General features: G+C 46.5%; 53 protein-coding genes, 2 pseudogenes and 1 riboswitch (1 of these 56 running past the window's edge). Of the genes and pseudogenes, 43 read left to right on the top strand and 12 right to left on the bottom strand.

The genetic code is table 11. The features are described from left to right. From FS806_RS11725 to FS806_RS26995, 6 genes and pseudogenes are all read left to right on the top strand, one after another. On the top strand, positions 1-158 hold the final stretch of the coding sequence (locus FS806_RS11725; protein WP_144936236.1) for a response regulator transcription factor. The gene continues 688 nt to the left of window position 1, outside the view; 158 of the gene's 846 nt are visible here — the last part of the coding sequence; its start codon lies off the left edge, out of view; the stop codon is at positions 156-158. Between the two features lie 823 nt (positions 159-981). Next, on the top strand, positions 982-1,905 hold the full coding sequence (locus tag FS806_RS11720) for an ABC transporter permease (protein ID WP_225312801.1): 924 nt from the start codon (positions 982-984) through the stop codon (positions 1,903-1,905). Beyond that, positions 1,905-2,780 carry a carbohydrate ABC transporter permease gene (locus tag FS806_RS11715; protein ID WP_144936235.1) on the top strand — a complete coding sequence of 292 codons (876 nt, stop codon included), beginning with the start codon at positions 1,905-1,907 and terminating at the stop codon, positions 2,778-2,780. The genes FS806_RS11720 and FS806_RS11715 overlap by 1 nt, the downstream gene beginning before the upstream one ends. A gap of 59 nt (positions 2,781-2,839) precedes the next feature. After that, positions 2,840-3,343 carry a type 2 periplasmic-binding domain-containing protein gene (locus tag FS806_RS11710; protein WP_144936233.1) on the top strand — a complete coding sequence of 168 codons (504 nt, stop codon included), beginning with the start codon at positions 2,840-2,842 and terminating at the stop codon, positions 3,341-3,343. 862 nt (positions 3,344-4,205) lie between these two features. Further along, positions 4,206-5,300 (top strand): 3-isopropylmalate dehydrogenase, encoded by a 1,095-nt coding sequence (gene leuB, locus FS806_RS11705; RefSeq protein WP_144936231.1) that lies wholly within the window; start codon positions 4,206-4,208, stop codon positions 5,298-5,300. Positions 5,301-5,671: 371 nt separating this feature from the next. Next, positions 5,672-5,860 (top strand): annotated as a pseudogene (locus FS806_RS26995) (group II intron reverse transcriptase/maturase); the annotation flags it as partial. Between the two features lie 269 nt (positions 5,861-6,129). Here the strand turns inward: FS806_RS26995 and FS806_RS26150 are convergent. The 4 genes from FS806_RS26150 to FS806_RS11685 all read right to left on the bottom strand — a co-directional run bounded on the left by FS806_RS26150 (position 6,130) and on the right by FS806_RS11685 (position 8,580). Next, positions 6,130-6,279, bottom strand: coding sequence for a hypothetical protein (locus FS806_RS26150; protein WP_222126644.1), 150 nt, complete (start codon positions 6,277-6,279; stop codon positions 6,130-6,132). Beyond that, positions 6,280-6,441: a hypothetical protein gene (locus FS806_RS26145; protein WP_222126643.1), complete on the bottom strand. Its 162-nt coding sequence runs from the start codon at positions 6,439-6,441 to the stop codon at positions 6,280-6,282. Positions 6,442-6,662: 221 nt separating this feature from the next. Next, complete coding sequence (locus FS806_RS11690; protein ID WP_222126642.1) at positions 6,663-6,908, bottom strand: hypothetical protein; 246 nt, start codon at positions 6,906-6,908, stop codon at positions 6,663-6,665. A 475-nt stretch (positions 6,909-7,383) separates the two neighbouring features. Further along, positions 7,384-8,580: a glycosyltransferase family 4 protein gene (locus tag FS806_RS11685; RefSeq protein ID WP_144936224.1), complete on the bottom strand. Its 1,197-nt coding sequence runs from the start codon at positions 8,578-8,580 to the stop codon at positions 7,384-7,386. A 134-nt stretch (positions 8,581-8,714) separates the two neighbouring features. On the opposite strand from FS806_RS11685, the gene FS806_RS11680 reads away from it, so the two are divergent. The 25 genes and pseudogenes from FS806_RS11680 (at position 8,715) to FS806_RS11555 (ending at position 38,817) form a co-directional block, all read left to right on the top strand. Beyond that, positions 8,715-10,070, top strand: a complete 1,356-nt coding sequence (locus FS806_RS11680) for a protoporphyrinogen/coproporphyrinogen oxidase (RefSeq protein WP_186328331.1) — start codon at positions 8,715-8,717, stop codon at positions 10,068-10,070. Continuing rightward, positions 10,055-11,866 carry an IucA/IucC family protein gene (locus FS806_RS11675; RefSeq protein WP_144936218.1) on the top strand — a complete coding sequence of 604 codons (1,812 nt, stop codon included), beginning with the start codon at positions 10,055-10,057 and terminating at the stop codon, positions 11,864-11,866. Before FS806_RS11680 ends, FS806_RS11675 begins: the two co-directional genes overlap by 16 nt. A 129-nt stretch (positions 11,867-11,995) precedes the next feature. Continuing rightward, positions 11,996-13,432 carry a glycosyltransferase gene (locus FS806_RS11670; protein WP_144936215.1) on the top strand — a complete coding sequence of 479 codons (1,437 nt, stop codon included), beginning with the start codon at positions 11,996-11,998 and terminating at the stop codon, positions 13,430-13,432. 89 nt (positions 13,433-13,521) lie between these two features. Further along, on the top strand, positions 13,522-14,514 hold the full coding sequence (locus FS806_RS11665) for an ABC transporter ATP-binding protein (RefSeq protein ID WP_144936212.1): 993 nt from the start codon (positions 13,522-13,524) through the stop codon (positions 14,512-14,514). Between the two features lie 3 nt (positions 14,515-14,517). Next, on the top strand, positions 14,518-15,315 hold the full coding sequence (locus tag FS806_RS11660) for an ABC transporter permease (RefSeq protein ID WP_144936209.1): 798 nt from the start codon (positions 14,518-14,520) through the stop codon (positions 15,313-15,315). Positions 15,316-15,319: 4 nt separating this feature from the next. Next, a complete protein-coding gene (locus tag FS806_RS11655; RefSeq protein WP_144936207.1) occupies positions 15,320-16,111 on the top strand; it encodes an ABC transporter permease in 792 nt (263 codons plus the stop codon). Between the two features lie 2,396 nt (positions 16,112-18,507). Continuing rightward, positions 18,508-19,452: a type 2 periplasmic-binding domain-containing protein gene (locus tag FS806_RS11645; protein WP_144936204.1), complete on the top strand. Its 945-nt coding sequence runs from the start codon at positions 18,508-18,510 to the stop codon at positions 19,450-19,452. Position 19,453: 1 nt separating this feature from the next. Beyond that, positions 19,454-20,308: a sugar phosphate isomerase/epimerase family protein gene (locus FS806_RS11640; protein WP_186328330.1), complete on the top strand. Its 855-nt coding sequence runs from the start codon at positions 19,454-19,456 to the stop codon at positions 20,306-20,308. A gap of 244 nt (positions 20,309-20,552) precedes the next feature. Next, entirely contained in the window at positions 20,553-21,662 is a 1,110-nt protein-coding gene (locus FS806_RS11635; protein ID WP_313960581.1) for a LacI family DNA-binding transcriptional regulator, read from the top strand. Then, complete coding sequence (locus tag FS806_RS11630) at positions 21,659-22,450, top strand: HAD family hydrolase (RefSeq protein WP_144936195.1); 792 nt, start codon at positions 21,659-21,661, stop codon at positions 22,448-22,450. The genes FS806_RS11635 and FS806_RS11630 overlap by 4 nt, the downstream gene beginning before the upstream one ends. Before the next feature lie 81 nt (positions 22,451-22,531). Then, a complete protein-coding gene (locus FS806_RS11625) occupies positions 22,532-23,620 on the top strand; it encodes an ABC transporter substrate-binding protein (protein ID WP_144936192.1) in 1,089 nt (362 codons plus the stop codon). A 31-nt stretch (positions 23,621-23,651) separates the two neighbouring features. Beyond that, positions 23,652-25,343 (top strand): ABC transporter permease, encoded by a 1,692-nt coding sequence (locus tag FS806_RS11620; RefSeq protein WP_222126641.1) that lies wholly within the window; start codon positions 23,652-23,654, stop codon positions 25,341-25,343. 55 nt (positions 25,344-25,398) lie between these two features. Then, positions 25,399-26,523, top strand: coding sequence for an ABC transporter ATP-binding protein (locus FS806_RS11615; protein ID WP_144936189.1), 1,125 nt, complete (start codon positions 25,399-25,401; stop codon positions 26,521-26,523). A gap of 15 nt (positions 26,524-26,538) precedes the next feature. After that, complete coding sequence (locus FS806_RS11610; protein ID WP_144936186.1) at positions 26,539-27,339, top strand: inositol monophosphatase family protein; 801 nt, start codon at positions 26,539-26,541, stop codon at positions 27,337-27,339. Between the two features lie 215 nt (positions 27,340-27,554). Further along, positions 27,555-28,586 (top strand): inositol 2-dehydrogenase, encoded by a 1,032-nt coding sequence (gene iolG / locus FS806_RS11605; RefSeq protein ID WP_144936183.1) that lies wholly within the window; start codon positions 27,555-27,557, stop codon positions 28,584-28,586. Between the two features lie 94 nt (positions 28,587-28,680). After that, a complete protein-coding gene (iolD, locus tag FS806_RS11600) occupies positions 28,681-30,549 on the top strand; it encodes a 3D-(3,5/4)-trihydroxycyclohexane-1,2-dione acylhydrolase (decyclizing) (RefSeq protein WP_144936180.1) in 1,869 nt (622 codons plus the stop codon). A gap of 17 nt (positions 30,550-30,566) precedes the next feature. Further along, positions 30,567-31,475: a myo-inosose-2 dehydratase gene (gene iolE, locus FS806_RS11595; RefSeq protein ID WP_144936178.1), complete on the top strand. Its 909-nt coding sequence runs from the start codon at positions 30,567-30,569 to the stop codon at positions 31,473-31,475. A gap of 62 nt (positions 31,476-31,537) precedes the next feature. Beyond that, positions 31,538-32,365, top strand: a complete 828-nt coding sequence (iolB, locus tag FS806_RS11590) for a 5-deoxy-glucuronate isomerase (protein ID WP_144936175.1) — start codon at positions 31,538-31,540, stop codon at positions 32,363-32,365. Further along, entirely contained in the window at positions 32,358-33,359 is a 1,002-nt protein-coding gene (gene iolC / locus FS806_RS11585) for a 5-dehydro-2-deoxygluconokinase (protein WP_144936172.1), read from the top strand. Before iolB ends, iolC begins: the two co-directional genes overlap by 8 nt. A 40-nt stretch (positions 33,360-33,399) precedes the next feature. Beyond that, positions 33,400-34,854 (top strand): CoA-acylating methylmalonate-semialdehyde dehydrogenase, encoded by a 1,455-nt coding sequence (locus FS806_RS11580; RefSeq protein ID WP_144936169.1) that lies wholly within the window; start codon positions 33,400-33,402, stop codon positions 34,852-34,854. A gap of 106 nt (positions 34,855-34,960) precedes the next feature. Further along, positions 34,961-35,965 (top strand): LacI family DNA-binding transcriptional regulator, encoded by a 1,005-nt coding sequence (locus FS806_RS11575; RefSeq protein WP_144936166.1) that lies wholly within the window; start codon positions 34,961-34,963, stop codon positions 35,963-35,965. Positions 35,966-36,569: 604 nt separating this feature from the next. Further along, complete coding sequence (locus FS806_RS11570) at positions 36,570-37,148, top strand: Uma2 family endonuclease (protein WP_144936163.1); 579 nt, start codon at positions 36,570-36,572, stop codon at positions 37,146-37,148. Positions 37,149-37,546: 398 nt separating this feature from the next. Further along, positions 37,547-37,877, top strand: a pseudogene (locus FS806_RS11565) (HIT domain-containing protein). A 191-nt stretch (positions 37,878-38,068) separates the two neighbouring features. Next, the gene (locus FS806_RS25735; protein ID WP_186328329.1) at positions 38,069-38,245 is read left to right on the top strand and encodes a hypothetical protein; all 177 of its coding nucleotides are present in this window, start codon (positions 38,069-38,071) and stop codon (positions 38,243-38,245) included. Positions 38,246-38,475: 230 nt separating this feature from the next. After that, a complete protein-coding gene (locus FS806_RS11555) occupies positions 38,476-38,817 on the top strand; it encodes a hypothetical protein (RefSeq protein WP_186328328.1) in 342 nt (113 codons plus the stop codon). 267 nt (positions 38,818-39,084) lie between these two features. On the opposite strand, the gene FS806_RS11550 is transcribed toward FS806_RS11555, so the two are convergent. Together FS806_RS11550 and FS806_RS11545 are read right to left on the bottom strand one after the other, a co-directional pair. Beyond that, positions 39,085-39,864: a class I SAM-dependent methyltransferase gene (locus FS806_RS11550; protein WP_260982062.1), complete on the bottom strand. Its 780-nt coding sequence runs from the start codon at positions 39,862-39,864 to the stop codon at positions 39,085-39,087. Positions 39,865-40,047: 183 nt separating this feature from the next. After that, on the bottom strand, positions 40,048-41,727 hold the full coding sequence (locus FS806_RS11545; RefSeq protein ID WP_397347292.1) for a glutathione ABC transporter substrate-binding protein: 1,680 nt from the start codon (positions 41,725-41,727) through the stop codon (positions 40,048-40,050). Between the two features lie 132 nt (positions 41,728-41,859). On the opposite strand from FS806_RS11545, the gene nikC reads away from it, so the two are divergent. Genes nikC through FS806_RS11525 form a run of 4 tightly spaced genes read left to right on the top strand, consistent with a single transcriptional unit; the run spans position 41,860 to position 45,745 of the window. Further along, the gene (nikC, locus tag FS806_RS11540) at positions 41,860-42,753 is read left to right on the top strand and encodes a nickel transporter permease (RefSeq protein ID WP_144936154.1); all 894 of its coding nucleotides are present in this window, start codon (positions 41,860-41,862) and stop codon (positions 42,751-42,753) included. 37 nt (positions 42,754-42,790) lie between these two features. Next, positions 42,791-43,714: an ABC transporter permease gene (locus FS806_RS11535; RefSeq protein WP_144936152.1), complete on the top strand. Its 924-nt coding sequence runs from the start codon at positions 42,791-42,793 to the stop codon at positions 43,712-43,714. A 31-nt stretch (positions 43,715-43,745) separates the two neighbouring features. Next, positions 43,746-44,756, top strand: coding sequence for an ABC transporter ATP-binding protein (locus FS806_RS11530; protein WP_144936149.1), 1,011 nt, complete (start codon positions 43,746-43,748; stop codon positions 44,754-44,756). Then, positions 44,753-45,745, top strand: coding sequence for an ABC transporter ATP-binding protein (locus FS806_RS11525; RefSeq protein ID WP_144936146.1), 993 nt, complete (start codon positions 44,753-44,755; stop codon positions 45,743-45,745). Before FS806_RS11530 ends, FS806_RS11525 begins: the two co-directional genes overlap by 4 nt. A 105-nt stretch (positions 45,746-45,850) precedes the next feature. On the opposite strand, the gene FS806_RS11520 is transcribed toward FS806_RS11525, so the two are convergent. Continuing rightward, positions 45,851-46,261 (bottom strand): GNAT family N-acetyltransferase, encoded by a 411-nt coding sequence (locus FS806_RS11520; RefSeq protein ID WP_260982061.1) that lies wholly within the window; start codon positions 46,259-46,261, stop codon positions 45,851-45,853. 19 nt (positions 46,262-46,280) lie between these two features. Next, positions 46,281-46,496: a hypothetical protein gene (locus FS806_RS26140; RefSeq protein WP_222126646.1), complete on the bottom strand. Its 216-nt coding sequence runs from the start codon at positions 46,494-46,496 to the stop codon at positions 46,281-46,283. 148 nt (positions 46,497-46,644) lie between these two features. On the opposite strand from FS806_RS26140, the gene FS806_RS11515 reads away from it, so the two are divergent. Beyond that, entirely contained in the window at positions 46,645-47,121 is a 477-nt protein-coding gene (locus FS806_RS11515) for a DinB family protein (protein WP_144936143.1), read from the top strand. An 85-nt stretch (positions 47,122-47,206) separates the two neighbouring features. Here the strand turns inward: FS806_RS11515 and FS806_RS11510 are convergent, their stop codons facing one another. Both FS806_RS11510 and FS806_RS11505 read right to left on the bottom strand, forming a co-directional pair. Continuing rightward, positions 47,207-48,268: an SGNH/GDSL hydrolase family protein gene (locus FS806_RS11510; RefSeq protein WP_144936266.1), complete on the bottom strand. Its 1,062-nt coding sequence runs from the start codon at positions 48,266-48,268 to the stop codon at positions 47,207-47,209. A 1,170-nt stretch (positions 48,269-49,438) separates the two neighbouring features. Continuing rightward, entirely contained in the window at positions 49,439-49,840 is a 402-nt protein-coding gene (locus tag FS806_RS11505) for a VOC family protein (RefSeq protein WP_144936140.1), read from the bottom strand. A gap of 446 nt (positions 49,841-50,286) precedes the next feature. Between FS806_RS11505 and FS806_RS11500 the strand changes: the two genes are divergently transcribed. Continuing rightward, a complete protein-coding gene (locus tag FS806_RS11500) occupies positions 50,287-51,165 on the top strand; it encodes an aminoglycoside phosphotransferase family protein (RefSeq protein WP_144936137.1) in 879 nt (292 codons plus the stop codon). A gap of 207 nt (positions 51,166-51,372) precedes the next feature. Further along, positions 51,373-51,936 (top strand): delta-aminolevulinic acid dehydratase, encoded by a 564-nt coding sequence (locus tag FS806_RS11495; protein ID WP_144936133.1) that lies wholly within the window; start codon positions 51,373-51,375, stop codon positions 51,934-51,936. A 108-nt stretch (positions 51,937-52,044) separates the two neighbouring features. Here the strand turns inward: FS806_RS11495 and FS806_RS11490 are convergent, their stop codons facing one another. Then, positions 52,045-52,572 (bottom strand): class I SAM-dependent methyltransferase, encoded by a 528-nt coding sequence (locus tag FS806_RS11490; RefSeq protein ID WP_144936130.1) that lies wholly within the window; start codon positions 52,570-52,572, stop codon positions 52,045-52,047. A gap of 261 nt (positions 52,573-52,833) precedes the next feature. On the opposite strand from FS806_RS11490, the gene FS806_RS11485 reads away from it, so the two are divergent. Beyond that, positions 52,834-53,538: a metallophosphoesterase family protein gene (locus FS806_RS11485; RefSeq protein ID WP_144936127.1), complete on the top strand. Its 705-nt coding sequence runs from the start codon at positions 52,834-52,836 to the stop codon at positions 53,536-53,538. A 97-nt stretch (positions 53,539-53,635) separates the two neighbouring features. Here the strand turns inward: FS806_RS11485 and FS806_RS11480 are convergent, their stop codons facing one another. After that, positions 53,636-54,442 carry an EAL domain-containing protein gene (locus FS806_RS11480; protein WP_260982060.1) on the bottom strand — a complete coding sequence of 269 codons (807 nt, stop codon included), beginning with the start codon at positions 54,440-54,442 and terminating at the stop codon, positions 53,636-53,638. Then, positions 54,423-54,509: riboswitch (cyclic di-GMP riboswitch) on the bottom strand. It overlaps the preceding gene by 20 nt. Before the next feature lie 363 nt (positions 54,510-54,872). Here FS806_RS11480 and FS806_RS11475 point away from each other — a divergent pair. From FS806_RS11475 to FS806_RS11460, 4 genes are all read left to right on the top strand, one after another. Further along, entirely contained in the window at positions 54,873-55,832 is a 960-nt protein-coding gene (locus FS806_RS11475) for a helix-turn-helix domain-containing protein (RefSeq protein WP_144936123.1), read from the top strand. A gap of 304 nt (positions 55,833-56,136) precedes the next feature. After that, positions 56,137-56,346, top strand: coding sequence for a multicopper oxidase domain-containing protein (locus FS806_RS11470; protein WP_370451793.1), 210 nt, complete (start codon positions 56,137-56,139; stop codon positions 56,344-56,346). A gap of 105 nt (positions 56,347-56,451) precedes the next feature. Then, positions 56,452-56,904, top strand: coding sequence for a DUF2269 family protein (locus tag FS806_RS11465; protein WP_144936120.1), 453 nt, complete (start codon positions 56,452-56,454; stop codon positions 56,902-56,904). A 139-nt stretch (positions 56,905-57,043) separates the two neighbouring features. Continuing rightward, entirely contained in the window at positions 57,044-57,652 is a 609-nt protein-coding gene (locus FS806_RS11460; RefSeq protein WP_144936118.1) for an alpha/beta hydrolase fold domain-containing protein, read from the top strand. Positions 57,653-57,671 lie beyond the last annotated feature (19 nt).

Genomic DNA, 57,671 nt, shown 5'->3' with positions numbered 1-57,671 from the left:
CCGATTTACGCATGCAGCACGCTTGCAAATTGCTTAAAACGACACAACTGGCGGTTAGCGATATCGCCATGCAGTCTGGTTACAAGGAGTACTATTACTTTGCAAAAACCTTTAAGAAATATACAGGACAGACGCCTACCGAGTTCCGCATCGACTAATGGATTAGTCGGCGGGCTTGTTTTTTTTAAAATATAAGAAAGTATAAGTTTTGAGAGCTTATTTAGTTCCTTAATTAAAACCGAACGTTTTAGCGGATAGCTCTTCTTTCAATTAAGGCGCTGCCCCAAAATCCAGTTTGCGATTTTTCAGCACCGCTAGCACCGGAATTTTTCGTTTTATATTAAACTTTTTTGGGCAACCCCGGGTCGTCTACCGGATGGTGTAAAAGACAAGCAAAACTGCAGGTCTTTTTTTGGGAAAAACCGCGAAGCGCCCTATTCTAAAGCGATAATGCACGTCTTTTTGGAGAAAAGTCGCCACATACCGATTCTAGAGCAATAATGCAGGTCTTTTTTAGAGAAAGCTACGCAATGCCCTATTCTAGAGCAATAATGCACGTCTTTGGAGCGATTTTTGCGAAATGGCCCCATTTTGTGAAAAAGACCTGCACATTTGAGCGTCTTTCGCCTTTTTTTGGAAAAGGGCACGATTTTAATGTATTTTTGCTCGTCTTTTGTGATGTCTTTACCGACCCGAATGCGACGTTGGCTTTCCCTCAGGGCTCCGTTAGGAGCTTTTTTTACCACAATCAGAATTTATAAGTTATTGCGTCCTGAATAACTTCAAATTCTATTTGGCGATAAAAACATCCTTTAAACGCGGTCGCTCATCCATGAAATACTCCGTTAGGAGCTTTTTTTATCGACAAATGCATTAGAAATTTCCATACTTCACGTGAGATAAATCCATAGGTACTTTACCGGGGCTCCCTTACAATAATGTTGAAAGCGCTTAAACCAAAACGAAATGAGGGGATAAGGATTGGGTTATGGCAAGAGCCTGTTAAAGCGGATGATCGAATATAAATATTTCTACATTCTCGTCGCTCCGCTCCTTGCTTACTACATCGTCTTCGAGTATGTTCCGCTCTACGGCCTGATGCTTGCGTTTAAGGAGTTTAATTTTTCCAAAGGGATTTGGGGGAGTGAGTGGGTCGGCTTAGCAAACTTTCGGGAAATTTTCTATCTGAACGATTTTTGGATTGCTTTTCGGAATACGGTCATTATAGCGTTCGGCCGACTGCTGTTTGAATTCCCCGTGCCGATCATTGTGGCGATTTTGCTCAATGAAGTACGCACCGCCCGGTTGAAGAAGTTCTATCAAGTCGTTTATACGTTTCCTCATTTTCTATCGTGGGTCATTATCAGCGGAATTCTGATTAATTTCCTCGGGGCCTTCGGGGTATTGAACCAGCTTCTCGACATATTCGGTTTCCAAAAGGTCAATCTGCTCGTCGACCCGAGTTCATTCCGAGCTCTTATCTTCAGCAGCAGCTTGTGGAGAGATATGGGCTGGGGAACGATCATTTACCTCGCGGCCATTGCGGGGATTAACCCCTCCTTATATGAAGCGGCCAGCATAGACGGGGCGAATCGTCTGCAGCGGATGTGGCACATTACTTGGCCGGGATTGAAGAGCACGGTCGCCATCCTGTTCATTCTCAATGTCGGTGCGATGATGAGCTCGGGGGGAGGCGGATTTGATCAGATTTTCAACCTGTATAATCCGGCAGTTTATGAAAAGGCGGACATTCTGGATACTTACGTATACCGAAGGACATTTTCCGTAGGAGAAAGCTTCGGCACGTCAACCGCCGTCGGCTTGTTCAAATCGATTATTAATTTTGTCTTGTTATATACGGCGAATAAAGCAGCCAAACGTCTCGGACAGGAAGGATTATTCTGATGAATCGGAAGAATACATGGACGGATTACGCTATTCACGTATGGTTAATGCTGTTGGCTTTGATTACGATCTTGCCGTTCTACAACGTGCTGATTACTTCTTTTGCAGACCCGGCCGCGGTGGTCAAGCAGCAATTCTATCTGATCCCGACCAGCTTTAATCTGAGCTCCTACGAGATATTGTTGAAAGGAAGCTATATCGGCAGAGCATTGACAAATTCGCTGATCGTCACTTTGGTAGGGGTAACCATCAACATGCTGGTAACGACTTGCGGCGCTTACGCCTTGTCGAAGAAAGGCATGCCGGGCCGAAATGTAATGATGTCCGGGGTTATTTTCGCCATGCTGTTCAGCGGCGGCTTGATTCCATTTTACTTGACGATCAAGAACTTGAAGCTCATTAACAGTTATGGCGCCATGATCCTGCCGGTGGCGGTAAGTACCTTTTTTCTGATCGTCATGATCAATCAGTTCCGCTCCATTCCTTCGGAGCTGGAAGAATCGGCGAAGATGGACGGCGCCAACGATATCTTTATTCTGTTTCGTATCGTTATTCCCATATCGAAGCCGACGATTGCAGCGATTACACTCTTCTATGCCGTCGCCCGCTGGAACGAATGGTATTACGCGATGCTATTCATGACGGATACGAAGATGTATCCCATGCAATTGTTCCTGCGAAATATGCTGATGGACGTTACCAAAATGGCCAGGGACGATATGGGCGCATCTATGGTGGCCCAGCTTAGCGAAACCTACCCGGACGGCCTGAAGATGGCCAGCGTCATCATAACGATGGCACCGATCATGCTGGTGTATCCATTCCTGCAAAAGTACTTTGCGGCAGGGGTTACCTTGGGTGCCGTGAAGGAATGACCCGCAGTTTTGAGACGGATGTCTTAAAATAGACAAAGAATGTACAAGGGAGGACTATCGTGAACAAGAGCAAAAGAACGACTTTGTTAATGACGGCATTGGCTATTCTGCTTTCGATTATGGTTGGTTGCTCGAAGGATTCAAATTCGACTAATGGAAATGGGGGGAATTCCGGGGGGAACGAGCAAACCGGCGGCACGGACGCCAATCCATTCGCCGAACACATGGACATTTCCGTATCCACGTTCAATATTGGCAAGGCGTTTCCGGATCGGAATTCGGACGAATATTTAAAGTGGATGGAAGAGAAGTTTAACGTGACATTCGTAGACAAAGTGATCAGTTATTCCGATTATGTGGAGAAATATCAATTATGGAGCGCTTCCGGCGAATTACCGGACGTCTTCAGCCACGACATCATTAATTCCGACACCTACTACTCATGGATCAAGCAAGGAATCATTCGAGAATTGCCGGATGATTTGAGCGCGTTTCCCAATGTACAAAGAGTAATGGAACTGGATGAAACCAAAACGCTTAACCACTTATGGATCCCTTTATGAAATGGCGCCGCACTGCTGCGCCGATTTGCTGCCGGACAATCCGACCAAAGGGGTCCGCGATATTCTGCTTCCCGATCCAGAGCCCGGACATTGACCGAAGAACAGATCTTATCATTGAAAAATCTGTACAACCAGCTCGAGCGGTACTACCGTAAGCACGATGTATGGAGATCCGCAGGAAAATATTTACTCAGAAAATATGCAAGACCTAACCGTGACCGGGCGATCATGGATGTGTTGTTATCTACTAATTTGCGCCGGGAGGAGCTGGTACAGCTGGATCTGAACCAAGTTGTAACTAACACGCCGGCTAAGCTCCGATCTGCGGAGCGAACAACGGTTATTCTAATTCGTGGGAAAGGAAGAACGGAAGGAACTGAGTACTTATCTCGGGATGCGACATGGCTCTTGCTGATTATTTGGAGAAGAAGGCTTAATCGACGAATCTCAGTAATCGTCCGAGTTCTTTTTAAGTGCGAAGGGAACGACTCGGTGGAAAGTGGATGGCCGATTATATCTCCGGACCATTAACAGGATTCTGGAGCAAATCGGGATTTGGCATGTGAGGGGCGACGTGATCCAACACGGGACATTCGCCGCTACGTCCGCATGATCTTCGGCTTACATTTGCAACGAGCTTACAAAAGATCCGTATGTAACGGAACAGGAACTGCAGCGATTGCTCAGGCTCCGCAATAAACGTTACCTGACGATTTATACAAATCCACCGAAGCAAAGGTTGGCTCGATTTAAATTATCTTTGCGCGTTTACAATTTGCTTTTGTTTCTTTTTCTAATTATTTAATATATACTAAATTTAACTAATCATTTGGGAAAAACATAATAGGAAGGTGTGCAGGTAATGAGAGCGAAAATTGGAATTCTTAAAGGTGATTATATTGGTCCTGAGATAATTGCAGAGGCAGAGAAAGTTTTAACGTGTATTGAAAAAAAATTCAATCACCAATTTGAAAGAACTTATTTAGAAGCAAGCGGTGAAGCATTTGATAAATATGGGAAACATTTGCCAGAACACACAATTATTGAAGCAAAAAAATGTGATGCTTTATTAAAGGGCCCATTTGGTGGCCCGCCTGAAGATATTAATCATCCCAAATGGTCTGGAGTTGAGCAAAAAGCCATTTTACCTCTAAGAAAACATTTTAATTTATATAACAATTTAAGAGAGACAAAAACTATCGCACCGCTAATTCATCTTTCTCCTATAAAAGAAAAAATTGTAGAAAATGTCAATATAGTTATTGTAAGAGAATTAACATCCGGTATTTACTTTGGCCAAAAAAAAGAAGAAATTATTAATGGTGAAAAGATTTATTCGGATACTGAAACATACTCAGAATCAGAGATAAGCAGAATAGCAGTTAAAGCATTTGAGATAGCAAGGAAGAGGAGGAGAAAATTAACATTAGTTGCGAAATCAAACGTTTTGAAAAGTAGTTTATTATGGCGAGAGGTTGTAGAAAGGATTTCCAAGGATTATGGAGATGTTAAATTAGACTATATGCATGTTGATAACGCATCAATGCAACTAATATTAAATCCAAGTCAATTTGATGTTATTCTTACTAGCAACATGTTTGGTGATATTTTATCAGACGAAGCTTCTGTATTATTAGGTTCAATTGGTTTACTGCCATCGGCTAGTTTAGGTGATAGTACTTTTGGATTGTACGAACCTATTCATGGATCGGCACCAAGCATTGCTGGGAAAAATATTGCTAATCCAATAAGTGCAATTTTATCGGTGGCATTGATGTTAAGATACTCATTTAATCTTGAAAATGAGTCTAAACATATTGAAGAATCAATTTTTTCTGTATTAGAAGAGGGATTCAGAACCCAAGATCTATTTATTGAGGGAGACGATTTATCAAAAGTACTTGGTACTGCTGAATTTGGTGATAAAGTTTGTCACAAAATTATGATAAGTGATTGATTGGTTTATAAATAAGGAACCATTCACAAGAAGTGATCCTTTATTGGCCACTATATGTTTTTCAATACTGCTTTGCACATTAGAACGCGGACAGGAGTGTATTACTCCTTCCGCGTTTTTTCTGTACGCCCAGCATGGGCGTCATCGGGCCAAGGTACACGAACTAGCTTTGAGGCAGGATTAGTGATGAGTTGCCGGTACATAAAAAAATCCAGAGCCGCCAAGGACTAGTCTTGTATACTCCAGTGGTCGCGGGCAGAAAGATGACGTTCTAATCTGGGGAGGCCTGCGGAATACGCGAAGTCCCTTCGTAACTAGAGCCGAGAGACTCTACTGAATCCGCAAGAGCCAGCAGAGGCCCCATAGTACGCGAGAGAGTCCGCACGCGCATTCGTGAGCTTCGAGCGCTTGGCGTGCCAGAGTGGGCTTGCTTCGACATGGCCAACTCCCGTCGCGGTGCATGGGAAGTGTCCCGGAACACAAACAACGCCCTCCCGACTTCCTATTGGGAAGCGAGAGGGCTGAAAAGTCTGCTTTCTCGTTACTTGCAACCCTGTTAATCTTTGGGGCCGCCGTATGCGGACCATGTATGTACGGTGGTGTGAGAAGATGGGGATTAGTCGCCCCCACTTACTCGATTTTTTTCTACGACAGCATAGTTAGCTAACAGACTATTTTATCCCATTCGTGCTCAGTACAGCCAGATAAGCCTCGGTATCTCGATTAAAACGTTTACGTTCCACATGTTCGTTCAAACGGGAGCGCCAATTGACCTCACAGTTCTTGTAAGCGGCATAGCGACGGAGCCTAGATGGTGTTCAATATGTTCCTATGGAAGCGCATCCCGGATCAGCACGATCAATTCACCGTTGCGCTGGATGTAGGAATTCCAATTCCGTAATCCTGTGATCCGGCGGTGATTCACCTTCGTCTGTCGAATAATTTCTCCAAGCCCTACTAGTTTTACAATATCCTTCAATTAATGATACTGGCAATACTGATACGGAACGTCGGGACGTAGGCGTTCGAACGCCAAACGGATCGAATGTTGGCCGTCGCTAACGATCCCGACAATGGGAAAGCCGAGCTCGATCACCGACAGGATGAGCGTTTGCAACTCCGCCGCTGAGCCACTTTTCATGTTCTTCGCAGCAAGCACCGTCCCGCTGAATACTTCGCGAAGGACATACAGGGTCGTTGACCTTCTCCGGCTGAAAGCCATCCATGGATAAAATGATACCGCCGTTTTGCTCTGTCTTTTCGGCCAGCATCTTGCGGACATGGTCATCGAGACTCGCGGTCATAAGGACTTGATAACGCTCATAAAAATTTTGCGCTTGACGTTCGCCAGTTCTTTGACCGTCATATGATGCTTGAATCGCAGCTCGCCGCCAGAGCCAGCACATCGTAGCCGTAGGACGAGTGCTTCATGCTGAGCATCTCCGCTTCGGCCGATTTATACGAGACGCCCATGTGCAGGCGTGAAGGATTCTTACAAGCGTAAGCCAAGCTCCATACATCGATAACGCCATTTAGTGTAGACATCTTTTTATGCCAGGCCATATGCGAATGTTGCAGCTTCGCTTCACAGTGCGGGTAATGAGTCATTTCGGTTCGAAATTAAATTCGAGGGGCAGCGCCTAGCCGATTCTAGAAAGTATGAGGTAACTCCTTTGTAAAGTTCTTTCCCTGTAATACTTCGACAAGCTAATCCTGCTGTCGTAGTTTTTCTAAGGCATACGAAGCATTAGTGTTTTTAATTTTATCTGATTTGTCATTGCAATGATTTTCATAAAAATAGATTCTATTTGGGTGAAAACATGCTTTTGTTGCATTACATTACTTTATATCCACAGCACACTCATGCAATCCCCCAGTAAACCATTGGGGGTTGCCTCACGACCAGTTCAAGGGGCTTGTTCCCTGCGTCTCCCCATGAGGGGATGGAAAGGGAAGCTTAAAAACACCAGAGAGGTGGCTATCACTCACCGGATAGATGGTTGAATTTGCTCTGGAGTAGTCAAATCTGTTTCATATTTCCATATCAAATATATAAGATCCCTGTTGCGCCTGTTTAAAGGGCTTAGAACATATTTATATGATATTTTTTAATAATTTTCTCCTTACTAATATGCTCAAGATATATCGATTTGGTTGATGCAGCAACCTTTTTCCATGAGAAATTATTTAAAGATGTTAATGCATTGTATGCTAGATTAGATCTGAGATTCGTATTCTCTATCAACAACTGAATTGCATCAGATAGTGAATTTACTTCATCAGGTTCTACCATATATCCATTCCAACCATGAGTTATAAATTCAGGGAATCCGCCCACGGTTGTAGTGATGACTGGGATTCCTTCAGCCATTGCTTCCAGGGCAACAATGCCAAAGGGTTCCTGTGTGCTGGGTACAACGTGTAATGACGAATTTGCTAAGTAACTTCGAATTTCTTCATTTTTTATATATCCCAAGAACTGAACATTATCAAGGATTCCTAGGTCATCAGCTAATGATTCAAGATTACTACGTAGTGGACCATCACCAATCATTTGAAGTATCACCGTTGGATCGTTTATCAGAACCTTTTTGAAGGCTCTTAATAAAATATCACATCCTTTTCTAGGTGCAAGCCTGCCAACAAAGGTAATTATTTTAGGTTGTGTGGGTTTTTTTGCCCTTAGTAGGGCAGCATCAGGATTTTTACATGTAATACCGTTATGGATTACTTTGACACTGTCATCCAAATTGTACCTGGTCTTTATTTTTTCTCGTAACCAGGCACTTACTGAAATAATAGTATCTGAATTTGAAGCAAGAAATCTTCTAAGACCATCAATAAAATGACTTGCTGGAGGAGCAATAGAGTGAATAGTAGAGATTAAAGGGAGTTGAAACTTCTCCTTCAGGGCAACCGCAACATGAGCATGGTAATAATCATGAATATGTATTATATCAAATGAGCTGTGATTGCTATGTTCGATATATTTATCTAATTCGTTCAATAATTGTTCGTTATATTTTGACAATCTAAGAGGCCAATAATTTAGCGGTACCTCGTCTGTTATTTGTTGTTTAAGGGTCACTACAGATAAGTTATCATTTATCTCTATTCTACTAAAACTCATCTCTTTATATAGAGGGGCTACAACTACTGTTAAATCACAATTTATTTCGGACAAAGCAATTGCCAATTCATTTACATGAATACCAATACCTCCAAAAACATCTGGTGGATAGTCGGGAGTAATCATTAGAACTTTATTTTTTGAGTTCATAATAATACCTGCCTTTTTTACCTTTTTTTTAAAAATACCCTATTTCATTCCATGTAAATTTATTGTAAAATATTCATTAGGTTTTTGTAAATAGTTTATCTCAATGCCATCAAAAATTGAAAGGGGTTACAGTGTTGAAGAGGATAGTTATTCTTGGACTTGGACCTTGTGGAATCGGAGCAGCTAATAAGTTGCAAAAGATCGGATATTCGAATTGGGTTGCATTTGAGAAAAATAGTTATGCAGGGGGGTTGGCTACTTCATTCCAGGATAATATGGGATTTGTATGGGATATCGGTGGACATGTACAGTTCTCACATTATGAACAATACAACGAAATGTTAGAGGAACACTTCAATTCAGACTTAAACAAAAATATAAAAAGAAATGCTTTTGCTTGGCAACATGATAGATTCATTTCTTATCCCTATCATGCGAATTTAAAAGACCTACCTGCAGATTGTGCGTGGGAATGTTTAGAGGGTCTTATTGATTCAAAGACAAAGAACGAAAGTAGTCAGCCTCCAGCAAATTTTGAAGAATGGATAAAGCAAAATTATGGAGTTGGTATCTTTAAACATTTCATGTATCCATATAATTATAAGGTATGGGCTCATGAACCAAAAGAAATGGGTTACTATTGGGTAAAAGAAAGGGTGTCACAAATAGACCTAAAGGAAGTTGTAAGAGACATTTTATATGATAAAACGAATGACAGTTGGGGACCTAATAATTATTTTTCCTATCCCATTAAAGGAGGAACAGGGACTATATGGAAAGGTCTAGCCGCAAAATTACCACAGAGTCAAATTCATTTTAATAAAGAGCTTACCGAACTTAATATAAAGGAAAAAGTACTGTTTTTTAATGATGGATCAATAGAAGAATATGATACACTAATTACTTCGATACCGTTAATAAAATTAATTAAAATGGCAAAATTGGAACATTTATATGAGCATGCGAATAAGCTCATAAATAATATTGTCCACGTAGTTGGCATCGGAATCAAAGGTGAAATTCCACAACATTTGGTAGATAAAAGTTGGATATATTTCCCTAATGATGATACCCCATGCTATAGGGTTACTATATTATCTAATTATTCGAAATATAATGTACCATCTGAAGGCCATTACTCTTTATTGTGTGAAGTGTCCGAATCAGATTCTAAACAAGTAAAGGATAATTTGATAAATGAGGTAATACAAGGGGCTATAAATACAAAGTTAATGGACCCCGAAAATGGCGAAGTTGTTTCAACATGGTATTTTATGGCTCCATTTGGATACCCTGTGCCAACAGTTGAACGAAATAATTCTCTAAGGATTATTCAACCCGAGTTAATGAAGCACGATATCTATTCGCGGGGACGATTTGGAGCATGGTGTTATGAAATATCAAACCAAGATCATACCTTTATGCAAGGAATGGAAGTTATTGAAAAAGTTATTTTCGGTACGGAGGAAAAGACATGGAGACTCTTTTAAATAAAAATAATTGGGTCGAGAGATTTAGCGATTCCAATAAAGAATTCGCTCTTAGATCAGCAGAACAATTTACTGTCTTTAATGTCCTTCGTGCATTCATTAATGAATCATTAATTGCATCAGAGGCAGCACTAGGATGTATTTCATGTGTAAATGTTTATCCAGAGGATCTTAATTGCCCCGATGATTATCTTGTCTTTCTAGTCCAACTTAACAACCATGATACTCAGTTTCATATAATAGCAACTATAGACTATTGTGGTGACATTAATGAAATTCATTCGATTTATGAAGTAGCTACAAATAAAAAAATTGATGTATCAATCGATTGGATATGTCATCTCCTTAATATTCATCCTGAAGCTAAAGGGTTACTTGAAGCAAATATGAACATGGCTTACATAATGGGGCAGAATCTGCGTACTTTGCGACAAACAAAAAGACACAATATAAAAGAACTAATGCATTTAAAAAAAGAACTATATGTTGAACTTGAGCAGAAATATAATATTGAACGCCCTCAAATTAATCCTATTTCTCATGCCTTTATAGGTGATCATTGCCATCACCCATATTTAATGGAGAATAAAGAAATTGAGGTTCCCCTTTTTGCTTCAAAGAGCGGGAAGATTAGTATTCAAAAACAAACTATGAATTTAACTGATCAATCTATTATGCTTTTTGATAAGGTATGTCAGGGAAAAGCTATGATACCCATACATCCTTTTTCGTTACCTCATCTATTCGAAAAAATGCCAAAACTAAAGGAAGATCTAATAAAAATTGGCACAATTCGTTGTGCCCCTACAACATCTATTCGGACATTATTATACTCTGAAGATTCCGGGACTTATTCTGACTTCCACATTAAATGTACTTACACTGGACAAATAACGAGCCATTCTCGTGTTCTAAACCGTGAGGAGGCACTGAATGGAATCCTTACATCCCAGGTATTTATGCAAATTTATGAAAAGGGAATATGGCCTCAAGGAGTACATTTCATTCCAGAGTTTGCGATGATATATCACCAAGAATGCTCAATATTGACGTGTCTACTTCGGGGGGGTATCAATTCGGTTTATCCTGCTCTAAAAAATGATGAGATACTACTTCCATCTTTTGCAATGGTTTCATCACCACCATCAGGAGAACTAACCGTATTCGAGGAACTTCTAGGCATGTCTCATTTATCAATAGTTGAATTGTTTTATAATATATCACAGTGTCTTGTAGAAGGTTATTTAGAGTTATTAAAATTTGGACTTGGTCATGAGTCACACGCACAAAACACACTTCTGGTCTGGAGTAATAAAGAACGGGCATTTACTGGTATTTGTTTAAGAGATATAGAGTCTACAAAGATTAGTAAGGAATTATTAGGAAGATATGGTATATCATCAAATCACATCAACAGTACAAATGCTGCACAAACAAGAAGTATGTCAGTGTTACCAGACAATGATCCTTATCTACGAAGCTATTTCCTCACAACTGGTTATACTCATGGGATTATTGATTCGCAACTTAACTATCTAATCAAGTTTATTTCAAAACAATATTCAGTTAAATCTGAAAAACTGATTGAGATTGTTAATTCAATTTATTCAAAATGGTGGAAAAAGAGCGAATTTCCTTTTGAGACATATAAGTTATACATGTTGGACTTATCAGTGAGACGTAATCTATTATCGAAAGGGCTTAACTTAAAAAACACACCGGTTCCATACCGTTCAGTGCGAAAAAACGAACTTTATCTAAATTATAATACAATGTCAAAAGTACTTGGAAATTAGTATCCTATATAAAAGTTCACTCATTATAAGGAATATTGTAATCGCTTTATTTGAGGGGATGTTATCTTTGGTATCTTTGACATCCCCCTCATTACACATCTGACAAGCGTATAGTGAGGTGAGGAGTAGATGGTTGAATATTTTAGAAATGGTAGATTCTTTTTTATAGTATCGTATATCAATATGGAATTTGGTGGATTAACCAATGCAATGTTGCAAAGAGCAAGAATTTTTAGTAAAGAGGCGAACTTAAAACCAACAATCTTAACTTTTAATTTTAATCCAAGTTACAATTTGATTAGATCACATTTACTAAAAAAAGGGAAAATAACGAGCGATATAACTATTTTAAATATGTATGAGTATTACGAGAAGTTACCAGAAATGGGATTGTTACCAGATGATAGTTATTTAGATCAAGATTCATTGATTAATTACTGTAAACTCAAAACAGTAGAGGAGGTATTCGATAGTTTAGGGAGATTACGGAAAATGATAGCTGATGACGACGATAACGGAATTACATATGAGTTTTACTATACCAGTAACAAACGGTGTTTCATGGTGAAACAGTTTCAAAGAACTGCTTACGGAGCTTATAATGAAAAAATATCTTTATTTGATGAAGGTAATCGACTCATTATGGTTTGTAATACTGATCAAGAATTAATAATGCATTGGTTAAATGTATTGTCAACTACTGAAGACCCTTGTTTTTTTATAGTTGATGGAAGAGACATGGACCAACATATATTATCTTTTGAAAAAACTAATAGCTTAAGAATTTTTGTTAGTCACAGTATTCATATAGAAGAACCTTATGAAACGGATTCCCCAATTAAAAATACTTATAGATTGTTGTTAAATAATTTTAAGAAATCGGATGCAATTGTGCTCCATACAGAAGCTCAAAAGAAAGATGTTGAATTAATTCTTGGGGAAAATGAGAGATTATTTGTTATTCCACATTGTTATAAAAAACCAGATAACCCCCCAGACTTTACCAAAAGGGACCTAAAGAAGGCTATTGTTATAGCAAGGTATCATAAAGTAAAACAACTCGACCATATTATAAAAGCTTTTAAAACAGTTCTAGATATAATTCCAAATTTGCGCCTAGAACTATACGGGAAAGGTGATCAAGAAAATGTACTCAGTGAACTTATTGAAAAGTTGCAGCTACAGGATCACGTTTTTTTGAAAGGTTATTCAGAAAACCCAAGAGACATTTTTGAAGAAGCTGCTTTTTCCGTTGTAACAAGTAAGTCTGAAGGATTTAGTCTTGCTACTTTGGAAAGTTTATCCCATGGATGCCCTGTAATTAGTTACGATTTAAAATATGGTCCAAGTGTAATGATTAATCATGGATTTAATGGATATTTAGTTCCAAAAGACGATATTAACAGCTTAGCTCAAAAAATGAAGGAACTCTTTTTGAACCCCGAGAAATTACGATTCATGAGTGGAAATGCCTACCAAAGTATAAACGCTTTTCATGAGGAATTATTTATGGATAACTGGTGGGCATTATTTCAAAAAATATTAGTGAGGAGAAAGTTTTCGTGAGTATATTATCAAGCTGACCCTAGAAAAAAGTTTTAGTTGACAGAGCATGCACGAGCTCGAATTGATATATCAAAGGGGAATGATCTTTTATGATTTTCGTAGATTCTTTAGTGAAAGAATATAAACAAACTATACGAAAGGACGGAATGTTCTCTAGTATACGTACTCTCTTCAACCCTAATTTTAACATAAAACGCGCCGTAAATGAGGTCTCCTTTACGATTCAAGAAGGCGAACTGGTCGGGTATATTGGCCCGAACGGCGCAGGGAAATCGACGTCCATCAAGATGCTTACCGGCATTTTGGTTCCGACGAGTGGACATGTCGAAGTGAACGGCATCGTTCCATCCAAAAACCGGAAAGAACATGCTAAGCAAATCGGCGTAGTGTTCGGGCAAAAGACGCAGCTCTGGTGGGACATTCCGGTCATCGACAGCCTTAGATTGCTGAAAGATATCTATAAAGTCCCAGACTCGCTGTATAAGAAAAATATCGATTTATTTTGCGAATTGCTGGAGCTTCACCAATTCCAGAACACCCCCGTCCGACAACTAAGCCTTGGTCAACGGATGCGGGCGGATTTAGCTGCGGCGCTGCTTCACAGTCCGAAGATTCTATTCCTCGACGAACCGACGATCGGAGTCGACGTGGTCGCCAAAGAGAGACTTCGGGCCTTCATTAAAGAGATCAATCGGGAGCAAAAGGTGACCGTTCTCCTAACGACTCACGACATGGGCGACATTGAAAAGCTGTGCTCGCGCATGATGATCATTGATCGCGGAGAGGTCATTTACGATGGGGATATCGAGGAAATACGCATGAAATATGGGGAGTACCGGACGCTTGTCATTCAATTTGAGCAGCCGGTCGCGGATTTTAACGTGAAAGGTGCGGAATTAGTAAAGTCCGACGGCACGAAAAAATGGTTCAAGTTTAATCGCAACGAGGCTTCTCCGTCCGAACTCATCACTCTAATCGGTGCCTGTTACCCGATCAAGGACTTGACAGTGGAAGAGCCAGAAATCGAAGAAATGGTTCGTTCGATATACGAGGGGAAGACCATCGATGCAAGGGCGGTATAAAAGATGAGTATCTTCTGGTCATTCACACGGCAATCTTTCCATAATACGGCTATTTACCGGTTTGAATACTGGCTTCAGCTTGTCTCCGCTTTTCTGATGATGTACAGCGTGTACTGGATATGGAATATCCTTTATTCGGAACATCCGGGTGCGTTTGGCGTTAGCCTTAATCAGATGGCTACGTATGGTGTGCTTGGCATGGCGCTCGAAGCGATCTTCAATCCCGGACAAGGACCGCAAATGTACATATCGTCGCAAATCAAGTCTGGTTCCATCGATACGGACTTGATCAAGCCGCTCGATTTCCATTTGCATATGCTGGCGAGGAATTTCGGTGAGATTTCGTTCCGTTTCGGTACGATCGTGCTGCCAGCAGCTTTGGTCGGCGTACTGTTTCTCGATCTCAAGCCACCGGTATCCGCACTGAATGCTCTATTATTTGTTGTCAGCCTGCTGTTAGGATACTTGGTGCTGTTTTCTTTGAATTTTTTGCTGGGGATGGTGTCCGTACTGACGATCGACATTCGGAGCATCACTTGGACATACAACTCTCTTCTTCGTTTCTTTGCCGGGCAAATGGTGCCCCTCTGGCTTTTTCCCGGATGGCTGAACGGGTTGGCGAATGCGCTCCCTTTTAAATGTATCTTCTCTATTCCATTATCGATCTACATCGGAAAACAGACTGGTGCCGGAGTTTGGGAGTCGCTGTTGTTTCAAGCGGTTTGGGTTGCCGGCCTGCTAGTAATCTGTCGGTTGACATGGTCTGCCGTACATTCCAAGCTTGCCGTGCAGGGAGGTTGATACAATGGAATCACTTCGGATTTACTTCAAGCTGATTCGAATATCGATGCAAAGCCGGATCCAGTACCGCGCCGATTTCATTATCGGTATCATCAGCGTGATCGTATTAAATGCCGTGAACCTGGGACTGATCGGCATTTTGGTAAACCGCTTTACTTCCCTGAACGGATGGTCTGTCTGGGAGATGGTGTTCTTGTACAGCATGTTCGTGCTGGGCCACAGTATCTATAGCTTACTCTTCTGGCACTTCAATCAGATGGACGATTACATTATTCGTGGGACGTTTGATCAATTTCTGATCCGGCCAGTCAGTCCGTTCGTTCAGTTCATCGGGCGGGAAATCCAGTATATCGGTTTCGGGGACCTCATCGTCGGCGTTGCTTCATTCGCGATTGCGTATGCCCATCTCGGATTGCATTGGGGATTGGGCATGTGGCTGTTTTTCGTGTTGGCCTGCCTTTCCGGAACGATCTTGGAGATGGCTATTCGTTGGATCATCGCCTGTACAGCGTTCTGGACCGGGAGGTCGATGTCGCTCACTTTTGTGATGAACCGCTTCAATCTGCTTGTTCAACAATATCCGATCGACATATTTGGTGCTTGGTTTCGCGTTGTTGTTACATTGATACCGATCGCTTTTATGAACTATTATCCTTCGTTGGTTCTGCTCGGCAAGACGGAGCTCGGTTTAAGCTGGGCCGGGCTTATTTCCCCAGTTGTCGCACTGCTTTCCTTGTTGATCGGAGCTTTGGTATGGCGGCAAGCATTAAAAAGGTACGCCAGTTCGGGGAGTTAATATGAAACTAACATAATGGCGGTCCGGAACGTTCGTGCTTATGTTCCGAATTGCCGACTTAAAATGTCTACTCTACATGTAAGTATTAATATTGTCCGGCTACGTGGTGCTCTCGTTCATTGCTGGGTAGATACCTCATGAAAGGCCTCACTACTCCACCTTTTTGATGAACAGATATTCTTCCGTTTACTGTTTACTAAAAGAGCCTTCTGATTTATGACGTTACTTGTTACACTTAGGATTTTCGGTGGTCATTGAAAATACACCATCGAGAGTTAGCTTGTTAAAATGCTTAATATTGGCCCCATTTATCCACAGGTTATGCGTAAAGGTGCATCCGAACTGGCGTTTGATATTGTTATGCGAGGCTGCCGATCACGATCGGTAGCCTTTCTACACAACGAATAGGACTGAAACGTAAGTCAAACACCCAAAAAATCTAACTCGAAAAACAATAGATCGAGATTAGATATGTATCTATCATTCAAGGCGAAAATTAACAGACTTTAGTCAAAAGATACTTATCGCAGTTCTTTCTTCCTTCTAACTTGGCTTATAGTCATAATTAATGACGGTGTAAAATTGTTTGTGTACCAGGATTTGGACCCTTCACAGGTGACAAAAAAGTAGGGTATTCTCGGGATTGCAAAAGTCACCAATAAAGGAACCCTACTCATGGTAACTATACACGAAAACATGCTCACAAATCTAATTGAAAATCTTGTCACAGATTTTGTGAAAGAAAAACTCGAACTGATCATGCGAGAAGAAATTCAGGTCGAGTAGGCGGGGCCTTTCCTTCGAGGATTGTGCCCCTTACCCCTCATAGATCCGTACGTGCGCAACTCGGGGTAGAATTTCAGCTGCGCCAATAGGTTTCCAATACAGTCCCTACAAGTTGACAGTGAGATTGTAGGATACCTAATGTCGGCATTTTTTTCCTTCTTACCATCGAAGTATTTCAGTGTTTGTCTACCTATCACGTTTTCTGAGGCCTCCCTGCGATCCCGTACGGTCGGATTTCCCGAGTCCGGTTCTGGTCTTGCCTCTACACCCATTTGTCACGGCTAAGCCTTTCTATATGCCATGAGGTTTTAGCTTCAGCCAACATGCGCACCTATGACATATAGTTTGCTTATCCACTAGCTTCTCAACACTTGCTAGTGGTATCGACACTGTGCACTTTGAAGCCACCAAGTACCCACAGCCCCTTTGCCCAGTTTGTCTGGAATGGTTTGATACCATTTCTTTGGGATTTACCCCAACTTCATCACTACTACGGGGTCATGCGTCAGTCCTAGATCCTCCCATCTCTTTCCCTTATAAGATAGGTCTTTGCAGGTTGTTGACTAATCCTTATTGGAAGTAGGACCTTCCCGACGTTATCTCTGCAATCATTCGATAGGTGCTTGTACCCTTAGCTCGGGAAAGGTTTGCAGTACTTTTGTTCATTTCTTCCTGAAAACTGCTAGCTTTTCTTCACGTTAAACAGGATTTGCCTTCCGATATGGTTCCGAACTCCTTTGTGGAACGCCGTATTTCAAGGTTGCAGTAATTCATTTATGTTCAGGTTTCTATTTTTGCTCGACCCCTAGTTGCTCCCACTTTCTCTGAGGTGGCAAGACCTTTTTCGCCGCGCAGTACTTGGTTTGTTACCTTTCCAAGCAGCGGTATAGCTATGTACCCTTGACCGGACTAGCACCGGTTTGATTGCAGCCTTATCGGCTGCTCCTTAACGCATACGCTCCTCTGATTTCTGCGGTTCAGGCATTTAAAAATCGACTTCTGTGCAAGATAAGCAAATGCCTTTTTGCTTATAAAGTTATCCATTATCCCGTAGTATCTATAGTGGCCACTGAGTTTCGCTCGAACCTTTGGAAGGGTTAAGGCCTTCTTATGCCTCTCCTGCTTCATCCATTCGTCAAAAGCCTTCACCTTCTGCCTGAATTTCTTCCTGTTCGTCTTGCGCTTGATTCGAAATTAAACGTTTCTGGCTTTCCCAGTCTAGCTTTCCTCCTTGCAATCTCTGCGAAACGACCAAAACGAATAATCTCGGTCTTCTCTTCGGCTACGGTGAGATTGAATTTATCTAAGCGCTTCAGTAACGCATAGTAGAATCGTTCTGCATCTTCTTTGTATTGAAACATACTCACAAGGTGGGTAGCCCGAAGGAATCGCACCCTCAGGCCCTCTCGGAACCGGACGTGAACCTCTCAGCCCATCCGGCTCCCATTATCCAGCCGTAGGCAGTATTCCTAACTGCCAATGTGCAAAGAGTTTAGGAAGGTTTCTTGCTAATCGTCCAAGCCATCGTATTGCCATAGTCTTATATCTTTCCGGACCCGGACGGCAACCAGAAAGACGATACGGTCGGTCTGACGTTCCGCTCCAACGCGATGCTGCTTCCGATCGCTACAGGGACCTTTGCCAATCTGAGCAATAGCTCCTGGGTCAAGGAGGACGGCAAGTATATCCCTTACTATGCTTCCGAGAGGATGTATGACGTCGTTCAGCAAATGCGCGAGCTCTTCACAGAAGGAGCCATCGACCCGGACTTTGCCATTATGCAGACGAACGACGGCATTGATAAGTTCGGGCAAGGCAAGGTCGGCGCCATCTCCATTCAAGCCACGCCGAATGCATTGAAAAATCTTAATAATTCATGGGATAAATATAACAAAGATGTCAAATTCGAAGATGTCATCGCCATTATTCCTGAATCCTGGGTAAGCCCCGATGGGAAGCGCTATCGCTATCAAGCTATCACCTTCTGGTCGGAGAGCTATTTCAGCTCCCAGGTAGACGACAAGAAGATGGAGCGGATTCTTCACATTTATGACTATTTGCTGTCGGACGAATTTATGACGGACCGGTTTTACGGCATGGAGGGAAAAGATTATACGAAGCAAGGCGATACCTATACCATCACTCGGGACAAGAATGAAGAGGGAGAATTCGTAAGCATTGGTTCACTCTATCCTTCATTTAATATGTTTGGGAGTCTTGCGGCCTGGTACCAATGGATGGAGTTTACCGAAAGCGAAGCGGTGGACATTGCCTATGGGGCGGAGTTAGCCAGGATGTCCCGTGAGGAATTGAAGCATCGTGTTGAAAATTATGAGCCGGTTCCGACCAATTTCAAAGTGGAGTTACTGCATACGCCGGCTAAAGCGAAGCTGAGCGCGATTAACGTGGCGGAGGATATAATTCGGATTATGCTGGCCAAGGAAGATCCGGTGGCCATGTGGAAGGAGACGGTTAGAGGGTACGACAATAAAGGACTTCAGAAAGCGATCGAAGAAGTCAATGAAGCGGTGCAGGCTCGAGGGTTGGATAACTGATATGAACAAATCTGAGGGAACTCAAACGGGGATAGGGCGGACGGCATGCGCCCCGCCTGCTCCCGCTGCTTGGAAGCCCGGCACCTCCATCCAGCTTGGGGCAGGCGCTGAGCCGAATATGAAGCTGGAGGATTTACGGGACAACGGCGTGGGCTGCATTGAGCTGGCCTGGCCCAATGATGTATTCGATATGCTGGAGCCGGACAACCGGAATCGGTGTGAGGAGCTTGTGCGGCAAGCCAGGGAACTGGGCATTCATGTCTGGTCCCTGCATCTGCCCTATGGTACAGAGTGGGATGTCTCGGCGGTGGATGAACGACACAGGGAAGCGGCAATCGCCCGGCATCTGCAGTTGATGCACTTGGCGGCTGCATGGAAGATCGGCACGGTCATCCTGCATCCAAGCTGGGAGCCGATACCCGCTGCCGAAAGAAACGAGCGTCTGCAGGCTTGTCGAAGGTCATTGGCCCGTATGGCGGCCGAGGCTGAGCGGCTCAGCTTGCGGGTCGCGGTGGAATGCTTGCCGCGAACCTGTCTCGGCAATACGAGCGCAGAAATGAGGGAACTCCTTGCTGTGGATGAACGGTTGGGTGTATGCTGTGACGTGAACCACCTGCTGCAGGAGGAACCGGAAGAGTTTGTAAGGAAGATAGGCTCACGCATCATTACGGTCCATATGTCGGATAATGATGGCTTGGACGAGAAGCATTGGTATCCGGGGGAAGGGATCATTCGTTGGAATGACGTGATTTCCGCTCTGCTTGAATGCGGGTATCATGGCCCGTTCATGTTCGAAGTACGACCGGTTAGTCCTGAACGGCTTGGACAATGCTGGAGCGTGACCGATGTTCCATAGAAGATCACTTTCTTCCCGGAGGCGCAGCCGGGCGGGGCCATCACCGAGGCTCCCTCATCCAATCCGATCCAGATCTCTTCCACCCCTTGATACAGCGGCAGATTCAGCGCCAAATTGCGCATCGTCGGTTCCCAATCGGTATCCAAGACACATTCATACTCTACGAGAGTATGATCAGCCGCCCGTTCGATGCAGTCACAATAAACTGAACATTTGCAATTGACAAGCAAGAGGATTCTTTTTTATAATTAACGGTAACGTTCCCGGCAACGTTACCGGAAACGTTACCAGTAATTTTAACCGTAACGTTACCGGAACATTTTCAGAAAGGAGGGCGGAACAAATTTCTACGATTAAGGACATTGCGAAAAAGCTGGGTGTGTCTGTTTCTACGGTTTCCAGGGCGCTGAATAATCATCCCGACATTCGGGAAGAGACGAAAAAGCAAGTCATGGAAATGATCAAGAAGCTCAACTACATGCCTAATGCCATGGCAAAAGGACTTATCCAGAAAAAGTCTTACACGATTGGATTAATGATCCCGGAGATCACAGATCCATTCTTCTCAGGTATTGCGCATGGGGTCGAGGAAGAACTATCCAATCACAACTATCAGTGTGTCTATGGAAATACCGGAAGAGACTCGAAAAAAGAAAAAAACTTTATCTCCAGTGCAATTAGTCGGCAGTATGACGGGTTAATTTTGACGCCAGATCATATGGATGAGGAATTCATCTCCATGCTCGCCAACATTTCGATTCCATATGTTTTTCTAAGGAGGAGAACACCGGAACAACTGCCTATGCCATTCGTTGATGTCGATCACTATGAATCTGCGTGTACAGCGGTTCGTCACCTGATTGAAGCAGGTCATCGGCAGATCGGGCTGATCGGCATGTCGGAAACATCGTTCGTCGGGCAGCTCCGCTATCAGGGTTATGTCGATACGCTTCGAGCGAATGGAATTGAGCTAGAAGACAAGAATGTCGTTCTTGGCGGGAATCGCATCGAGTTTGGCCGGGAAGCCATGGGTCGCCTTCTTGAAGCCAACCCGACGATTACAGCCGTATTTGCCGTGAATGATTTGCTTGGAATCGGTGCTTTGGAATACTTGGCCGAGCAGCAGATAGCGGTGCCCGATCAGATTTCGTTGATTGGGTTTGATGATCTGGAATATTCCAGATTGCATTGGATTCAGTTGACGACCATGAAGCAGCCTCGGAAGGAAATGGGCAGAAGAGCAGCTCAACTCGTACTGAACATGATCGAGAACAAAGATGAAATTCCTCCATCCGTATTGTTTGACACCCAACTGCTTCAGAGAAAAACTGTAGGGAGGCTGGAAAGTCTTTGAAACCATTATTGATTGTGACCGACATGGACGGTACTTTGCTTGATGGGAATCAACAAATCAGCAGCGAGAATGAACGGGCGATCCGATCCTTCATCCAGTCCGGCGGCCTGTTCACATTAGCGACGGGCAGGATGGAAGCAGCCGTCATTCCATTTATACGCCAATTAGACATTACAACACCTGTCATTTTATACAATGGGGCCCGCATCTATTGCCCTGTAACCAAAGAAATCGTATATGAGAAGCTTTTAACTGTAACAGCTTCTCTTTGGCAGACAATCTTGGAAGCACTTACAAATGAGTTTGGCTTGCTGGTATATGCCGAAAACGATGTTTATAGCCCGGTTCCTAACCATATCGTTCGAGAACATGAGCATAAAGAAGGTGTTCGCTGTAAACCTTGGAACGAAACTCTCATAACGAATCCGATCACTAAAATTCTCGTTATAGCGGAAGTACCCGAACAGCTTCATTCCTTTGAAAAGATCGTGATGGATAGCGGTCTAAGCTGTGAAACCGTCTATTCGGAGCAAAATTATTTTGAAATACTGCCTGAAGGAGCATCGAAAGGGACGGCCCTACAGGTTCTTACCGAAATGCTGCAAATCAAAGAACTCCACACCATTGCTGTGGGCGATAATTTGAATGATATCTCTATGATTCAAGCAGCGGATACAGGGATAGCGGTGGCTAACGCTCACCCAGAGCTTAAAGCACAAGCTGATCAGGTTACCGTACATCATGAACAGCATGCGATCGCACAAATCATTACAGAATTAATGTCGTGAAGCTATCAAAGTTAAGGTTCTGATATTTTTACTAAAATTCATTTTTGCTAGCGTTTTCATAATAATGAGGAGGTTGAAAAAATGCGTAAAAGTATAGTCACTTCCATAGTTCTATGCATGATGCTGAGTTTATTTCTGGCTGGCTGTGGAAAGTCGAAGGGAACAGCAGCACCCGGAACGAATAACAGTGGAACGCAGGCGGAGACGCCGAAAGCGACAGCAAAGCAGCTTACTATGTACACTGCTTTTCCTGAACAAGAGGTGGTTCCGTATTTGAATGCATTCGAGAAGCAGACCGGCATTAAAGTGAAGTTTGTTCGTTTGTCTGCGGGAGAGACACTGGCCAGACTGCAAGCGGAGAAAAATAATCCGCAAGCCAGCATCTGGTATGGTGGCCCATCGGATACATTTGTGGCGGCGATCAAGGAGGGTGTGCTTGAGTCCTATCAGCCGGCAGGAATTGAGGTTATACCTGAGCAATATCGCGATCAACAAGGGTATTGGGCTCCTGTATATGTAGGTCCGCTCGGATTCGCATCGAATACGGAATGGCTGCAAAAACACAATGTGAAAGCCCCCGAGAGCTGGGAAGATCTGATCAAGCCGGAGTTCAAAGGTCAAATTGTGGTTGCCCACCCAGGCGCTTCGGGTACGGCTTATTCCATTCTGGCAACATTGGTTCAAATGTGGGGCGAAGACAAGGCCTTTGACTATCTGAAAAAATTGGATGAGAACGTGCTGCAGTATCAAAAGTCGGGTTCCGGTCCTCCGAAGCAAGTTGGCTTAGGTGAAGGCGCAATCGGTATTGCCTTCGCGCATGATATTTTGAAGCCTAAGGGCGAAGGTTACCCGCTCGAGCTCACTTTTCCAAGTGAAGGAACAGGCTTTGAGATCGGAGCTATAGCCCTGATTAAAGGCGGGCCTGAGGATGAGCGGGAAATTGCCAAGCAATTTATCGACTGGTCCATTAGCAAAGAAGCTCAGGATTTATATGCAAGTACAAAATCATTCCGTCTACCTATTAATCCAGATGCGGAGGTTGCCGAAGGTGCAGCGAGAATCGATGAATTGAAAGTGATGGATTACGATGAGGTTTGGGCAGGAGAACATCGTAAGGAGCTATTGGCCAAGTTTGAATCGAAGATTAAAGGACAAGATGCAGCCAAGTAAAGAATGCTGACTATGAAAGGGGTTATCCATATTGTCCAGTTCATCTACGGCGGTGATAACTGAAAACAGGCCGCCATCCAGAAGAAAATGGGCAGCGCTCATCAAGGAACCTTGGCTGATTGCCATCATTGTTCTGATCTTCGCTTCCCTGTTCATCTTTTCCGTATATCCGATTTATCAAGTTTTTAAGGTGTCCGTTGTTAACGATGAAGGTTTGGATTTCTCTGCATTAAAAGAAACGCTGGCGAACAACTATTTCCTCACTTCTTTCTGGAACAGTCTGAAATTGGGGATTATGGCGGCGGTCTTTAGCACGGTGGTTGGCTTTATTTTCGCCTTTGCCATCACGCGGACCAATATGAAGGGCAAGAACATTTTTAACTTGATTGCTCTGCTGCCTGTTATATCACCGCCTTTTGTCATTGCCTTGTCGATTATTTTATTGTTTGGGCGCAAAGGGCTGATCACGAACGGACTGTTCGGTTTAGATAGCTTCAATGTCTATGGATTAACCAGCTTGCTGATCATCCAGACCTTATCTTTCTTTCCGCTGGCTTATATGAATATGAAGGGGATGCTGGAATCGATCGATTCCTCGATTGAGGACGCTTCCATGAATTTGGGTGCTTCCCGATGGAAAGTGTTTCGTACGATTACGCTTCCGCTTTCCGTGCCGGCTATCTTCAGCGCATTGCTGCTCGTGTTCATTAAATCTATCGAGGATTTTGGCAATCCGATGGTTATTGCAGGGGATTACTCTACTCTTGCGGTTCAAGCTTACATTCAGATCACCGGAATGTATAACCTGCGGGGCGGCGCGATTTTGGCGCTGGCGATCATTTTCCCGTCAATGCTAGCTTTTTTCATGCAAAAATATTGGATAAGCAAAAAATCCTATGTTACAGTGACCGGCAAGCCCTCCAATTCCGGCGTTCGGATCACGGAAAAACATATCGTGTGGCCGTTGTTCATCTTTTGTTTTCTGATTACAGGCTTCGTTCTGCTGATTTATGGCACGGTCGTCTGGGGAGCTTTTGTTAAAGTCTGGGGTGTCAACAACTCGCTTACGCTTGATAATTTCAGGTATATTTTCTCGCTTGGTCTCGACTCGATCCGGAATTCGATCGTTCTGTCAGCCGTATCGACACCGTTCACGGTCGTGATGGGGATGCTGATCGCGTACCTCCTTATTCGCAAACAATTTATTGGCAAAAAGTTAATGGAAACCGGTTCGATGGTCGTCTTTGCCGTTCCTGGAACGGTGGTCGGGATTGGCTATGTTCTCGCTTTCAACGATAAGCCCCTGCTGCTAACGGGAACAAGCGCGATTATTATTCTCGCGTTAACTTTCCGCAACATGCCGGTAGGAATCGAAGCCGGAACGAACAGCCTAAGACAGATTGATAAATCGATTGAAGAAGCGTCCGCTAACCTGGGAGCGAATAACTTCACCACGTTTCGCCGTATTTCTTTGCCGCTCATGAGACCGGCCTTGTTCTCCGGGTTGTTTTATTCTTTTACCAAGTCGATGACTTCGATCAGCTCGCTCATCTTTCTTGTCTCGGTGAACTGGAACCTGATGACGGTATCGATCCTTTCACAGATTGAAGGGAGCAGGCTCGGAGCCGCTGCCGCTTATTGTGTCATCCTGTTCGCTATTGTGCTTACTGCGTTGGGAACGATGCAATTTTTGGTCAATCGATTAGGCACAAAGAAAAGGTGAAATAAGAATGCGCATAAGAACCAGACATAAGAAACTGACATAAGGGGGTATGAAAATGACGCTGGCATCACAAGCGGTAAAGTTCGAACAATTAATGAAAGCCTTTCCTTCTTATTCAGGAGAGGAGCAGGTCTATGCCGTGAATAATGTCTCGCTTGATATCGAGCCGGGAGAGCTGGTGACACTGCTGGGACCTTCAGGCTGCGGTAAAACGACAACGCTGAGAATGCTTGCAGGTTTTGAACAACCGACCTCAGGCAATATCTATATCGGAAACCAGAACATTACGAATCTGGCTCCGAATAAGCGGAATGTCGCGATGGTCTTCCAAAGCTATGCCTTGTTCCCGCATCTGACCGTTTACGAGAATGTTGCCTATGGACTGCATATTCAGAAGCTTTCCAAGTCGACCATTAAGGAAAAGGTACAGAAGGTTCTCGATCTCATGCATCTCGAATCCATGCAGGATCGCATGCCTTCACAGCTATCAGGGGGCCAGCAGCAGCGTGTCGCATTGGCGCGGGCCGTTGTAACCGAACCGAAGGTGCTGCTCTTTGACGAACCGCTGTCCAATCTGGATGCGAAGCTGCGGGAATATATGCGGGATGAGCTGCGCAAGATCCAACAACGGCTTGGCATTACGAGCTTATATGTCACTCATGATCAAGCCGAAGCGATGGCGATTTCCGATAAAGTGGTCATTATGAATAAAGGTTCCATTCAGCAGGTCGGTTCGCCGCATGATATTTATACCAAACCGAATGATCAATTCGTCGCCGATTTTATGGGGAAAGCGAATTTTATTCCGGTTCAAGTTGTGGAGACATCCTCTGAATCGATTCAAGTAAAATTGCTCGGTCAAAATGTAGCCGTTCCGCAGCAGTCGGAGTACGTTGTTCAGTGGCAGTCTGAGCACGTTTTTTCCACTGGCGATCAGGCCCATTGTGTCATTCGCCCGGAGTTTTGGCAGTTTGCTTCGGAAGGCTCTTTCACAGGCAAGGTCTTGCGGACCACTTATCTCGGTTTATACGTCGAATATGAAATCGGCATTAACGACCAGACCGTAACAATGATTGACTATCGCCATCATGATCATGGCATTCATCGGGTAGGGGAAATCGTTCGTCTCAGTCTGAAAAAGGAACAAATACGTGTACTGCCTTCTAATGATCAAGGATAATGAGGAGAAGATGTCGTGGACTTTTTACAAACAGCGAAACAAATGGCCCTAGAAGCAGGCGCGATGATGAAGCAGAGTACAGGCAAGGGATTTGCTGTTCAGGAGAAAGGAACGGTTTATGATGTAGTCACCGAAGTGGATCAGGGCGTCGAACGGTTGATTCGGCAGATGATTAACGAGACCTATCCTCATCATCGGATACTCGGGGAGGAGCAGATGTTCGAGCAGGAACTATCCCTGCAGCAATTATTGGAGACGGAAATCGCAGACGATTATTTATGGATTGTGGATCCGATCGATGGCACGGTCAACTTCGTCAACCGCATTCCAGGGTATACGGTGTCCATCGCATTGGCCTATCAAGGCGAACTGTTAGTCGGGGTCATCTATGATCCGATGAGGGACGAAATGTTTTGGGCGGAAAAAGGCAAAGGCGCGTTCCTGAATGGAGTTCCCATCCGCTGCTCAAGTACCCAAACGCTAGCGGAAAGCGTAGTCGCTACCGGGTTCCCGGCCGATCTGCATGGGGCAAGGCGCGCCGTGGTTGATTCGCTTGGGCAAGTGGCGCTTACCTGCAGGAGTGTAAGGGTTTTAGGCTCGGCTGCCCTGCATTTGGCTTATGTGGCTAGCGGAAGATTGTGCGCCTTCTGGGAATACGGAATGCATACATGGGATGTCGCCGCAGGTGTCCTAATCGTCTGTGAGGCGGGCGGAACGGTTAGCGATATAGAGGGTGAGGTCTATAGCCTAACTACCGAAAATGTATTGTGCAGCAACAGGCACATTCATTCCTTAATGCTGTCATTGCTCAAATAGAAGCTGTCATTGCAAAAAAAAAAAAATGTAGTCAAAATCGGAAAGTACCTTTATTTCTATTTAGGGATAGCGCTTACCCCCATTAGTCGTAATTTCTAGCGGAAAATAGACAAAATATTGCAAAAGAACGCAATCTTGTTATAATGAAATAAGGTTAAGCGGTTACCCTGAAAAGTGACGCGGACACTGGTTCCATCAAGGGAGGGATGTTGAGCTTGAACACTTTAAACATCGGGATTATCGGAGCGGGAAGAATTGGCATGCTGCATGCCGAGAATTTGCTGCGTAATAGGAAAGTGAACTTGAAAGCGATTTCGGATATTCGGATTGATCACTTGACCGAGTGGGCGAAGGATGCTGGAGTCGCAACCGTCACGGAAGACAGCGGGAAATTATTCGCGGACCCAGACATCGACGCTATTTTCATTTGCTCCTCAACGAATTCCCATGTCTCGTTCATTATGGAGGCGGCGCGGGCAGGGAAGCATATTTTTTGTGAAAAACCGATCAGCTTTGAGCTGCAGAAAACGGGCGAAGCGCTGGAGGTCGTGAAGCAAAACGGAGTTCAGTTGCAAACGGGCTTCAACCGCCGGTTCGATCATAATTTTATGAAAGTTCGGCAATTGGTCGACGAGGGACAAATTGGCGATCCACATATTATCAAGGTAACCTCACGCGATCCAAGCCCGCCGCCCTATGACTATATTCGCGTATCCGGGGGCTTGCTGTTCGATATGGCGATTCACGATTTCGATATGGTCCGCTACTTATCTGGCAGTGAGGTGAAAGAGGTGTATGTTCAAGGAGCCGTGCTCGTTGATCCAGCCATCGGCGAACTGGGCGACATTGATACGGCAATTACTACGTTGAAACTGAGCAGCGGCGCAATCGCTGTAATCGACAACAGCCGCAGCGCCGCCTACGGGTACGACCAAAGAGTCGAGGTGTTCGGTTCCAAAGGTAATGCCACCGTACAGAACGATACAGATAACTCGGCCGAATGGAGTACGGGCGAGGGGGTGTTTCGCGTGAAGCCGAAGCAGTTTTTCTTGGAGCGTTATCAAGGGGCTTATATGCTGGAAACGGAGATGTTCATCGATAGTATCCTAAATGGCAAACCGGTGCCGGTAAGCGGCATGGATGGATATAAGGCGGAGCTGATCGCCGCTGCAGCCAAGCGGTCTTTGCAGGAGCGTAGACCTGTGACGATAGCAGAGATTACCGATTCATTGTCTGCTGGAAATTAACCATGGGAATAATCCATGAGAATTTTCCATGAGAGTTATCTATACGAACTATCCATGGGTGCTAACCATTCGATTATCTGAGGAGGTTGGATCGATGTCGAAAACCATTCGTTTGACGATGGCGCAGGCGCTCGTCAGATTTCTGGATCAGCAATATGTTGAGTTGGACGGAGTAGAACATAAATTTATTCGTGGCGTCATGGGGATATTCGGTCATGGGAACGTCACGGGACTGGGCGAAGCGCTGGAAAGACAGCCGGGCGAATTAACCTTTATCCAGGGCAAGAACGAGCAGGGCATGGCTCATGCGGCGATCGCTTACGCCAAGCAGTCCAATCGATTGGGGATATTCGCCTGCACCTCTTCGATCGGTCCGGGCGCGCTCAATATGGTAACAGCCGCCGCAACGGCGACGGTCAACCGCATTCCCCTGCTGCTGCTGCCCGGCGATATTTTCGCCTGCCGTCAGCCGGACCCGGTGCTGCAGCAAATTGAGCATCCGGGCGATTATACAATATCGGCGAATGATGCTTTTAAACCGGTTAGCCGGTACTGGGATCGGATCAGCCGGCCTGAGCAGCTGATGACGGCTGCGCTGCAGGCGATGCGAGTGTTGACCGATCCTGCAGACACAGGCGCGGTCACGCTGGCGCTGCCGCAGGATGTGCAGAGCGAAGCTTATGATTACCCGGTTGAATTTTTCCGCAAAAGGGTTCATGCCATCGAGAGGCGCCTACCGGTTCCAACAGCCCTTAACGGAGCGGTGGAACTGATCGCCCGCAAGCAAAAGCCACTGATCATCGCCGGAGGCGGCGTCCATTATTCGTTGGCAACGGAAGCATTGACCGAGTTTGCCGAAGCCTTCGGCATTCCGGTAACCGAAACGCAGGCCGGGAAAAGCGCAATGCCCTGGAACCATGAACTGAATGCAGGCGCCATCGGCGTAACCGGTTCGCTGCCCGCCAATCGGTTAGCGAAGGAAGCGGATGTGGTGATTTGCGTCGGCACCCGGTTGCAGGATTTCACGACAGCGTCCAAGAGTGCTTTTCAAAATCCGGATGTAGAGTTTATCAGCATTAACGTCAGCCGTTCGGATGCGATGAAGCTCGATGCGCACCAACTGATTGGCGATGCCCAAGTTGTGCTGCGTTCCCTTCAACACGAACTGCAGCAGCGGAACTATCGGTCTGCATACGAGTCCTCGGAGCTGGTCGGGTTAATGAGCGAATGGACCCAAGAGGTCGATCGGTATTACACATTGGAAAAAGCAGACGGTTTAACGCAAACCCTCGTGCTTGGCGAAATTAATCGCGCCATTGGCGACGATGCGGTCATCGTCTGTGCCGCCGGCAGCTTGCCTGGCGATTTGCACCGGCTATGGAGGAGCGCCCAGCCGAAAACTTATCACATGGAATACGGGTTTTCCTGCATGGGCTATGAGGTTTCAGGAGCGGTTGGAGTCAAAATGGCGGAACCGGCTCGGGATGTCTATGCCTTGGTAGGTGACGGAAGCTACCTGATGCTTCATTCCGAACTCGTAACGAGTATACAGGAAGGCGTTAAAATCAACATTTTGCTATTCGATAATCATGGGTTTCAATGCATTCATAATTTGCAGAGGGAACACGGAAGCGATGGGTTTGGCAATGAGTTCCGCAGCCGTTCCGGCGAGACCAATCGGTTAACGGGCGACTACCTGCCGATTGATTACGCTGCTCATGCCCGCAGCCTGGGGGCAGAAGCTTACACCGTCCATACAAAGGAGGAGCTGCAAGCCGCCCTGCAGAGTGCCAGGAATGACCCGGTATCTACGCTGATTCACATCAAAGTGCTGCCTGGCACGAATACGTCCGGTTATCACTCTTGGTGGCGTGTAGATCCGGCAGAGGTATCCGGCAATGAGAAGGTGCAGGCGGCCAGACATGAGATGGAAGAGCGGATCAGACACGTAAAGCAAGTGTGAACGGGAGGAGACAAAGGATGAAAGCATTCGATCAAATTAAGCTCGGCATTTCGCCTATCAACTGGGTGAATGAAGATGTGCTGGAACTGGGCGATCACTATACGTTCGAACAACTGCTGAATGATTTCTCCCGGCTAGGATTTAGGGGAACGGAAAACTGCCGCAAGTTCCCGAAAGATCCGCATGAACTCAAAGAGGCCTTGTCTGCGCGAGGAATTCAACTCACTTCGCAGTGGAAGGGCGTGCTGTTCTCCGATCCGCAATATCGGGAGACAGAACTGGCGGCTTATCGCAAGCATGTGGAATTTTTAAGCGTGCTTGGTTGTCGGCATGTCGTGACATGCGAGCTGGGCGGCTCGATCATTGGAGATCCGAGACGGCCCCCGGGCCCGGGTGTAACTGAGGTCGTACCGCTCACGGATGAGCAATGGAACCATATGGTGGATGGCTTGCATGCAGCCGGGGCGATCTGTCAGGAATACGGGATGAAGCTCGTCTATCATTATCATATAGGCACCGTGGTAGAAAAGTCGCATGAAATCGACCGCCTCATGGAGACGACGGACCCCGACCTGGTGCATCTGTTATTCGACACAGGGCATGCGCTGTATGGCGGAACCGATCCGCTGGCACTGCTAGAGAAATATGCGGCCCGCATCGCCTATGTTCATTTGAAGGATGTGCGCAAGGATGTGCTGGAGCGAGTAAGAACGCAAGCCATTCCATTTCAGCAAGCGGTGATTCAAGGGGTCTTTACCGTACCTGGGGATGGCATGATCGATTTCCAGCCGATCTTCGAGCGGTTGTTCCAAATCGGTTATGACGATTGGTTCATTTTAGAAGCCGAGCAGGATCCTGCGATTGCCGAGCCAAACGAATATGCGGAGAAAAGCAAACAGTACATCAAGTCCATTTTAGTGGGATAGACGGGAAGAATGTCTCTTTATATAAAAAAGAAACGGCATGATTCAGAAAGAGAGGTGCTTATATGTCTGATCTGATCGTATCCAGCTGCCTGCCGGGTCCAGACGGCAATCGTCTGACCATCACCCCGGAATCGGCAGGGTGGGAGTATGTCGGATTCCAGGTCTTTGCTTTGTCGGAAGGTCAGGCTCTGGCTCTGCCGACAGAAGATCGCGAAGCGTGTATTGTGTTGTTGGGGGGCAAAGCAAATGTCATTACGGCACAAGAGAAATTCCTCAACATTGGGCTGCGAATGAGTGTGTTTGAGAAGACACCCGCATGCTCGGTTTATGTGCCGGCTCAAGATCGATTCGAAATTACGGCGATAACGGATTTGGAGTTTGCCGTCTGCTGGGCCCCTGCCAAAGGAACGCTTGCCGCACGCCTGATTGCGCCTGAAGATGTTCGCGTATCCGTACGTGGATCCGGGAATATGGAACGGACGATTCATGATATTTTGCCGGAGGATAGCCGTGCCGAAAGTTTGCTGGTAGTCGAAGTGTTTACGCCGGCCGGGCACTGGTCGAGCTATCCCCCGCACAAGCATGATCGGCTTAACTTGCCTCATGAATCGTCTTTGGAGGAAACTTATTATCATCGGATTCACCCGGCTCACGGATTCGCGATCCAGCGCGTCTATACGGATGACCGCTCTCTGAATGAAGCGCTCGTTGTTCAGGATGGAGATGCTGTCCTCGTGCCGAAAGGCTACCACCCCGTGTCGGCTCCTCCAGGCTATGAGGTTTACTATCTCAACGTCATGGCTGGGCCGGTACGGACATGGAAGTTTCACAACGATCCTGACCATGAATGGTTGATGACACCGGGAGGAGGCCGAACGAACGATGATTGATTTGCAATTTCCGAAAGATCGGGCGCTTGATTTTATCGGATTGGGGCGGCTTTGCATTGATTTAAATGCGAATGAAATCAACCGTCCGATGGAAGAGACGCGGACGTTTACTAAATATGTCGGCGGTTCGCCGGCTAACATTACGATTGCGCTCGCTAAGTTAGGCATGAAAACAGGCTTTATCGGAGCCGTTGCCAATGATCAATTCGGACGGTTTATCGTTCGGTATTTGCAAGAATGTCATGTGAATACCGACCAGATTGTAGTCGATCCATCCGGGAGCGTAACGGGCCTCGCTTTTACCGAGATTTTATCACCAAGCGAATGCAGCATTTTGATGTATCGCGACAATGTTGCCGATCTAAAGCTGGAACCAAGTCATGTGAACGAGGCCTATATTCGTGATGCCAAGGCGCTGCTGATCTCCGGTACGGCACTCGCCCGGAGTCCTTCTCGTGAAGCGGTCTTCGCCGCACTGGATTACGCACGCAAGCATCGCGTTGTGACGATTTTTGATATCGATTACCGACCCTATACGTGGAAATCCGCAGAGGAAACCGCGATCTACTGCCGACTCGTCTCCGAGAAATGCGATGTGATTTTCGGAGGGCGTGAAGAGTTCGACTTGATGGAGGTATTGGACGGACCGCTAAAGCAGGACGATCAGGCGACGGCCGATACCTGGATTCAGAAAGGGGCCAAGCTAGTCGTTATCAAACGCGGTGGTGATGGTTCGACCGCTTATACGAACGATGGACAGCGGTACGAAGGCGCAACCTTCCCGGCCAAAGTCGTCAAAACGTTCGGAGCGGGCGACTCGTTCGCCGGGGCGTTTATTTACGGCTTAATGCAGGGCTGGAGCATTGAACGGTGCCAGCAATTTGGCAGCGCATCCGCTTCGATCGTCGTTTCGAGCCACAGCAGTTCTGATGCGATGCCAACGGTGGAGCAGATCGAAGCGCGGATCGAACGCTATAACACAAGCGGGAATTAGAGTCGTTTTTTCACATCGTTAATATTTAGGGGGAATAACTGTGGCAGGCAACACACCTTTGTTGCAAAACTTTATCAATGGGCAGTGGGCGGCAGCCGAGACGGAACGGGAAGATACGGTTCCCAATCCGGCAACGGGTGAAATTTTGGCTCGAGTACCTTTATCGACTCGGAACGATCTGGACCGGGCCGTTCAGGCAGCCGATGCGGCTTTTCGGACATGGAGCAAAGTGCCTGTACCGCGTCGTGCCCGCATTATGTTCAAGTACCAGCAGCTTCTCGTTGAGCATTGGGAAGAGCTGGCACGGCTCGTTACGCTGGAAAATGGCAAAAACTACAGCGAAGCGTACGGCGAAGTGCAGCGCGGGATCGAATGCGTTGAATTTGCCGCTGGCGTGCCCTCGCTTATGATGGGCTCCAATCTTCCGGATATTGCGACTGGGCTTGAATCAGCGATGTATCGCTATCCGCTCGGCGTGATCGGCGGCATCACTCCGTTTAATTTTCCGATGATGGTTCCGTGCTGGATGTTCCCGCTGGCGATCGCATGCGGAAACACCTTTGTCCTGAAGCCTTCGGAACGAACGCCGATGCTGGCTAACCGGCTGGCGGAATTATTGAAGGAAGCGGGATTGCCGGATGGCGTATTCAATATTGTCCATGGCGCCCATGATGTCGTTAATGGTTTATTGGAGCATCCCGACGTTCGGGCCATTTCGTTCGTCGGATCGCAGCCCGTCGCCGAATACGTCTACAAAACGGCTGCCGCTCACGGCAAACGCGTACAGGCGCTGGGCGGAGCGAAAAACCACTCGATCGTCATGCCCGATGCGGACCTTGCTCTCGCTACCAAAGAAATTACGAATGCAGCATTCGGGTCAGCCGGCGAGCGCTGCATGGCTTGCTCTGTCGTTGTAGCTGTTGGCGATGTTGCCGATGAACTGGTTCGTCGTCTGACCGATGCAGCCAAGCAATTGACTGTCGGGAACGGTATGGAGGACAACGTGTTCCTCGGACCTGTCATTCGCGATTCCCATAAATCACGTACAGTTCAATATATTGAGCAGGGCGTGGAGGAAGGGGCGTCCCTAGTGCTTGACGGCAGACAGCATCAGGCTTCTGATTCAGAAGGATATTTCCTGGGGCCGACCTTGTTCGATCATGCGAAGCCAGGGATGAAAATATGGACAGATGAAATCTTTGCCCCTGTTTTGCAAATCGTGAGAGTGAATTCTTTGCAGGAAGCTATCGCAGTCGCCAATCAATCGGAATTCGCTAACGGAGCATGTCTATACACAAATAGCGCTAAAGCGATTCATGAGTTCCGCGAAACGATCGATGCCGGGATGCTCGGTATTAATGTGGGCGTGCCGGCTCCGATGGCCTTTTTCCCTTTTTCCGGGTACAAAAAATCATTCTATGGCGACCTGCATGCGAACGGCAAGGACGGCGTCGAATTCTACACACGCAAAAAAATGGTCGTCGCCCGCTATTAATCGCTTCGGGTTGTAAGCGGTGCAGGGTTCGTTTATGCTAAAGGAAAGGAAGCTTGCATAAGCGGAACGCAACCGGCACGTTGGCAACAGAAGTTGGAGGAATGGTATGGCCACGATTTATGATATTGCCGAAGAGGCGGGAGTATCGATCGCGACGGTTTCCAAAGTGATCAACGAGACCGGACGGATCAGCGATAAAACCAGGCAGCGAGTGAAAGAGGTCATGAAGCGGCTGAATTATCAGCCGAGCGTGGTCGCTTCCGCACTGACCAAGAAAAGGACCTATATGATCGGACTGTTGATTCCGGATTTGGCGAATCCTTTTTTTGCTGAACTGGCTCGAAGCATTGAGGATCACTGTCATGAGTTGGGCTTCAATCTCGTGATTTGCAGTACGGACAACGAGCCGGATAAGGAAGAACGATCCATTAACCTGCTCAGGCAAAAAAGCGCCGACGGCATCATCCTGGCCACTGGCGGCAAAAATCAGGACATCATCCGTAATCTCATCCAGCAGAACCAGGCCATCGCCGTCATTGCCCGTGGGATGCCATCTCTTTCGGTCGATACAGTGCTGGTGGACGATAATCTAGGCGGGTATTTGGCGGCCTCGCATCTGATTGAGCTGGGTCACCGGGATATCGCGGTCATTGCGGAGGATTTGGAAGTGATGAGCAGCAAGGAGCGGGTGCGTGGATATCGGCAGGCATTGGAAGATCATCATCTTCCCTACAGGGAAGATCGGATTCGCGTGAGCGCCTTCCATGTCAAAGGCGGGAAGGACACAGCGGGGCAGATCCTCGACGAGCCTGACCGCCCGACGGCGATCTTCGCCTGCAACGACTTGCTGGCCATCGGCGCCATGCAGGCCGCTTATGAACGGAGAATCGCAGTACCGGAAGAGGTTTCGATCATCGGCTTCGACAACAGTATCTTAGCGGCTCATATGAACCCGCCCCTGACCACCATCGCCCAGCCCATTCAAGAATTGGGCAGGCAAGTCGTGAACTTGATCTCTCAGGAGATCAATGGCGACAAGACTACAAAGCAGCGAATTGTCCTGCTGCCTGAGCTTGTTGTGCGGGGATCGACGGGAAGCAGGAAAGGGTAGGGTTTAGTATGGTTAAGTATGGTTAGGCAGGGTTAGGTGGAATAGGGGGATCCGGTCAGGGAGCTGAGTAAAATGCTCAGACTTCCCAGCCGGATTTTTTGTGCGAACACAAGTTCCGTTATTTGCTCATATTTGCCCTGAAAATTCAGATTTGGCGGACAGAGAATCCGTTATTCATCCTTAAAACGTCGGATTATCCATGTAACATAGCAGGTAGCGGAACATATGTCCGCTTAAACTCCAAAAGCAGCCTCCAAATCAAGAATAGCGGATCTTTTGTCCGCATGAAGTATATTTACTCGCGCTGAATGGATTGGAAAACTGAAATCTGGAAGAGATTTTCTCGCCAGCGCTCAGATGAATTTGATCCTTATAAGGACTGATGGATTATATGGCAAGGTGAAAAAGAGATTTGAATTGTAAAGGGATATCGGAACGCCAAGTGCTGTTCGGAGGTTTGTGGCAAGTCCCGTAATGGTCCTGGGATAATTGCTCAACGAGAATGAAAGGTCGGAATTATAAAATAATGCAAATATGGCCTTAACAGGTTATAATAATGAGAACGGGTGTGCTAATATTATGATCTGATGAGGAGTGATGTTTGATGAGTTCATCCAAACCATCTAATCCCAAACAGACATCGAAAGTGAAGGAACAGCAGGGGAGTTACGATGTGCCCGAGCGCTACGAAATTATTGGCGGAATCCGGTATGATTTTTTATCCTCCCCCAAATATGTACATCAGAAGATATTGACGAATTTTTATCTTGCATTCCATGGGGCGTGTAAAGCGGAGGGGGAAATATTGCTCGCTCCGATGGATGTCCACTTCGACGAGGAGAATATTGTACAGCCAGACGTCATTTATATAGCCAATGCGAACCTTGGAATTATCCGCGATGGTTTCGTGTTCGGTGTGCCTGATTTGCTTGTCGAAATTTTATCCAGCAGTACGGGACGAAGAGACAAGACGATCAAGAAAGACTTATATGAGAAACACGGCGTCAAAGAATATTGGCTTGCCGACCCAAGCTATCGGACGGTAGATCAATTCGTGCTAACCGAAGGAGAAGGCTATCGGCTTGTGGCAACCTTAACGGAAGAGGATCAACTCCAGTCTCCAACGATTCCTTGTTTGACCATAGATCTTGCCTCGATCTTTCCGGAGAATGATCGGCAATAAATATACATTAAGGGCGTGAGTTACGCCCGTTCTTCTTTTTTCACTGTAGCAACGATAATCGAAATGAGGAGAAATTCAATTTATGTGTCGATACTTAAAGCTAACAGGGACAAAGAAATGAAGAACCTCAAGTCGATGAAGTGACTTATTTGGAATAATCCATTAAAGAACTGGAGAACAAATACGGTGCTACCTTTAAGGAGACTTTTGGCGACAAGACTATCAGAAAATTATCCGAGAAGACACTGAGCCTCAGTCTGGTTATCGTACAAGTTGAGGTTGGAAAGTGTCTTTCCTTTTGAAGAACATCATGGAGCGTTATTAGTAAGGGAATAGCGTTTGAAGCCCCTGTTTGAGGTGTCGTTTTCATTGTTATATATTAAATGTATAGGAATAGAATGTCAGAAGATTTTTATTGTGATGAGGTATTAAGTGGAAAGACACCTGTGAATAAAGTTTACGAGACGGAAAATGTGCTTGCTTACCATCATACACGCCCATTCTATCCCGTACATATTGTTGTAATTCCTAAAAGACATATATCATCGCTAATTACCTTGGAAGATAGCGATACTGGATTGCTTGTTGAATTGTTATCCGTAGTAAAAAAAGTTGCGTCTGATGTAGTATCTGAACAAGGTGGCTTGTCGAGTTATAACAAACTTAGGAAAGTACCAAGATTCAAAACATTTACACTGGCATATAGCTTTTGGTACACCTATAAGATAATTGGATAGAACATGGATTCCAGATACCCTATGAGGCGGAATAAATTTTTGAGGGCTGAGAAGAATTATGGGCTCAAAATAATGCACCCGGTTATAGCTATTTTCGGTTGAACATGAATGATTCAATCTAAAATCTCATCATATGTTATAGTCAGAATCAATACTGATATTTAGGGATTGGATGGTGCGCCAATGAATCAAATCAAGGATCTTCAGAAACTCATTAAACTCACAGGTGAGCGTGCTAAGTTGGCTGCCAAAGCTAACGACACATACATTGTATATAAGACATCTCAGGGACAAATTGTAAAAGAATTCACTGATGGTAAAGTTGTCCCTGTTTTGAACCAGAATGACTCTCATGCATGAAATGATTCCAATCATGTATGTTTTTGCCGGTAATAATGGTAGCGGAAAAAGTACAATTCGAAATCTTAAATATGACGTCCCCCCCAACTTTGGAAAAGCGCCAAATTATATAAATACGGGAATAAAGTCGCTTGTTTTTTGCGCAGTATCCATTATAATTTTGAATTTGGGGATTTTGACTTTGATTTTTCTCAAGAGTTGATGACTTGAAATGGGAAGGAAAGAACAGAGTGCAGCAGACGGAAAATTTTTATTCGAACAGGATACTGACCGCTTTTTGTAGTGTGGTGATGTTTGCCGCGGTTTATATCATCTATACTAAACTTTTAGCCGATCCGGGCGATATTACAGAGATTGCTTATTTTGTCTTTTATGGCTTTTTAATTGTAGCCGTTGTAGGCGGTTTGGCGTGTGCCATTTTGACTTTTGACCCAAGGCCGATTGTGCAAATTTCTCCGGATGGAATTGGGATAAGATCTTTTGTTTTTATCGAAGAATTCGTACCCTGGAACGAGGTTGTCGGAACCCGGAATGAAGTATACAAGAACCGGGTAGGGGTAGGCGTACGGTAACCGTCTCTGCAAATTTATTTAGAATTTACCGGCCCAATAAGCGCTCCCTGGCAATCAATCTCACCTTGTTAAATAAGCGCGGAGACGGGTTTAACAAGGCGCTCTCGAATTATATGGAAGTTTAGAGACTCAAAATTGGAATAGAGGAATATGATAAGAGGAGGGACGCTTGTCCCTCCTTGCTTACTGTTGAGACGATGTCGGGAACAGAAATGTTTCTTCAACCAGGCCCCAAATTCCGCAGGGAAATCAACACCTTTACGTTCGCTAACGTTTCATCGCTAAAATAATGGACAGGTCTATTTCTTCTGTGAAGATTCCGCTGTTGTCTATGCGTAATAAAGCTTTTTCCAGTTCCTGTTCGAAAGAAGAAGCCCGGTCGCCAAGGAAACGCCTGGAACCGTAGGAAGTGGAATACAGGTTGCCAATGATGGACTGGATCGTCCACTGCTGTTCATACGTTGGCAGACGATGAACTTCTAATTCAAATCGAGATTGCGCAACGATCTCCTCGTGACTAATTTGTGGGTGGGAGTATGTCGTGTTTCCCGCTCTTCTTTCTTCTCCATACCATAATTTGATGATCTTCTGGAGCTCAGCTTGCCATGGCAGCGGCTCTTTATGCGGGGCATAATGATCAATAATGGCGACTCCGCCATCTAGTTGGATTTTGTTATATAAATCGTCGAGCACCGCTTTTCTATCCATCCAATGAAACGCTTTGGCGATCGTGACTACCCGAAAGATTTCGTTAGTATTCTGCAAGTAGCTTTCCGCATCGGCCGTAATCCACTTGATGTTATCGATCCTCGCTTCTTCACTTCTCCTCAAGGCTTCGTCAATCATTTCTTGCTCACTGTCTACGCCAACCAGCCTCTCGAACCAATCGGAGAAGCGCATCATGAGTTGACCGGTTCCGCACCCCAAATCAAGCATATTGCCTTGGCCATCGAGAGAAAATCGGTTCACGATCCACCGCACCAGTTCAGACGGGTAAAGCGGGCGGTACGCAGAATAATAAGATGCGGTTCCAGTTAAATAACTCATGACCGTAATTTTTCATCGTAACACTCTCCTCAGATCGACACAGCGATCATTTTTGCGCGATCATAAGCATTCTGTATTTTTCTGGAAAATCCTTCTCTAAATTTCAATTTATATCTATAAATGGCAATAAAAAAACCCCTGCACTTTAGAACTAAAGTACTGGGGCTTTCGCCTGCATCTATTCTACGGCTCTATCGACACGTCATGGAATTGCATAATGCCGCTCGGATGTCTCCAGTAGCCCTTCACCTTCTTGCTTACCCCGTCCAAATATTCCTGATGGTGAATGTACAGCATAGGAGCCAATTCGACGAGCTTCTCCTGTACTCGCTTATAAATTGCTTTGCGTTTCTCCGGATCGTTCTCCTTGCGTCCTTCATCCAGCAGCTTGTCGAGCTCCGCATCCTTCGTGAAGGTCCGGTTCCCTGGCTCGCCCGCATTAGCGGAATGGAATACGAGGTACAATCCGTAATCGGCGTCGGCCGTCACCGTAGACCAGCCGAGCACGAACATATCATGCTTTCCTTCGGCCGTCTGGGACAAATAAGCGCCCCATTCCATCACTTCGATCTTCACATCCACATTCAGCTCTTTCAGCTTCGCCTGCACATATTCCGCAACTTTAATCCGTTCCTGATTGTCATTCGTCCAGATCGTGGTAGAGAAACCGTTCTCGTATCCCGCTTCCTTCATTAGCTCCTTGGCTTTATCCAAGTTATACTCTATCGGTTTGACAGACGGATCATAGCCGAACACATCCGGGGCTAGCGGTCCGACCGCGGGAATTCCCGTTCCTTCGTAAATGCCGGAGATCACCTCATCCTTGTTAATAGCCATGGATAGAGCCTGGCGCACGCGAACGTCATTGAACGGCTCCTTCTCCGTATTAAAGCCAATATATGACAGGCTGAGCGATGCTTGACGGTTCAGATAAGCGCCGTCCAGTCCTTCCACTCGGGCGATGCTGCTCGGTGATACAGGCTCAATAATATGCGCGTATCCCGTCTCCAGCTCCGCTATGCGCGTGCCGTTCTCGCTGACCACTTTGAAGGTTATACTGTCTATCTTCGCTTTATTCCCCCAGTGGTCATCATTCTTGACCAGCTTCAATTCCTGCCCGGGTTCCCAGGAGTCCAGCTTGAAAGTCCCCGTTCCTGCCGGATTCTGGGACAGCCAGGCTCCGGCCTTCTCGCCGGCGTTCACTTTCTCGTAGTCTTTCTTGATGGCTTCGGCGCTGACGATCCCTACTCCGGGGTGGGCCAGGTGGGCTAGCAGGGGAGAATAGGGATAGTCGGTAACGAGTTGCAGCGTGTATTCGTCAACGACGGTAATTTCCTTGATCATATTTACCAATGAAGCCCTCGGGGAAGCCGTCTTGGGGTCCAGCAGCCGGTCCAGATTAGCCTTCGCCACCTCGGCATTGAAGGCCGATCCGTCTGTAAATTTCACGCCTTGGCGAAGCTTGAACTCCCAGGTTACGTCATCCACCATCTTCCAGCTCTCGGCCAGTCTCGGTTGGATGTTCAGATCCTTGTCATGCTTAACCAGCGTGTCATAAATATGGGAGGACGCAATGCTGGTTTGCTGATCGGTCGACATATGAGGGTCTAAAGTAGGAGGTTCGGATAGCCAGGCCACAATGAGATCCCCGGTACCGCCGCCGCCACTTGGCGGATCCTTGCTCTTGTCCTCATTCCCGGGACTTGGGCTTGGACTTGGACTTGGAGAGCTTGTGCTTCCTTTGTTTTCCTCCGGAGGCTTCTCCTCGGTCGTACCGCTGCTTTCGCTGCATGCCGGTATAAGCAGCAGGATCATCGCGAGCATAAGCGGAACGAACCATTTTAACCTTGTTCTGTGAATCAACACTTAACACACCCCTCTCGATCAAAAGATAAATATTTTTTTCGTACTTAACATATATTTGAGTAATTCCAATTTATTCTAGGATTCTACTTAAACGGGCGGATAATTATTTGTAGAAAGGATGAATTCCACATGCGAAACGGGGCAGGAGCAGCGGATAACGCACCAGGACGCAGCCGGACTCCGGCACGCGGATGGGGGAGGTTGTACAGACAATTACGGCAAAACACAGCGGCGCTGTGGGGAGGTTACTTTCTTCTTTTTATCATTCTCGTTGCTATCTTCGGTCCTTACCTTACCCAGCATGATCCGACCATCGTCGACTATTCCTCCAAGCTGTTGAAGCCGTCCGCAGACCATTGGTTCGGAACGGACCATAACGGCAGGGATATCTTCACGAGGATTATCCATGGAACGCGGATCACCCTGACGATCGGCTTCATCGCAGCCCTCCTCGGTGCAGTCTTCGGAATCGTTCTCGGTGTCCTCTCCGGTTATTATGGGGGAATATGGGATTCTATCATCATGCGCATCTGCGATATTCTGCTGGCGTTCCCCGGTCTGCTGTTGGCTCTGGCGATTGTAAGCGCTCTCGGAAAGAGTCTGTTCAATGTCATCATTGCGGTCAGCATCTTCTCGATTCCGACCTTCGCCCGGATCGTGCGGGGATCGACGCTGGCGGTTCGCAAGCTGGAATACATCGATGCCATGCGGGCTCTTGGTTCGAGCGACAGCCGCATTATTTTCAAGCATATCTTGCCGAATATTACTTCTCCCATCATCGTCCAGGCCACTCTCCGCATCGCGATTGCGATTCTGACCGCCAGCGGGCTGTCCTTCCTCGGGCTTGGGGCGCAGCCGCCGACGCCGGAATGGGGGGCAATGCTGAACGATGGGCGCGAATACATTGTGGAGCATCCTCATGTTGCCCTCTTCCCCGGACTGTCCATCGTCTTTGTGGTCCTTGCGTTCAATCTGTTGGGCGACGGACTGCGGGACGTGCTCGACCCGAAAATGAAGAAGTGACCGGAGTCACCAATTCAATTGCAAAGGAGCCGGCGCCATGTTCATATATATTATCCGGAGACTGATTCAAACTGTCCCCGTCATTATCGGGGTAACGATTATCGTCTTCCTCCTCATGCATCTCATTCCCGGAGATGCCGCTCAAGTCATTGTCGGAGAAGGAGCTCCCAAGGAGAAGGTGGAGCAGATTCGGGAGAGCCTCGGCCTGAACGATCCACTGCACGTGCAGTATTGGAATTACGCCGGCAAGCTGATCCAGGGGGATCTCGGAGTCTCTATCCGCAGCAGCCGTCCTATCGCTGAGGAAATTTTCAAGAGCCGCTTCTGGATTACGGTGGAGCTTGCCTTGTACAGTACGATACTGGCTGTTTTCCTCGGATTGACTGCAGGCATTATTTCCGCCGTTTACAAAAATTCTCCCTCCGATATCGGCGTCATGCTCGTTGCCTTGTTTGGGGTATCGATGCCGAATTTCTGGCTCGGACTGATGCTGATTCAATACTTCGCCGTCGATCTAGGCTGGTTCCGTCCTTCCGGCTGGGGAACCTGGGGACAGACCGTGCTTCCGGTCATTACGCTGGGCACCGGCGGCGCAGCGATTATTGCCCGCATGACCCGCTCCAGCATGCTGGAGGTGCTGAATCAGGATTATATTCGCACAGCCCTCGCGAAGGGGGTGCGAGAGCGCGCAGTTATATACCGGCACGCCCTGAAAAATGCGATGATCCCCGTCATTACGGTCATCGGCCTTGAGTTCGGCGGCTTGCTGGGCGGAGCGGTGCTGACGGAAACCGTCTTCGCCGTTAACGGAATCGGCCGCTATGTCATCGATTCGATCCGGGCGCGGGATTTTCCAGTGGTTCAGGCTACCATCCTGATCATCTCTTTAACTTTCGTGCTTGTAAATTTGTTAGTGGACATCTCCTACAAATATTTTAATAAACGAATTGATTTGGATTAATCCGATACTTCCGAGAGAGGAGCGAGGAAGGATGAACACGAAGCAGCCGCTGCTGGAAATCAACAACCTGCGAACTTCCTTTTTCACGGAACACGGTGAGGTCAAAGCGGTGGACGGCGTCAGCCTTACTATCGATAAAGGCAAAGTGTTGGGCATTGTCGGCGAGTCAGGCTCGGGGAAAAGCATTTTGTCGCTGTCGATTTTGCGCCTGATTTCCCATCCCGGCCGCATTATCGGCGGTGAAATCAAATACAACGGGGATAATTTGCTGGACAAAACCGGCAGGCAGATGCGCCACATCCGGGGGAATCAAATATCGATGATCTTTCAGGAGCCGATGACGTCGCTGAATCCCGTCTTTACCGTCGGCCAGCAGATCGCGGAGGTATACCGGATTCATGAGCAGTTGGGGAAGCGCCAGGCGATGGACAAAGCGGTCGAGATGCTGCGCCTTGTCGGAATCCCTTCTCCCGAGAAGAGAGTGAAGCAGTACCCTTTCCAGTTATCCGGAGGCATGCGGCAGCGGGTAATGATTGCGATAGCGCTGGCCTGCAATCCCGATCTGCTCATCGCCGATGAACCGACAACGGCGCTGGACGTAACGATCCAGGCGCAAATTCTGGATCTGATCCGGGATCTGCAGCGCAGACTGCACATGTCGGTGCTATTCATTACCCATGATCTCGGCGTCGTGGCAGAGACATGTGACGATGTTGCCGTCATGTATTGCGGACAGATCGTGGAATATACGGATGTGGTTACGCTGTTCCGGGAGCCGAAGCACCCGTATACGGTAGGACTGATGAATTCGCTGCCCCGCCATGACGTCGAGCAGCAGGAGCTTGTGCCGATTGCCGGCTCCGTCCCAAGCCCCTATGAACCGCTGGCCGGATGCCGGTTTGCGCCGCGCTGTCCCTATGCGCAGGAGCGGTGCCGCGAAGCTCAGCCGGAGCTGAACGAGGTAGGGGGCAACCATAAGGTACGCTGCTGGATATATACCGAGCATTGGGAGATGAAGCCGGAGGTGAAAGTGACGATATGAGCAAACCCCTTCTGACCGTAAATCGGCTGAAGCAGTATTTCCCGATTAAGGGAGGCATCTTCGGACGGACGCTCAACTATGTCAAAGCCGTAGACGACATCTCCTTCACTGTTCGGGAAGGGGAGACCGTTAGCCTCGTAGGGGAATCGGGCTGCGGCAAATCGACGACCGGACGCGCCATTCTGCGCCTGGATGAACCGACCTCGGGGGAGATTCTGTTCGACGGCGTCAATCTGCTTACGCTCAATAAGAAAGCCATGAACCGCAAGCGCAAAGACATCCAGGTCATTTTCCAGGACCCGTATGCCTCCCTCAACCCGAGGAAAACCGCCGTGCAGGTGCTGGAGGAGGCGATGGAAATCCAAAATGTCGTGCCCAAGGAACGCCGGCGGGAGCGGGCCATCGAGCTGCTGGAAACCGTGGGGCTGTCCTCGTATCAGGCGGACCGTTATCCGCATGAATTCAGCGGGGGACAGCGTCAGCGGATCGGCATCGCCCGGGCGCTGTCCGTCAACCCGAAGCTGATCATCTGCGACGAAGCCGTATCCGCCCTGGACGTCTCCATCCAGGCCCAGGTTCTCAATCTGCTGCAGTCGCTGCAGCGGGAATTCAAGCTGACCTACCTGTTCATCTCGCATGATCTGGGGGTCGTCCGCCATATTTCCGACCGGATCATTGTCATGTATCTGGGAACGATCGTTGAAATCGCCGATACGGCCACCTTATTCCGTCAGCCGCGGCACCCGTATACCCGCGCTCTGTTGTCCGCCATTCCGACTCTGAATCCGGAACGCAAGGCGGAGCGCATTCTGTTGAAGGGGGACGTGCCTTCTCCGATCGATCCTCCGTCAGGCTGCCGGTTCCATACCCGCTGCAGGTATGCCAGCGACCGCTGCCGTTCCGAGGCTCCCGAGATGCGATCCGTTCCGGGCGAAATCGGCCACCAGGTGGCTTGCCTTCATTTTGAAGAAATAGATGCTGCCGACTAATCTGTTGCTCTAGAACGGACGAACCGCTTCGTGCGGGCTGAATCCTTGGCGTCGGGTTCTCAACAAATGAGAGGTTATCCGTTAATTGTACGGCCCCATTTTCCGTTAGTTGAAAAAAGCTTGTATGTATTTCCCTGATTCCATTCGACTGCTGAACCTTCCCGAAGTATATTCCGTGATAACCCTATTCCAGAATTGCTGTGCGGGAATATTCCTTTCCAATTGAGTAACTTCCCAGCGCCCTCTATGCATATCGAACACTTTCATGGCAGCATGTTTGCCTAGCCCTAATCTCCGATACTTTTTCATTATGAAAAACTCGGCAATAGAAAAATGAGGGGTGTCGCTGGAATCGATATATCGAACCAATATAAATCCGACATTCTTTCCGTCCATCTTTATAAAATAAGGAAAACGGTGTTCTACACTAATCCAATAGTCGTCTAAATACGGATACTCTCCAAATAGACCATTGTCTTCTACATCGCAATCCATGAACTCGGAAAAATCGTACAAGTAAAACTGCATTAGATTGTTAAGTATCGGTTTCTCTTCTATCGGCACTTTTACAATATTCAGCTCCAGCCTGAACACCTGCTTTCTGTAATCCTGAATTGAGTATATCAGTTCCCTTCATTAAAAGTGCCGGCAAAAAATAATTATAAATAAACCTGCCGCTGAAATTGGGCTGTCCCGCCACGCTTACTGACATAGCCAAACCTAAAGAAAATTTACGGTCATATGTTTGCATTCTATCCGCCGTTTTCTTACAATGAAGGTGGAAACAATTTTAAAATAACCCTGCAAAGTGACGGTCAGCCTTCGAAGCGTATTCCGGATACTTTGCGGGGAGCCCCGGAGCTTACAAATTCTGTACTATGAACAAAGGAGTGACGAAGATGTACCGGAAAATTGACGACTTTATTGCAGATTGGAATGTACAGACGGCGGGCACGCTGCGGGTGATCGAAGCGATTTCCGACGACAAGCTTGGACAGGCTATCGTGGAAGGACACAGCACACTTGGCTGGCTGGGTTGGCATTTGGCGACGAGCCCGGCGTTCTTTACAGGCTTGGTCGGTGTTAAAGTACAGCCTGCAGGGACGCGGGATGGTGTGCCGGACAAGGTGAGCGAAATTGTCGAAGCCTATCGCCGTATGGCCGCGGATGTGCAGGAAGGGGTCCAAAACGCGCTGACGGACGATATGCTGGCTGAAACGGTGTCTGCTATGGGTAGGGAAATGGCCCGCGGAAAGCTGCTCCACACACTGATCGCCCATGATACGCACCATCGCGGCCAGATGACTGTACTGCTTCGTCAAGCCGGGCTTACCGTGCCGGGAGTCATGGGGCCGACGAAGGAACAAATGGGATAAGCAACTATTCTTGAATTTACTATACAAGTATATTAAAACAAGCCGGAAGCGATTCGCTTTCCGGCTTGTTTGCTGTAACGGGATGTTATAAAAGCAGGGTTTTCAGAACCGGCTCGAGTGCATCCGCCATTCGCAGAAAACCAAGATCTGTCGGATGTTGGCCGTCTACCGTACATTCGAAGAAATCTTCGCCCAATGTTTTGGAGCCGTCGAAGAAATAAATATTCAAGTCCCCTTGCTCCCGCAGCTCGTTAACGAGAGACTGCTCGAATTGTTTGCGTTCCATTCTCATTTGATATAAATGCGGTGTCAGCTCCTCACGAGCGTAACGGATACGAGACACGACCAGGATCGGTGTGACCGGATGGGCTTCTCTATAAATACGAATAAATTCCGGAAGGGTCTTGCGGAATAGTTCGGTGCTAACGCAGTTACCTTCATAATCAACAACAAGACATGCCGGATCGTTAATCTGCGATATGATTTCGGCGAGCTCCGGTTCCCCCTTGCCGCTACCCGAGAAACCGAGATTAATGAATTCCAATGGAATCCTGCGGCTCAAGATATTGGAGTAGGCCATGCCAGGACGCGAAGCGCAGCCGCCTTGAGTGACCGATGTTCCATAGATGATGATTTTCTTCCCGGAAGCGTAGCCGGGCGGGGCCATCACCGAGGCTCCCTCATCCAATCCGATCCAGATCTCTTCCACCCCTTGATACAGCGGCAGGTTCAGCACCAAATTGCGCATCGTCGGTTCCCAACCGGTATACAAGGCACACTCATACTCTATGAGAGTGTGATCATATCTGGTGGTATTGACATACCTCCAACGAGCGTTGGTATCAGGAGCGCTCACATAACAATCGACACCGCATTGCCCGGTTGCAGGCATATGGGCCATGCCGGCTATCCCTCTCAGCTTCACCCTGACCGATAGGGAGGAGGAATCCGATTGGAACCGGATTTGCCCTCCTGCCGTATGATTGGCCAAATGATCGACCGCCTGGGGAATTGCTTGAGCCGGCGAAGTTGGCAATCGGCGATATTTTCTTTCCTGCGCAAACCAAGCGAGGCCGGATACTTGAAAAGGCTCCTCTAAAGGCGAATACCAGCGAATGGCGCCATCGAACTGTTCATTCGGGCGCATGTGGAGGTCGTATCTTTCCAGCGAATTCACAATACCATTCCTTTCGGCGGACAGTCGGTATTAATCTAGCAAGAATAAATAACTTGACTATATTATCCTAATATGAACCCGATTTTACCATATTTCATATGGTTTTAATTGTCAACAAGTATGTAATAGGAATCCGCCTGAAGGTGCCCGCCAGCCCCGAACCGCGCGAGACTCCCAGCGCGCGGTGTATGGCGTCACATGACGGTGATCAGCCACATGCCGCAGACACCACCGGTAGCCTCCGCGGACCGCACGAGACTTCCAGTGCGCGGTGTATGGCGTCGCATTGACGGTGGTCAGCCACATGCCGCAGACATCCCGATAAGCCTCTCTTGGACGATCCCGGACGCCCCCCAGACATCCTCGATAGCCTCCGACTGCCCCGGAAGCAGCCCAGATATCCTCGACCGTTTCCTGGAAGATCCTTCGCATCCTCCCGGTATCTCCCCTAGATAACTAAATGGATTTCATCCAGTTAGTTTCCCATTCTAGGGCGAAATACGAAAACTAAATGGAAAACCTCCATCTAGTTTGGGCAAATTAGGCGATATCTCCTGAATTCATCCAATCTAACTGTAGTTTTTCCATTTAGTTGAGCCACTTTCTGCAATTTACTTGAAATTACCTGTATAAAATACAGTTAGCCCCCCGTGCCGTCGCACGGGATCATCGGATGAAAGTAGAGTAAGACCCCTGTGCCGTCGTACGGGGTCTTCGGATGAAAGTAGAGTAAGACCCCTGTGCCGTCGCACGGGGTCTTCGGATGAAAGCAGGCTAAGCCCCCCGTGCCGTCGCACGGGATCATCGGATGAAAGTAGAGTAAGACCCCTGTGCCGTCGCACGGGGTCTTCGGATGAAAGCAGGCTAAGCCCCCCATGCCGTTGACGGGATCATCGGATGAAAGTAGAGTAAGACCCCTGTGCCGTCGCACGGGGTCTTTCGGATGAAAAGAGTAGGCCCCCCGTGCCGTTGACGGGGCCTTCGACGATAAGTGTCAGGCCCCATCTACCACAGACGCGGTCCTTCGGACGATAAGTCGTCAACTCGGCATGATCGCCAAGAACAGACAGCCATGTTGATACTACTGTCCACGGCTCTCCGCATCATCCCTTCCGAAGCCCATCCGTTGTAAATAGCAGATCAGCCTTCCATCCCGGCCGTAATCATCCAGGTCACCTGATATTTATCGACAACCTCCCCGTAAAACACGCCGAAAGGCTGCATTTCCAAAGGATATTTGACTGTACCGCTTTCGGAAAGCTTTGTGAATGCTTCAACGGCTTCGGCTTCCAGATCGAACTCCACGCTTAGTGCGATGTCGTTTCCTTGCTTTAAGGGTTCCATCGTGTCGGCGATAAAGATATAATTGTCTCCTGCAATTGAGAAACACATATGCATGACTTTATCCTTGAATTCGTTCTGCGTTCCCATTGCCTGTTCATGTGTTGTCACGGACAAGATTCGCCCTCCGAACACTTGCGTATAAAACTCGGCCTGGGCCATTGCGTCTTCTGACAGAATATAAGGCTTTAGCTTTGCCATCTTCAACAACCTTTCTAAATGGATTAAATCTTTAGCTTAAAAACAATATTATAATAATTCATACTCCTGTATTTCTTATGGATTGCTGTTTTCGATGATTGAGTTGATTCTCAAAAGATAGCCATCGAAAAGCGGATTGCGAATGGAAGTCAACAACCGATTTTATTCTTCTGAAGGTAGTCTTTCCTTTTGCCTCAATATAAGCTGTAACTGCTATGATCTATCTGCTAATAAAATTGTCTTCCTTTTTATGGCGGATATGTTATAATTCTAGCCAATCAAGCAGGGCACAGGACCGTCTTGAAGCTGTGTGAATGATCTTTTCAAAAAGCGAACGCAACCGCTCGAAGTATGAGAGAATTCGCCGGGATCAAAAATGGCAATGTTAAGGCAGCTTGCAGGTACCGCCAATCAAGAAGAGACTCTGTATGGAAGGAAGAGCGTGATTGGGAACCCCTCTAAGTACCGTGGATTGGATGGAGAAGAACAAAAGGCTGGATGAGCTATTAGCCCAAGAAGATGCCTTAACCGTGCATTCGATGAATCAAGGATTTGAAGCGGAAGTCGTTAGGATAAACTCACATGATGATAGCTATGTCCTGAAAATATGGAACAGGAGCTCCAAGCCGGATGTCCGTTTTCAATTTCGGCTGCTGAATGTTCTTTATGCACGGGGACAATCTGTGTCTGAACCGCTGGGGTGGGGGATAAATCCGGATGGCGAGCAGGTTTTGTTAACCTCCTTCGACGGCACGCCCCTTCATAAGGTGAATGCGAAAATAATGGCCCGTTTGGCGGGCATTTTAGCTGGAATACATCAAATCGGCATGGAAGAGATGGGAAATCTGCAGCTTCCCAGGTATGATTTTATCCATTACTTTTTTTCCGGAGTAGGCGAACACTCAGACCTGAGCCAAGCATTAAATGCTCTTGTTGAAATAACCCCAATCAAGCAGGACCGTATTATTCACGGTGATTTTCACCTGATGAACATTCTGGAGGACAACGGCCGATACACCGTCATAGATTGGACGAACGGGCAATTAGGAGACCCCAGATATGATTTTGCTTGGGCGCTTACCCTGCAGAAAATATACATTTCGGAGCGTTATGCGAATCTATTTCGTTCCGCCTATCTAACAGTCATTGAGATTCCTCCAGGAGAGCTTGAGGCTTATGAAGCGCTGGCTTGTCTTAGATGGATGCTGCTTAGTAGAAACGGTGGGGCTCCTGCTGGACCTAAAATAATGGAGCGGGTAAGAAGTTTGGTTGCAAACCATTCCATTCTTCATGGGTTGGAGTTTAGTGGTATTTCGACATCATAAAATATATGGATATGAATTCTTCTGACGATTTGATTTTTCTATCTTTCTATCTAATGTACATATAAACGGTAAGTGTAAAACTGGAGGAAATTGTAATGATGACAACAAATTAACGTAATGCTTCTTCCTTTGCCGGCAGCGCCCGCAGTCCTCCATAGAAGTACGCCTGTATATTCAAAACAAACCTAAACTATGGAGGGATTGGAAATGAGTAAACCGGTAATGTACGTTGCGCTGGTATGCGGACCGGATAGCGATATGGAAACGCAAGCCATCAGAGCGACTCTCGAATGTTTTGGCGCAAGAGTATTTACTTATTGGATTGGCCGGCCGAATGATTTGATCTCCGTGCTATCAGGCGAAGATCTCTATGCGGATACCGACATGATTATTCTCAGTTTCCACGGCGATGAAGGCAAGCTTCTCATGCCGGAATTGGGTGAGAGTGTCTATGAAGAAGGAGAGCCGCGGGGAGACTTTGGTCCGGATGAGGTGCTGCGATATGCGAAGCTGGACGGGAAAATCGTCTTTGGCAATGGCTGCTCACTAGGTGACCGGGCATTGGCCGAAGCATTCCTGAAGCGCGGCTGCCGGACCTATATCGGCCCGGATGATTATCCGGACGGCAATTCGGCTCTTATGTTCATGCTGCGGCTTTTCTATGAAATGATTCAGAACGGGAAGAGCGTAAGAGAGGCTTACGAGCTTGCTTCGGCTATGGATGAAGAAGTATCTATGTACCAAATCTATGAAAGTTCTGTAGATGACTGAAACATCCGATGCAGCCACGCGTGTAACAAGAGGGGAGTTTCGGTTCCCCTCTTTTTCCATTCGGGAAGCTTGTGTCCGATAATAAGAAGGTGATAGGGGCTGTTAATATCAGACACGGCTGTTAGAGTATCGATCACTTTTTTTGATGGCCATGAAAACAAAATAATCTTCGATTTCCCAAACCTTAACTCCGCCAAAGATGGAAATCAGTTTGTTTCTGTACCACTCTTTTCTCTTGGTCACCATATACATCCTGCCCTCTAGAGCGAGCCGGTTAAATCCTTTTTCGATAAACATTTTTGGCACGGCAAAATCGGCATGATAAGGCGGGTGGCAAATGATTTTGGTAAAGTCATTATGCCGGATACCGGAAAAACCGTCGCTGTGGGCAATGTGTACACCGGAAACCTCATTGGCCGCCGCATTTTCTTTGGCGGTTTCGATAGCCTGTTCATCGTTGTCCACCATAACTACATTTTCTGGACGGACCAGTTTGGCCGCCAATAAGCCCACGACTCCATAACCGCAGCCTAAATCGCATATTTTATCGTCTTTTTCAAATTCAATGACCGACAGCATGGCCAGAGTTCCGTTGTCCACCGTTCGCGGAGAGAAGAGCCCGGCACGAGTCTTCAAATTTTAACTTATCCCCTTGATGGTTGTTGTAATCATTTAAGAAAGTTCCTTTCAGAACTGTATTTTAATACCTGATAATAAATTTACAATAATTTCAAGACAAACCCAATGGTATAATTAGATTTAGAGCAAAAAAGGACTTGAGGTTCAGGATCATCCTCTTGGCTTATTCTATGATGATGTATATGAACAAGATAGGAATTTAACAATCTTATTGACGGGGAATGGGCGTTTCCTATTTGTCGAGGTAGGGGGAAAAGAATGAGAAATTTACTCATTACGGATATTCATGGCGAATACAACGGTATGATGAAGCTGCTGGAATATGCGAAATTTGACCCGTCATCAGATCAGCTTGTCGTGGGCGGGGATATGGTGAGCCGCGGCAAAGATAGCGGGCTGGTTCTTAAAGAGGTCCGCAAGCTTGCCTTGCAGTACCCCGATCATGTAGTGGCATTGACAGGCAACCATGAGGAAATGATGAGTTGGTATTACCGGGGGAAAACAGATATGTGGTTAAAATATGCCGGAAAGGATACGTTACCCAGCTTCCGGAAGACCTTTACCAAGGAAGGGGAATTGCAAGAGCATGTGGAATGGTCGGCCTCATTGCCGTTGCTTTTCGAAGACCAGCAATTTGTATATACTCACGCCGGTATTGTGCCTTATACCCCTCTGGAGGAGCAGGATCGTGAGATACTTTGGATGTCCGAATCGGACTTTTATTCCTATCCGAAGGAGTCGATATTAAGCAGGACGGAGGGAAGACCGGTTATTCACGGACATACCCCCTGTGAATTTATTTATAGCGATGGAGCGCGCATGAACTGCGACTTGGGGGCCAGCACCTATGCAGTGATCGAGGAGCGGGCCTTGGGATTGGTTGATTTGACCAACCGTTGTTACTATGTTTACAAGGTCTGCACTGGTCGAATCGGACAGAGGAAGATTTCAGTATTTGCATAACTTGAGCTGCCGGTGCGCCAATCCCCGGAAAGAAACCGGGATAGCCTGAGGAGGCATTCCCGGTTTCTTTTCGCTCATGTCCAATGTCATAACTCCCTTAATCTTCGATTGAGCGAAACGAGGTCGGTGGACGACCCGGCAGAGGGCCGGGCTTCGCCAGCAGATAGCCTTGGCCGAAGGGGACACCTAGCTTGCAAGATTGACGCAAATCCTCAACCTCTTCGATTCCTTCCAGAATCAGATTAGATTCGTCACCGCAGAAATCAACGAAGAACTTTAACAATTTCTGCTTCTGTTTGCTGAAGAGCAGGTGCTTGGCAAAGAAACGATCCATCTTGATAAAGTCAGGGCCGATTTCCACGATTCTCTTCAAGGTGGTCGCCCCTTCTCCAACGTCATCGAGCGCAACCAGGAATCCGCATTCCCGCAGCAGATGGATGTTACGCAGAAATTGTCCGGTGTCCCAGTCGTCCATCTCCGAGATGGCTTCATTAATTTCGAATACGATATTGTTGGCGTACTTTCCGTACCGCTGCATGAGCTTAAATATGAATCTGGTAAATCGATCCGAAGATAAGGTCGAAGGGAATACGTTCACGAACAGGTGCTGATCGGATTCCACCCGCCCTGGATCAGCAAAGCACGCGGAAATTGCATTATAAATGGAAAGGGTGTCCAGCGTGAACAGCATATTATGTCTTGCAGCGGCCCGGAACAGCCGATCGATTCTTGGTTCCGTTGAGCAGCGGATTAAAGCTTCATAGCCAATCGTCTTGTGGGTATGAAGATGGCAGATCGGCTGGAACTCGTGATATAAATCTTCCTGTGTGATAAGAGCTTGTGTGGATGGCATGACTAATTTCCTTTCCGGATAGAAAGACCATTTCGGCAACCCGGCCGCCATAGAAAGCAGATCCTTAGGCCCGTAGGTTTTGCGTCCCAATTTTTCAAGAGGTTTGCGATTATCGTACTGAGCATACCCGTCGAAAGGACCATTAGCAATCCTTTGTACCTAATTATCAAATTCGCCATCAAGCGACAGATTCCTACAAAACATGTGTTCTTTTTTCAAAATTTAACCATTCTGCCATTTTTGTTTGAAAAAATAGTTTGTAAGGCCTATAAACCTGGCGGCAGGGATTTGTTTTTATGGACTTATAATCGGAAAAAAGAACTTCTGACGCACTATCTCGCTGTGGGGCTATCTCATGAATGCTTAGATTGCTTGTCACACAATCCTCAAATCGGAAATTGTGTTGTCGTTGAGAGGTATGCCACGCTATAATTGATAACAATTATCATTTACAATTTTTGCGAAACGGAGTAGAAACAAAATGGCGGACTTTCATCATAACTTTAATTTGTTTTTCGACGAATTCGGGCTGCAGCAGCAAAGCTCAAACGGTTCGGAATCAATGACTTTTCGTACGCCAATCGGAGATGGGACCTTTCGTCGATTCGTTCCTCGCCCCGATCTCAATATCGTATTTTCCGATTTGACGTTTCATGGCGATTTCCTGATGCCGCTAACGGCAAGAACGCCAATGGTCGAGCTTCACTATTGTTTGCAAGGAACGAATGCCGTCCATGTCGAACGAAATCAATACGAATTTGTTCCCGGGATGTGTGCGCTTCAGCTAATCGACGAAGGGAAAGCGCAGCTTGAATTTACCGCGAATCAGCCTTATCAGGTGTTGTCAGTCGGAATCCCTATTTCGACCTTCAATCATTACATGGAGGATTTTTCGGGTGCCAAGCATCTTGACTTCTCCAGCCTTCTCGGGCAAAAGTCATTTCGCCTTTTTCATGAGTCCATCCATCCGGCGGCTGCCGTAATCATTAGACGGTTGACTCAGTCCGTGCAAACATGCGGCATCAAAAAACTGGAGCTGGAGTGCAGTGTGCTGGAACTCCTGTTGTCAGCCTTTCAATCGTTTCTTTTCGAGCCGAAGCTTCCCAAATTATCCAGCATTGAAAGGCAGAAAATACAGCAGGCACGCGATATAATGTTGGAACGTATGGCAGATCCCCCCTCGCTGCTCGAATTGTCCCGCATGATTGGCATTAACGACAACAAATTAAAAATTGGTTTTAAAGAACTATATGGAACGACCGTATTTGGTTATTTGAGGGAAAAACGTCTGGAAAAAGCCTGTCTCCTTTTACAGCAAGGAGACTTGAATGTGTATGAGACGTCGCTTACAGTAGGCTACTCCAACCCCAGCTACTTTTCGGAAGCGTTTCGTAACAAGTACGGCGTGAATCCTGGAAACTTGCGTAGATGTTCATTTTAATCCCGATGTTTGTATTATCGGGTTAAGACCCCCACCTCTATAGGTGGGCTCTAAATCAGGTGGAGTAGAGTCTCCATCTGATTACTCGATGTTAAGCTGAACGAGTTCACTACGGCAGTTATAATCTAGAAAATTGTTCGATTGAAGGACTGTTCTTCGGAGCAGTCTTTTTTGTTTGAATCGATTACTCCCTGTGACCGCGAAAATACTCCGTCTAGTGGTAGATAAGGAATCTTATTCGGTCGTATTCTAAAAAATATAATATGAGGAAGATCTCAAGTCTGATAGTTTATCACGAATTGGTTTGGGGGATGCCGGGCCTTGGATCACCGATACGCTGAACGTGGATCCCGGGGAGTCGCATGAGGTAGCTTTCAAAGCCGACAATCCCGGATTATGGATGGAGCACTGTCATCATCTTGAGCATGCGGCTATCGGCATGACCTTGCACTTTATGAGGGGGGTAACCTCACCTTTTGAAATCAGCCAAGTGGCACAGAACAGGCCGGAGTGATTGCAAAGGTTAACGCGGCTGCGGTGACCCTAACGCTTATGATTGAAGACATGTCTAGAGAAGCAGTGGTGGTCGGACTTGAAATACATTGAGAGGTGAAAGCGCATGAATCAAATTTATACATTACTGGTTGGCATCCATATTTTTAGCGCTATCTTAGGTGCGGGCCCTTTGCTCTTATCGAACGTGATTCTAAAAAGAACTAAGGATTTAAGTGAATTAAAATATGCACATCAAGGCGTTGAGAAACTGAATAAGGCGGCCACTATTGGTTGGATCGCTTTATTGCCTACAGGATTATTGATGGGATGGATCAACCCGTCACTGTTTCGGATGTTGTGGTTCGACACATCCATTGCTTTGTTCGTAGTTTTCAGCCTTTACTCGGAAATGGTTATCGGACCTAAAATGAAAACTATGCATGAAATGATCAGAACCTGTGAAAGTGAAGAGATTCCGCAACAGTATAAAATCTTGTCTAGTAAACTGACTCCTTATGATTGGTTTGGTAAACTACTCGTCGTTGCCATTATCATATTGATGGTGTTAAAACCGTAAATGAAAAGCAGTGGAGCAGGGTAAATGTCCTACGTAAAGTATATAGTTAGTGGGCATATCGTTGAGATGCGAGCTTGATGGCAGCCATTATATACTCGTTCCATATGTGTGAAAAAGACAATAAGAGAGGTTTTTTGAGATGAAGCGAAGCATACGGAGCAAACTGGTAGAATGTATTTTATTAATGAGTGGACTAAAACAACGTTATTCAGACAAAGAGAAGTTTGCGAAATTCCTCGAGCAAAAGCGAACCGAGAATGCGAAACCATATATTTTGCCCAGAAGAATCCAACAGAAACTGGATATTGCTATGGAACAATCGTATGGAAAGGATTGTTATATTTTACAAGGAAACAAACAAGCCAGTGAAAAATATATTATTTATTTAATTGGTGGAGGTTATATAAATCAGCCTCGGGGTGTTCATTGGAAATTCATACGTAAAATAGCAGACATGGGTAATGCCACCATGATTGTACCTGTCTATCCAAAAGTCCCTCATCACCAGTATCATGAATCATATGATCAAGTACTCCCCATTTATGAAAAGCTGTTAATGAAAACCTCTCCACAAAATATTATATTTATGGGGGATTCGGCAGGCGGTGGATTTGCGCTAGCATTAGCTCAATGGTTAAAGGAAAAAAATCTACCTCAACCGAGTCGAATTATATTACTCTCTCCATGGTTACTTGAGTCTTGCGAATCGCGGTACTTTACGCCTGAAAAGGGCAGACCTGTAGCGTGAACGGTAAAGTAACGGTTTA

It is taken from the genome of Paenibacillus sp. 32O-W (assembly GCF_007679495.1).
In the GTDB taxonomy this organism is placed as follows: Bacteria; Bacillota; Bacilli; order Paenibacillales; family NBRC-103111; genus Paenibacillus_L; species Paenibacillus_L residui.
Note: the sequence above shows the minus strand (reverse complement) of the source record. Positions and strands in the feature narration are given on the sequence as shown.

Coding starts and splice junctions, on each gene's coding strand:
- FS806_RS11715 (WP_144936235.1), top strand. CDS start 1,905: ATGAATCGGAAGAATACATGGACGGATTACGCTATTCACGTATGGTTA.
- leuB (WP_144936231.1), top strand. CDS start 4,206: ATGAGAGCGAAAATTGGAATTCTTAAAGGTGATTATATTGGTCCTGAG.
- FS806_RS26145 (WP_222126643.1), bottom strand. CDS start 6,441: ATGAAAAGTGGCTCAGCGGCGGAGTTGCAAACGCTCATCCTGTCGGTG.
- FS806_RS11690 (WP_222126642.1), bottom strand. CDS start 6,908: ATGACTCATTACCCGCACTGTGAAGCGAAGCTGCAACATTCGCATATG.
- FS806_RS11685 (WP_144936224.1), bottom strand. CDS start 8,580: ATGAACTCAAAAAATAAAGTTCTAATGATTACTCCCGACTATCCACCA.
- FS806_RS11675 (WP_144936218.1), top strand. CDS start 10,055: ATGGAGACTCTTTTAAATAAAAATAATTGGGTCGAGAGATTTAGCGAT.
- FS806_RS11670 (WP_144936215.1), top strand. CDS start 11,996: ATGGTTGAATATTTTAGAAATGGTAGATTCTTTTTTATAGTATCGTAT.
- FS806_RS11665 (WP_144936212.1), top strand. CDS start 13,522: ATGATTTTCGTAGATTCTTTAGTGAAAGAATATAAACAAACTATACGA.
- FS806_RS11660 (WP_144936209.1), top strand. CDS start 14,518: ATGAGTATCTTCTGGTCATTCACACGGCAATCTTTCCATAATACGGCT.
- FS806_RS11655 (WP_144936207.1), top strand. CDS start 15,320: ATGGAATCACTTCGGATTTACTTCAAGCTGATTCGAATATCGATGCAA.
- FS806_RS11645 (WP_144936204.1), top strand. CDS start 18,508: ATGCTGCTTCCGATCGCTACAGGGACCTTTGCCAATCTGAGCAATAGC.
- FS806_RS11640 (WP_186328330.1), top strand. CDS start 19,454: ATGAACAAATCTGAGGGAACTCAAACGGGGATAGGGCGGACGGCATGC.
- FS806_RS11625 (WP_144936192.1), top strand. CDS start 22,532: ATGCGTAAAAGTATAGTCACTTCCATAGTTCTATGCATGATGCTGAGT.
- FS806_RS11615 (WP_144936189.1), top strand. CDS start 25,399: ATGACGCTGGCATCACAAGCGGTAAAGTTCGAACAATTAATGAAAGCC.
- iolD (WP_144936180.1), top strand. CDS start 28,681: ATGTCGAAAACCATTCGTTTGACGATGGCGCAGGCGCTCGTCAGATTT.
- iolE (WP_144936178.1), top strand. CDS start 30,567: ATGAAAGCATTCGATCAAATTAAGCTCGGCATTTCGCCTATCAACTGG.
- iolB (WP_144936175.1), top strand. CDS start 31,538: ATGTCTGATCTGATCGTATCCAGCTGCCTGCCGGGTCCAGACGGCAAT.
- iolC (WP_144936172.1), top strand. CDS start 32,358: ATGATTGATTTGCAATTTCCGAAAGATCGGGCGCTTGATTTTATCGGA.
- FS806_RS11575 (WP_144936166.1), top strand. CDS start 34,961: ATGGCCACGATTTATGATATTGCCGAAGAGGCGGGAGTATCGATCGCG.
- FS806_RS11570 (WP_144936163.1), top strand. CDS start 36,570: ATGAGTTCATCCAAACCATCTAATCCCAAACAGACATCGAAAGTGAAG.
- FS806_RS25735 (WP_186328329.1), top strand. CDS start 38,069: ATGAATCAAATCAAGGATCTTCAGAAACTCATTAAACTCACAGGTGAG.
- FS806_RS11550 (WP_260982062.1), bottom strand. CDS start 39,864: ATGAGTTATTTAACTGGAACCGCATCTTATTATTCTGCGTACCGCCCG.
- nikC (WP_144936154.1), top strand. CDS start 41,860: ATGCGAAACGGGGCAGGAGCAGCGGATAACGCACCAGGACGCAGCCGG.
- FS806_RS11535 (WP_144936152.1), top strand. CDS start 42,791: ATGTTCATATATATTATCCGGAGACTGATTCAAACTGTCCCCGTCATT.
- FS806_RS11530 (WP_144936149.1), top strand. CDS start 43,746: ATGAACACGAAGCAGCCGCTGCTGGAAATCAACAACCTGCGAACTTCC.
- FS806_RS11525 (WP_144936146.1), top strand. CDS start 44,753: ATGAGCAAACCCCTTCTGACCGTAAATCGGCTGAAGCAGTATTTCCCG.
- FS806_RS26140 (WP_222126646.1), bottom strand. CDS start 46,496: ATGCAAACATATGACCGTAAATTTTCTTTAGGTTTGGCTATGTCAGTA.
- FS806_RS11515 (WP_144936143.1), top strand. CDS start 46,645: ATGTACCGGAAAATTGACGACTTTATTGCAGATTGGAATGTACAGACG.
- FS806_RS11510 (WP_144936266.1), bottom strand. CDS start 48,268: ATGCGCCCGAATGAACAGTTCGATGGCGCCATTCGCTGGTATTCGCCT.
- FS806_RS11505 (WP_144936140.1), bottom strand. CDS start 49,840: ATGGCAAAGCTAAAGCCTTATATTCTGTCAGAAGACGCAATGGCCCAG.
- FS806_RS11495 (WP_144936133.1), top strand. CDS start 51,373: ATGAGTAAACCGGTAATGTACGTTGCGCTGGTATGCGGACCGGATAGC.
- FS806_RS11485 (WP_144936127.1), top strand. CDS start 52,834: ATGAGAAATTTACTCATTACGGATATTCATGGCGAATACAACGGTATG.
- FS806_RS11480 (WP_260982060.1), bottom strand. CDS start 54,442: ATGGCGGCCGGGTTGCCGAAATGGTCTTTCTATCCGGAAAGGAAATTA.
- FS806_RS11475 (WP_144936123.1), top strand. CDS start 54,873: ATGGCGGACTTTCATCATAACTTTAATTTGTTTTTCGACGAATTCGGG.
- FS806_RS11465 (WP_144936120.1), top strand. CDS start 56,452: ATGAATCAAATTTATACATTACTGGTTGGCATCCATATTTTTAGCGCT.
- FS806_RS11460 (WP_144936118.1), top strand. CDS start 57,044: ATGAAGCGAAGCATACGGAGCAAACTGGTAGAATGTATTTTATTAATG.